46 protein-coding genes (2 of these 46 cut by a window edge) are annotated in these 57,671 nt (G+C 53.1%); 26 read left to right on the top strand and 20 right to left on the bottom strand.

Annotation, left to right across the window (positions count from 1 at the left end; genetic code table 11):
- Both ACFPMF_RS05570 and ACFPMF_RS05565 read right to left on the bottom strand, forming a co-directional pair.
- Positions 1-2,605, bottom strand: partial view of an outer membrane beta-barrel protein gene (locus ACFPMF_RS05570; protein WP_379841961.1) — the 5' portion only. Its footprint begins 266 nt before the window's first position; only the first 2,605 of its 2,871 coding nucleotides appear in the window; the start codon lies at positions 2,603-2,605; the stop codon falls past the left edge of the window.
- A 131-nt stretch (positions 2,606-2,736) separates the two neighbouring features.
- Positions 2,737-3,555, bottom strand: a complete 819-nt coding sequence (locus ACFPMF_RS05565; protein ID WP_379841959.1) for a GLPGLI family protein — start codon at positions 3,553-3,555, stop codon at positions 2,737-2,739.
- A gap of 132 nt (positions 3,556-3,687) precedes the next feature.
- Here ACFPMF_RS05565 and ACFPMF_RS05560 point away from each other — a divergent pair, with 132 nt between their 5' ends.
- Both ACFPMF_RS05560 and ACFPMF_RS05555 read left to right on the top strand, forming a co-directional pair.
- Entirely contained in the window at positions 3,688-5,166 is a 1,479-nt protein-coding gene (locus tag ACFPMF_RS05560; protein ID WP_379841956.1) for a sensor histidine kinase, read from the top strand.
- Between the two features lie 74 nt (positions 5,167-5,240).
- Positions 5,241-5,918: a response regulator transcription factor gene (locus ACFPMF_RS05555; protein ID WP_379841954.1), complete on the top strand. Its 678-nt coding sequence runs from the start codon at positions 5,241-5,243 to the stop codon at positions 5,916-5,918.
- A gap of 3 nt (positions 5,919-5,921) precedes the next feature.
- Here the strand turns inward: ACFPMF_RS05555 and ACFPMF_RS05550 are convergent, their stop codons facing one another.
- A complete protein-coding gene (locus ACFPMF_RS05550; RefSeq protein WP_379841952.1) occupies positions 5,922-6,707 on the bottom strand; it encodes a recombination directionality factor in 786 nt (261 codons plus the stop codon).
- A gap of 117 nt (positions 6,708-6,824) precedes the next feature.
- Complete coding sequence (locus tag ACFPMF_RS05545; protein ID WP_379841950.1) at positions 6,825-8,504, bottom strand: ELWxxDGT repeat protein; 1,680 nt, start codon at positions 8,502-8,504, stop codon at positions 6,825-6,827.
- Positions 8,505-8,525: 21 nt separating this feature from the next.
- On the opposite strand from ACFPMF_RS05545, the gene ACFPMF_RS05540 reads away from it, so the two are divergent.
- On the top strand, positions 8,526-9,488 hold the full coding sequence (locus ACFPMF_RS05540; protein WP_379841948.1) for an ABC transporter substrate-binding protein: 963 nt from the start codon (positions 8,526-8,528) through the stop codon (positions 9,486-9,488).
- Here the strand turns inward: ACFPMF_RS05540 and ACFPMF_RS05535 are convergent.
- Positions 9,480-10,751 carry a hypothetical protein gene (locus ACFPMF_RS05535; RefSeq protein WP_379841946.1) on the bottom strand — a complete coding sequence of 424 codons (1,272 nt, stop codon included), beginning with the start codon at positions 10,749-10,751 and terminating at the stop codon, positions 9,480-9,482. The two genes, ACFPMF_RS05540 and ACFPMF_RS05535, sit on opposite strands and share 9 nt — an antisense overlap.
- Before the next feature lie 119 nt (positions 10,752-10,870).
- Between ACFPMF_RS05535 and ACFPMF_RS05530 the strand changes: the two genes are divergently transcribed.
- From ACFPMF_RS05530 to ACFPMF_RS05520, 3 genes are all read left to right on the top strand, one after another.
- Entirely contained in the window at positions 10,871-11,386 is a 516-nt protein-coding gene (locus ACFPMF_RS05530; RefSeq protein ID WP_379841944.1) for a DUF2911 domain-containing protein, read from the top strand.
- A gap of 276 nt (positions 11,387-11,662) precedes the next feature.
- The gene (locus ACFPMF_RS05525) at positions 11,663-12,331 is read left to right on the top strand and encodes a hypothetical protein (protein ID WP_379841942.1); all 669 of its coding nucleotides are present in this window, start codon (positions 11,663-11,665) and stop codon (positions 12,329-12,331) included.
- Positions 12,332-12,357: 26 nt separating this feature from the next.
- Positions 12,358-13,380 (top strand): AraC family transcriptional regulator, encoded by a 1,023-nt coding sequence (locus ACFPMF_RS05520; protein WP_379841940.1) that lies wholly within the window; start codon positions 12,358-12,360, stop codon positions 13,378-13,380.
- Here ACFPMF_RS05520 and ACFPMF_RS05515 read toward each other — a convergent pair.
- The 7 genes from ACFPMF_RS05515 to ACFPMF_RS05485 all read right to left on the bottom strand — a co-directional run bounded on the left by ACFPMF_RS05515 (position 13,316) and on the right by ACFPMF_RS05485 (position 20,355).
- Positions 13,316-13,735 (bottom strand): DUF4260 domain-containing protein, encoded by a 420-nt coding sequence (locus tag ACFPMF_RS05515; RefSeq protein ID WP_379841938.1) that lies wholly within the window; start codon positions 13,733-13,735, stop codon positions 13,316-13,318. The two genes, ACFPMF_RS05520 and ACFPMF_RS05515, sit on opposite strands and share 65 nt — an antisense overlap.
- Positions 13,736-13,871: 136 nt before the next feature.
- Entirely contained in the window at positions 13,872-14,270 is a 399-nt protein-coding gene (locus tag ACFPMF_RS05510) for an OsmC family protein (protein WP_379841936.1), read from the bottom strand.
- Between the two features lie 18 nt (positions 14,271-14,288).
- A complete protein-coding gene (locus ACFPMF_RS05505) occupies positions 14,289-15,017 on the bottom strand; it encodes a carbon-nitrogen hydrolase family protein (RefSeq protein WP_379841934.1) in 729 nt (242 codons plus the stop codon).
- Between the two features lie 63 nt (positions 15,018-15,080).
- On the bottom strand, positions 15,081-16,658 hold the full coding sequence (locus ACFPMF_RS05500; protein ID WP_379841932.1) for an FMN-binding glutamate synthase family protein: 1,578 nt from the start codon (positions 16,656-16,658) through the stop codon (positions 15,081-15,083).
- A gap of 111 nt (positions 16,659-16,769) precedes the next feature.
- Positions 16,770-18,035 carry a 3-phosphoshikimate 1-carboxyvinyltransferase gene (locus ACFPMF_RS05495; RefSeq protein WP_379841930.1) on the bottom strand — a complete coding sequence of 422 codons (1,266 nt, stop codon included), beginning with the start codon at positions 18,033-18,035 and terminating at the stop codon, positions 16,770-16,772.
- Positions 18,036-18,176: 141 nt separating this feature from the next.
- Positions 18,177-18,770: a hypothetical protein gene (locus tag ACFPMF_RS05490; RefSeq protein ID WP_379841928.1), complete on the bottom strand. Its 594-nt coding sequence runs from the start codon at positions 18,768-18,770 to the stop codon at positions 18,177-18,179.
- Positions 18,771-18,885: 115 nt separating this feature from the next.
- On the bottom strand, positions 18,886-20,355 hold the full coding sequence (locus ACFPMF_RS05485) for a hypothetical protein (RefSeq protein ID WP_379841926.1): 1,470 nt from the start codon (positions 20,353-20,355) through the stop codon (positions 18,886-18,888).
- Positions 20,356-20,542: 187 nt separating this feature from the next.
- Between ACFPMF_RS05485 and rbsK the strand changes: the two genes are divergently transcribed.
- The 5 genes from rbsK (at position 20,543) to ACFPMF_RS05460 (ending at position 28,173) form a co-directional block, all read left to right on the top strand.
- Positions 20,543-21,493, top strand: coding sequence for a ribokinase (rbsK, locus tag ACFPMF_RS05480; RefSeq protein ID WP_379841924.1), 951 nt, complete (start codon positions 20,543-20,545; stop codon positions 21,491-21,493).
- Positions 21,494-21,530: 37 nt separating this feature from the next.
- Positions 21,531-22,523, top strand: coding sequence for a GRP family sugar transporter (locus tag ACFPMF_RS05475; RefSeq protein WP_379841922.1), 993 nt, complete (start codon positions 21,531-21,533; stop codon positions 22,521-22,523).
- A 69-nt stretch (positions 22,524-22,592) separates the two neighbouring features.
- Positions 22,593-25,577: a SusC/RagA family TonB-linked outer membrane protein gene (locus ACFPMF_RS05470; RefSeq protein WP_379841920.1), complete on the top strand. Its 2,985-nt coding sequence runs from the start codon at positions 22,593-22,595 to the stop codon at positions 25,575-25,577.
- A gap of 18 nt (positions 25,578-25,595) precedes the next feature.
- Complete coding sequence (locus ACFPMF_RS05465; RefSeq protein ID WP_379841918.1) at positions 25,596-27,125, top strand: RagB/SusD family nutrient uptake outer membrane protein; 1,530 nt, start codon at positions 25,596-25,598, stop codon at positions 27,123-27,125.
- 70 nt (positions 27,126-27,195) lie between these two features.
- Entirely contained in the window at positions 27,196-28,173 is a 978-nt protein-coding gene (locus ACFPMF_RS05460; RefSeq protein ID WP_379841916.1) for a nucleoside hydrolase, read from the top strand.
- Here ACFPMF_RS05460 and ACFPMF_RS05455 read toward each other — a convergent pair.
- Entirely contained in the window at positions 28,170-29,777 is a 1,608-nt protein-coding gene (locus tag ACFPMF_RS05455; protein WP_379841914.1) for a DUF4139 domain-containing protein, read from the bottom strand. The two genes, ACFPMF_RS05460 and ACFPMF_RS05455, sit on opposite strands and share 4 nt — an antisense overlap.
- Before the next feature lie 175 nt (positions 29,778-29,952).
- On the opposite strand from ACFPMF_RS05455, the gene ACFPMF_RS05450 reads away from it, so the two are divergent.
- The 8 genes from ACFPMF_RS05450 to ACFPMF_RS05415 all read left to right on the top strand — a co-directional run bounded on the left by ACFPMF_RS05450 (position 29,953) and on the right by ACFPMF_RS05415 (position 37,901).
- Positions 29,953-31,023: an Ldh family oxidoreductase gene (locus ACFPMF_RS05450; RefSeq protein ID WP_379841912.1), complete on the top strand. Its 1,071-nt coding sequence runs from the start codon at positions 29,953-29,955 to the stop codon at positions 31,021-31,023.
- A gap of 14 nt (positions 31,024-31,037) precedes the next feature.
- Positions 31,038-31,982 carry an EamA family transporter gene (locus tag ACFPMF_RS05445; RefSeq protein ID WP_379841910.1) on the top strand — a complete coding sequence of 315 codons (945 nt, stop codon included), beginning with the start codon at positions 31,038-31,040 and terminating at the stop codon, positions 31,980-31,982.
- Positions 31,983-32,120: 138 nt separating this feature from the next.
- The gene (mltG, locus tag ACFPMF_RS05440) at positions 32,121-33,158 is read left to right on the top strand and encodes an endolytic transglycosylase MltG (protein WP_379841908.1); all 1,038 of its coding nucleotides are present in this window, start codon (positions 32,121-32,123) and stop codon (positions 33,156-33,158) included.
- 106 nt (positions 33,159-33,264) lie between these two features.
- A complete protein-coding gene (locus ACFPMF_RS05435; RefSeq protein WP_379841906.1) occupies positions 33,265-33,684 on the top strand; it encodes an acyl-CoA thioesterase in 420 nt (139 codons plus the stop codon).
- A 26-nt stretch (positions 33,685-33,710) separates the two neighbouring features.
- Positions 33,711-34,673: a YihY/virulence factor BrkB family protein gene (locus ACFPMF_RS05430; RefSeq protein WP_379841904.1), complete on the top strand. Its 963-nt coding sequence runs from the start codon at positions 33,711-33,713 to the stop codon at positions 34,671-34,673.
- Positions 34,674-34,906: 233 nt separating this feature from the next.
- Positions 34,907-35,953 carry a glycosyltransferase gene (locus ACFPMF_RS05425; protein WP_379841902.1) on the top strand — a complete coding sequence of 349 codons (1,047 nt, stop codon included), beginning with the start codon at positions 34,907-34,909 and terminating at the stop codon, positions 35,951-35,953.
- Positions 35,954-36,050: 97 nt separating this feature from the next.
- The gene (locus tag ACFPMF_RS05420) at positions 36,051-36,674 is read left to right on the top strand and encodes an L-threonylcarbamoyladenylate synthase (protein ID WP_379841900.1); all 624 of its coding nucleotides are present in this window, start codon (positions 36,051-36,053) and stop codon (positions 36,672-36,674) included.
- Between the two features lie 189 nt (positions 36,675-36,863).
- Positions 36,864-37,901: a hypothetical protein gene (locus ACFPMF_RS05415; RefSeq protein WP_379841898.1), complete on the top strand. Its 1,038-nt coding sequence runs from the start codon at positions 36,864-36,866 to the stop codon at positions 37,899-37,901.
- Between the two features lie 94 nt (positions 37,902-37,995).
- Here ACFPMF_RS05415 and ACFPMF_RS05410 read toward each other — a convergent pair whose 3' ends face one another.
- A complete protein-coding gene (locus tag ACFPMF_RS05410; RefSeq protein WP_379841896.1) occupies positions 37,996-38,871 on the bottom strand; it encodes a lysophospholipid acyltransferase family protein in 876 nt (291 codons plus the stop codon).
- 61 nt (positions 38,872-38,932) lie between these two features.
- On the opposite strand from ACFPMF_RS05410, the gene ACFPMF_RS05405 reads away from it, so the two are divergent.
- The 4 genes from ACFPMF_RS05405 to ACFPMF_RS05390 all read left to right on the top strand — a co-directional run bounded on the left by ACFPMF_RS05405 (position 38,933) and on the right by ACFPMF_RS05390 (position 44,886).
- Entirely contained in the window at positions 38,933-39,640 is a 708-nt protein-coding gene (locus ACFPMF_RS05405; RefSeq protein WP_379841894.1) for a WbqC family protein, read from the top strand.
- Between the two features lie 61 nt (positions 39,641-39,701).
- A complete protein-coding gene (locus ACFPMF_RS05400; RefSeq protein ID WP_379841892.1) occupies positions 39,702-42,230 on the top strand; it encodes an ATP-dependent Clp protease ATP-binding subunit in 2,529 nt (842 codons plus the stop codon).
- 145 nt (positions 42,231-42,375) lie between these two features.
- Positions 42,376-43,524, top strand: a complete 1,149-nt coding sequence (locus tag ACFPMF_RS05395) for a hypothetical protein (protein WP_379841890.1) — start codon at positions 42,376-42,378, stop codon at positions 43,522-43,524.
- 234 nt (positions 43,525-43,758) lie between these two features.
- The gene (locus ACFPMF_RS05390) at positions 43,759-44,886 is read left to right on the top strand and encodes a hypothetical protein (protein ID WP_379841888.1); all 1,128 of its coding nucleotides are present in this window, start codon (positions 43,759-43,761) and stop codon (positions 44,884-44,886) included.
- A 63-nt stretch (positions 44,887-44,949) separates the two neighbouring features.
- Here ACFPMF_RS05390 and ACFPMF_RS05385 read toward each other — a convergent pair whose 3' ends face one another.
- From ACFPMF_RS05385 to ACFPMF_RS05360, 6 genes are all read right to left on the bottom strand, one after another.
- Positions 44,950-46,170, bottom strand: a complete 1,221-nt coding sequence (locus ACFPMF_RS05385; protein ID WP_379841886.1) for an enolase C-terminal domain-like protein — start codon at positions 46,168-46,170, stop codon at positions 44,950-44,952.
- Positions 46,171-46,277: 107 nt separating this feature from the next.
- Positions 46,278-48,062, bottom strand: a complete 1,785-nt coding sequence (locus ACFPMF_RS05380) for a RagB/SusD family nutrient uptake outer membrane protein (RefSeq protein WP_379841884.1) — start codon at positions 48,060-48,062, stop codon at positions 46,278-46,280.
- A 23-nt stretch (positions 48,063-48,085) separates the two neighbouring features.
- Positions 48,086-51,538, bottom strand: coding sequence for a SusC/RagA family TonB-linked outer membrane protein (locus tag ACFPMF_RS05375; RefSeq protein ID WP_379841882.1), 3,453 nt, complete (start codon positions 51,536-51,538; stop codon positions 48,086-48,088).
- Between the two features lie 40 nt (positions 51,539-51,578).
- Positions 51,579-52,586 carry a FecR family protein gene (locus ACFPMF_RS05370; RefSeq protein ID WP_379841880.1) on the bottom strand — a complete coding sequence of 336 codons (1,008 nt, stop codon included), beginning with the start codon at positions 52,584-52,586 and terminating at the stop codon, positions 51,579-51,581.
- 109 nt (positions 52,587-52,695) lie between these two features.
- Positions 52,696-53,313, bottom strand: coding sequence for an RNA polymerase sigma factor (locus tag ACFPMF_RS05365; RefSeq protein ID WP_379841878.1), 618 nt, complete (start codon positions 53,311-53,313; stop codon positions 52,696-52,698).
- Positions 53,314-53,381: 68 nt separating this feature from the next.
- Positions 53,382-54,155 carry a phosphatidylinositol-specific phospholipase C/glycerophosphodiester phosphodiesterase family protein gene (locus ACFPMF_RS05360; RefSeq protein ID WP_379841876.1) on the bottom strand — a complete coding sequence of 258 codons (774 nt, stop codon included), beginning with the start codon at positions 54,153-54,155 and terminating at the stop codon, positions 53,382-53,384.
- Between the two features lie 199 nt (positions 54,156-54,354).
- On the opposite strand from ACFPMF_RS05360, the gene fabG reads away from it, so the two are divergent.
- From fabG to ACFPMF_RS05345, 3 genes are all read left to right on the top strand, one after another.
- A complete protein-coding gene (fabG, locus tag ACFPMF_RS05355; protein ID WP_379841874.1) occupies positions 54,355-55,101 on the top strand; it encodes a 3-oxoacyl-[acyl-carrier-protein] reductase in 747 nt (248 codons plus the stop codon).
- A gap of 87 nt (positions 55,102-55,188) precedes the next feature.
- Positions 55,189-57,273 carry a vWA domain-containing protein gene (locus ACFPMF_RS05350; RefSeq protein WP_379841872.1) on the top strand — a complete coding sequence of 695 codons (2,085 nt, stop codon included), beginning with the start codon at positions 55,189-55,191 and terminating at the stop codon, positions 57,271-57,273.
- A gap of 61 nt (positions 57,274-57,334) precedes the next feature.
- On the top strand, positions 57,335-57,671 hold the beginning of the coding sequence (locus ACFPMF_RS05345; RefSeq protein ID WP_379841870.1) for a DUF2279 domain-containing protein. The gene runs 548 nt beyond the window's last position; only the first 337 of its 885 coding nucleotides appear in the window; the start codon lies at positions 57,335-57,337; its stop codon lies off the right edge, out of view.

Here is a 57,671-nt window from a genome sequence, read left to right as displayed (position 1 = left end):
GCGCCACGTTCCAGAGCGCAAAGTTCTGCACCGAACCGGCCGATTTGCCCGAGTAATTCTGGTAGGTGATATCGGTCGTAACCACCAGCCGGAATGGCAATTGATAGTACAAATCACCGCTTAGTGATTTGTTAAAATATTCGGTATTCTGCGATGTCTGCAGAGAATAGAAAGCTGTCTGATAACTTATGTTTCCACTTAGCCCAAATTCCAGTTTTTCGTCAAAATTGGAATTAATCCGTGCCCCCTGGCTGAAGGTCCAGTTCTGCGAACGGTTTGTCTGGTTATTGACCAGACTGACGCCCCGGTTGAAGTTGACGTTGCTGGTCAGGTTGACATTGGCTTTCAGCGGCTGAATCCGCCGACCCAACGCCAGAAAACCGTTCACGGTATAAAAACCGTTGGTATTCACGGGTTGGGTGGTTTGCGCTCCCTGGTTATTGAAGGTGCTGGCATTGACGATTTTATGGTTCGTCTGGGTCGCATTCAGCATGGCGAAAACCGAGCGGAAGGTGGTCTGCTGGAAGTTGTTGTAGTTCAACGAAACCGTATTGGTAAATTCCTGTTTCAGGTTCGGATTGCCCAGCCGGATGTTCAGCGGATTGGTGTTGTCGGGCACGGGCTGCAATTGCGAAACCGAAGGCGCGTTGGTCCGGCTCCGGTAATTGAAGCGTAACGTACGGTTTTTACTGAAATTGTAGGTGAACATGGCGTTCGGCAAGACGTTGGTAAAGCCTTTCCGTAATTCCGTATCCCGTGTCTGGTTATCGCTGCGCAGATTAGCCTGTTGTACATCGAATCCGAGGGCGTAGGTATATTTCAGTCGCTTGGTTTGCAGCGTAGACCCCAGCCGGTTGGTCATGTACGTATTGACGAAATTATTGCTCAGGGTCGGATTGAAAAGGCTGTAGGTGTCGGTGGCTTCATCTAAGTCGTTTACGGTTCGGTTCGAGGTGTTGCGGTTATTCGAATAATTGTAGTGGAATTCCAGCGTTTTGCTGAGCGATAGGGGTTCGGTATACGCCAGATTAATCGTATTGGTGACCGATTTACTGACCTGCTCATTACGCTGGTTGATCGTCTGATTGCCCCGCCCCCCGGTCTGTCCAAAAAACGCATTGACCGACTGGTTGATGCCGTCGGTCGTCTGGTTGTTAACGGCGATGTTCCAGTTCAGCGAAAGCGTCCGGCCTTTCCTGGCAAACTTCCGCATAAGCAGGGCGTTGTTATTGCCCGAAATCCCGCTGCCGGTGGAGGTATACCGCGTATGGCTGGTGTTGATCAGGTTGCCGGAGTCGATTTCGGCCACATTGGCAATGGCGTCATTCGTCAGGGTTTGTGACTGGTTAACACTCTGGTAGCCGGAGTTCTGGACCGTAAAACCGGGCGTTATCCGGAGCGTCGTCATGGAATCAAGCTTGATATTCAACCGCATATTGAACCGGTGGCTCGTCACCTGATTCTGCGAATGGCTGTTCTGATTGACCTGGTACGAGGTGTCGGGGAGCGCATACTGCCGGCGGCTTTGCTGATCGGTGAGGGTGTTGAGGTCGTTCAGGAAATAGCTGGCGGCAAGGTCGGCTTTCTGGCCCCATTCATCGCGGTAGTTCAGGCCGCCGGCCAGCGTCCGGGTGATGGCGTTGGAGTTGCCGCCAAAACCGCCCCCTCCACCGCGCCCCCCGCCCATGATCATGCCGCCCCCGCCGAAGTTAGCCCCCAGACCCGCTCCGCCACCGAACAGGTTCTGGCCCGTAAAGCCCTGCTGGTTGATGTTATTGGCCTGACCGACCAGCGAAATCTGCTGGACACCGTTGAAGCGGTTGAGGTTCAGCCGGGCCGCATACCGGACATCGTCGTTCGTTTCGTTCGGGCCGGCTCCAATCGACTGCTGCCCAAAATAGCCTTTTCGCTTGTCTTTTTTGGTAACGAGGTTGATGGTTTTATTGCGGTCGCCATCATCGATGCCCGAAAACTGCGACTGGTCGGACTGCTGATCGTAAAGCTGAATTTTGTCGATGATGTCGGCGGGCAGGTTACGGGTGGCCATTTTCGGATCGTCGCCGAAGAAGGGTTTGCCATCGACGAGCACTTTCTTCACTTCCTGCCCCTGCGCCTTGATGGTGCCATCGCGGTCGACTTCCACGCCCGGCAGTTTTTTCAGCATGTTTTCCACCATGGCGTTGGGCTGCGTTTTGAACGCTCCGGCGTTGAACTCCACGGTATCCTGCTTGATGGTAATGGGCGGCCCTTCCTGCTTCACAACGACTTCGTTCAGATTAACCGCCTGTGCGACCAGTTCCAGCGTTCCGGCCTCGGTAACCGGTTTGTCGGGAGCGATGGTAACGCGTTTGGATTTATTCCGGTAGCCCACGTAGGTGATCAGGAGCCGGTAGGTTCCCGCCGGCACCTTGCTGAATGAAAAAATGCCTTCTCCGTTGGTAATCATGAAGTTAACGACGGACGAGTCCCGGATGGCCAGCAGCGAAACCGTGGCTTCCATGAGCGGTTTCCGGGTGGTGGAATCAACCACGCTGCCCCAGAGCGATTGGCCCACCGAACTCGTCCAGGTGATCAACAACAGGAAAATCGAGAGAAGTATGCGCATACGGATTGGCAATTTCTAAGTGTTCAGGGTACGGTTTTCGGTTTTCAGTATGAGACTTGGCGTTCAGTGTGATTACTTCCTTGCAATGCGTGTGCGGTAGCCACTGTAAACCGTATACTGAAAACAGGCATTCAGCGTGGTTGAAAATTATTCATCAGTTGCTGGCGCATATCGGCCATGGCTTTCTGGCGAATCGTGTTCAATTCTTCGGGTGTCACGACCTGGGCATTTTTCGGCGGCATGACCTCGCTTTCAGGGACGTTTTGTTCGGCTACTTTCGTGGCTTTGAAGGCTTCGTTGTCGCTTTCGATCTGGAGCACAACGCCTTTTTCGGGCGTCAAACCGGGAATCGGCGAATAGGTGAACGGCAATTCCGTGGTGTACCATACCGTATAGGTCAGGTTTCGGAACGGAACGGTTGCTTTTTTACAGACAAAACCGGCAATCTTTTTCGTTTTGTCGGTTTCCTGCCAACCGGTGACCCGTTTCGGCGGCAGTTCCGTTTGGTACACCTTCGTCACCGAGTCTTTTTTGACCGTCACCACTTCCACGGTTTTCTGATGGGCCAGGTCGAAATACACACTGCGTTCGAACGGCCGGCCGGTGAAATTCCGGTTTCCGCGCCCTTCGGGTCCGGCGGGGCCGGGTCCACCGTCTATCATCACTTGCCGGATCATCATGCCGCCCGTCGTGCGGTCCTGTTCCTCTTTTCCGTATACGCCGGAGAACACAAAGTGTTGCACAAACGACCGCGTTTCGGGCATATCCGGGGGGGCGTCGGGGCTGCCGGGCCGGACTTCCTGCCCATTGATCACGATTTTCATTTGGGAGAGATCGATTTTTTGCATGACCTCGTAGGAAATCTTCCCGGACTTGGGCTGGGCATGGGCCGCCGAAGCAACGGCATTGAGCCACACCAGGGCTAAAATGGACATTCGAAAACGTTGCATACTCGGTTGGGATAACGGTTAAAAAAAGGACGGGACAAAGATGCGGAGGTTGCCTGTAAAGTACTGTTATATAGTGTTAAACAGTGTTAACGGCTTTTGCCGGGGGTAAAAAGGCTGGTACATTTGTAGGGTATGAAACAGCGCATCCGGTCGATTTTTATTCTGATGACGGTTTGTATCCTGGGCGTAATTGCCTTTCAGGGCTACTGGCTGTATACCAGTTACCAGTTGCACGAACAGCAGTTCCGGCGGACGGTGCGGGGGGCGTTTATTTCGGCGGTGGAGAAACAGCAGATGCACGAAGCCCGGCGGCTGTTTCGGGGAGAAGGCCCGGGTTTTCGGGAACCCGCCCGTTTTCAGTTTCGGGACCCGGAACTGGATGATAAGCCAATGGAACGGATTGTGGTTAATAGATTAAAAGACAGTGTTTTTGTGCGCATCAATAGGGCGGATTCCAGTGGGCCGGGCCGAATGGACATGCGGGTCATCCGAAGAGCTCGGCTTTCGAACGACAGTATTTTTATCGATACCATCGCCCGAAAAATTTCCAATATGCTGATCGTGGATTGGGCCGGAAACCACCGGTTCAATCTGAAAACGTTTGATTCGACCTACCGGGCGGAGCTGCGTTTGCGGGAAATCGATGCGACCTACCGACTGGATACGATTCAGTTAAAGCCGGAGCGGTTCGTCAACCAGATGGAAGTTCTGGCTATTGGAGGAACCCCCATCAAAACCCCGCCGATGCCGATCAACCCGGTCAAAAACCAGTTTCTGCAGGCGTCCTTCGACAGCCCCACCGGTTATATTCTGCGAAAGATGAGCTGGCCGCTGGTGGGTTCGGCGCTGTTGCTGGCGCTGACCACCTGGTGTTTTGTATCCATGTTATCGACCATTTTGAAGCAGAAGAAACTGTCGGAAATCAAAAACGACTTTATCAACAACATGACCCACGAGCTGAAAACGCCCCTTGCGACGGTTTCGGCGGCTGTAGAAGCCTTGCAGCATTTCGGGGCCCTGGATGATCCGCAGAAAACCCAGGCGTATCTCGGTATTTCCAAAAATGAACTCCAGCGGTTGTCTGATCTGGTCGAGAAGGTGCTGAACATGGCGGTGGATGAAACCAAAGAACTGGAACTCAACCGCGAATGGCTCCGGCCATCCGACCTGATTGGCGAAGTGGTGGAGAATCACCAGCTAAAGGCTGGGGCCGGCGATTCGACAAAACCGGTGGCGTTTGAGGTGGAAACCGGCTCGGAAAATGCTCCGGTGCAGGCGGATCGCCTGCACCTGGGTAACGCCATTAACAACCTGATCGACAACGCTATCAAGTATTCCCGGGATTCGGTGCGGATTCGGATCAGCAGCCGAACCGACGCGCGGGGCTGGCAACTGTGCGTGCAGGACAACGGCAACGGTATTCCGAAAATGTACCACGAAGCCATCTTCGACCGGTTTTTTCGCGTTCCGACGGGGAATCTGCACCCGGTGAAAGGCTTTGGGCTGGGCTTGTCCTATGTCCGGCAAGTCGTCGAGAAGCACGGCGGCCGGATCGAAGTGTCGAGTGAACCGGGGCAGGGGAGTGAGTTTACAATCTGGATACCGAATTAGTGATTTTAATGTTGTTTCGCGGAGTAAAGCAGAGAATACTCTGATTTACTCCGCGAAATAGTTTTCCGAAACGAATGGCAACCGTCCTGTTAATCGAAGATGAACTCGCGTTGGGCCTGATTGTCCGCGATAGCCTGGAAGTCCGGGGATTTACGGTTTTATATGCCGCCGACGGGGAAGAAGGGTATGCGTTGTTTCAGAAGCACAAACCGGAGGTGGTGGTGGCCGATGTGATGATGCCCAAGCTGGACGGTTTTTCGCTGGCCGACCGCATCCGGCAGACCGACCAGGAGGTACCGATTATCTTTCTGACGGCCCGCTCGCAGACGGCCGATGTGGTGCGCGGTTTTGAGTTGGGCGGCAATGATTACCTGAAAAAACCGTTCAGCATCGATGAACTGATTGTCCGTATTAAAGCCCTTCTCAACCGGGGCCGAACGCTTCGTCCGCCCACGCCCGACCGTCTGCCGATTGGGCGCTACGCCTTCGATTACCCGAAGCAGAAGTTGGCGTTGAACGGAAAAGAAGTAGGTATGTCGCACCGCGAAGCCGAATTGTTGAAACGGCTGTATGAACAGCGCAATCAGGTGCTGGAGCGCTCGGCGGTCTTGCTGGAACTGTGGGGCGATGACAGTTTTTTCAACGGCCGGAGTCTGGATGTGTTCATCACCCGCCTGCGCCGGTACCTGAAAGACGATCCGCAGGTTCAGATTGTGAATGTTCGGGGCGTAGGGTACAAGTTGATTGTATAGAAGCTATTCACCCGGCGACAATTGCTCCGGTTTTTCCCCCTGTTCACGCAACCAGCGGCCAGCGTCGGCGTTCGGATTTTCGCGAAGGTAGCGGGCCAGCCGGTGGGCGGTTTCGAACGAAAACTGCGGGACCAGATCGACAATCGGATACTGGTAAATCATACCCGGTTTGTTGGTTTTTACTTTCTTCACCTTTAACAAAAAGGGGAGATACTGGACGCTGCCAAACAGTTTCTTGTACTCATCAAATTTGTTGCGCAGGTTCGGAATCGTCGTCTGAACGGCCCGGGTGCTGAACTGCCAGTAACCCAGCAGCGGAATGTCACGAATCACAAACCGGAGCGTTAACACCGGTAACCATTTAATGAGTTTGGCTTTGGCAGGGGGCAGGTTTTTCTGCAGAAACGCCACGGTTTCATCCCGGATCTGGGGGCGTCGGTCGGTGGTGGTTACGGCGTATTTCTTCAGTTCATCGTTCCAGATGTGGAAGGTGTGGTTGTCGCCGTACCCGAATAGTTTACCGTCGATGGTGCGGATTTCGAGCCGTTCATTGCAGACCATTTCTTCCTGATCGGAGTAGAACAGAATGGGGAGTTCGGTGATGGTTTCGCCGTAGACTTTATGGACGGTTTCGGCATAATCTCCGCGAATCCGAAAACTGTCGATGCTGCTCGGGACCACCTGCCCCGACCGCTCCACTTTTTCCCCCACGGCAATTCGTCCCAATTCCGTCAGGGCCGACGCGGGTGAAGCCGGTTGCCCGGTTCCTTTCTCCGATTGAATACGCATTTTGTTGTTTACATCGATTCCACAACAAATATAGGCAATCGGAAGCAAGGAACAGAACCGAGAAACGAAAGGCGTTTTGATGCCCCGATCTGCCCGGTAAGGCGGTTTTTGGTTGTCTCAATCCGTTTTCAGTACCTTCACGGTTTGTTCCTGGTCGCCCGCCCTGACGTGCAGCACCATAACCCCGGCTGGTTGGCCGCTGACATCGAAGGTCTGCTGCTCGACGGCTTTCGGGTGGACAACCTGCCGGTTTTCGATCGTTTTGCCGTGCAGACTGGTGAGGTGAAGCTGCAACGCGTGGTCTGTTCCGTTGGTGATGTCCACCGTTATCGTGTGCCGGACCGGATTGGGCCGTAGGCTGAGTTGAAGGGTTGCCGTCACCGGCGGTTCTTCGGCTGCCAACCGACCCATCGGGCAGATGTAACAGGACGCATATTTGTATAACTCCATGCCGGTGCTGCCGTCGGTGGCCCAGAAGAAAACCGTGCTACCCAGGGCCGTAAAACCGGTAGCGGCAGAATTCCCGGTGGGGTTGATGTTGTCGAGCATGGCGGTGCTGGCGGCTGTTCCCGACGATTTCCAGGGTTCGTTGAACTGGAAGAAAAGCCGGTTATTGACGGCCGTGAGGTTGGTCAGGCTGGAGGAACCGCTGCCGGGTGTCAGATCTTCGACCATGACTGTCCCGCCCCCGGTTCCGTCCGACTTCCAGAGTTCGGTGCCGTGGGTGCCGTCGTTCGCCGAAAAGTACAGGGTACCATTGACGTTCGTCAGGTACGAAGGGAAGGAACTGCCGCTCGCGCTGATGTTTTTGGCCAAAACCGTTCCACCCGCCGTGCCGTCGGACTTATACAGTTCGGTATCGCCCCCCACGGTGGCCCGGAAAAAAAGCGTACTGCCAACTGCTTCCAGGTCCTGGGGTTGTGAACTGCCACTGCCCGCCACCAGGTTTTTGACCAGAACGGTCCCCGCTTCGGTGCCGTCCGATTTCCAGAGTTCGGTGCCGTTGGTGCCGTCGTTGGCGGTCATGTACAGCAGGTTGTTCATCACCACCATCTCAAAGAGGTTGCTGGAACTTGTGGGGTGAATATTTTTGACCAGGACCGTGCCGGCTTCGGTGCCGTCGGTTTTCCACAACTCCTCGCCATTGACGCCGTCGTCGGCTACCAGAAAGGCATTCCCGCCGAGCACGGCCATTTTGCGCATATAATTGGGGACGGAGCCGCCCGCACCGGGTTTAATGTCTTTTACCAGCACGGTTCCGGCGGCCGTTCCGTCCGATTTCCAGAGTTCTTCCCCGCTGGTGCCGTTGTTGGCAACGAAAAAGAGCATGCCGTTGACGGCGGTCAGGCCCCAAGGGTTTGCGTCTCCGCCCACCCGAATATCCTTGACCAATACCGTCCCATCCACCGTTCCGTCCGATTTGTAGAGTTCGCGGCCGCTGGGCCCGGTGGCCACGAAAAAAAGCGTGCCGTTCACACGGGTCAGCCAGTCGGGGTTCGAAGCGCCGGAGCCATTGATGTTTTTGACCAGTGCAGTGCTCGCGGCTGTCCCCGAGGTTTTCCAGAGCTCGGCCCCGTTGGCCCCATTGTCGGCGGCAAAGTAGAGACTGCCGTTCAGCTCGACCAACCGGGCACCATCGCCCATAACGGAAGCGTTGCCGGCACCGGGGTTGATGTTTTTCACTTGAGCCACATAGTAGGACAGCGGAATCGTCATGATCTGGCTCAAACCGGGGAGGGTGGCTCCGAAGAAGCAGACCGCCAGGGTCGGGCGGAGGAGTGAGGAACGGATTTTCATGCGGATAGGTGTTTATTTGCCGTGAATAAAACTCGTGATTTTCAGGTGCTTTCAAAAGAAGTATTGAGCCTGTGGCAGGGCATGAGCTTCGATCGAAAGAACACCGAATGGAATTTCCAGTCCTATCGCCTTATTTTGTTCTTCTGGACAAGACCGTCCGACAAAAGCGAAAAGATGGATTCGTTACGCCCTTCCATGCCAGCTACACCACCGCAACGCATCGTTTCCGTTGTTCCGTCCCAGACGGAATTGCTCTTTGATCTGGGGCTCGATCGGGAGATTGCAGGGGTTACAAAATTCTGTATTCATCCGGCTGAAAAGGTGAAACAAAAACCGAAAGTGGGCGGAACGAAAACGCTGGATCTGCACCGGATTCATGCGTTGAAACCGGATCTGATTCTGGCAAACAGGGAAGAAAATACACGGGAACAGATTGAAGTATTGCAACGATCTTATCCGGTTTTGGTAACGGATGTCACCACCATCGCCGATGCGCTGGCCATGATTCAGGTGGTGGGCACGGCGGTCGGATGCGGGCCGGAAGCCGGGCAAGTCGTGCAACGGATTACGGCCGCCTTTCAGCAGGGCGGTTTTGAAATTTGCAACCGCGTGGCTTCCGATGTACAGGTCGAAGCCGGAAATTCAGTGGCATACCTGATCTGGCGAAAACCGTATATGATCGCGGCCCGGCAGACGTTCATTCATTCCGTGCTGGAAACCGGCGGTTTCCGGAATGCCTTCGCCGACCAGACGCGGTATCCTGTGATTTCGGAAAACGAGTTGAAAGCCGCCCGACCTGATTATCTTTTTTTATCTTCAGAACCGTATCCATTTTCGGAGAAACACCGGGCGGAGTTGCAGGCGGTTTGTCCCGATGCCCGCGTGGTTTTGGTGGATGGTGAACTATTTAGCTGGTACGGGAGCCGGATGCTGCACCTGCCGGCCTATATCCAGGCCTTGAGAAGGACCATCGGTTTAGCGTAAAACCGTCTCGTTTTTTCCATCCGAAAACCGCGCCGATTTTACCGAACCGGTTCCGTGGAAGAAATACCGTAGTCCGACAATTTTACCGGGATCTTCCTGGAAATCGCCGGTGTAGGCCAGATTCCCGTTGACGAAAATGCGGGCCTTTTTCTGGTTTACCTCGCAACGGACCTTCACCCAATCCGAAAAATCAACCCCAAAACCGGATAGATCGGTCGTCTTTCCCGATACCGATTGGTCTGCGAGCGACAGATAAAGCTGGCCGACACATCCTTTTACCGATAGCGGAATCGAGTGCATCCCGTTGGAACAGAGGAGCATAATCCGGGCGTGCTGGCAAACCGCGTTGGAGCGGTTGAACGTGCTTTGGAGCTCCGTTTCAAACACAAAATGGCTGGCCGAAAGCTCGCCGAGCGGCTGCACATACTGCAAACTGACCTCCGGAATTGTCTTCTGAAAATCGACTCCCTGAGCGATCAGGTCGGTTTCGGTCAGGGCGATCTGGTCTTTCTTCCGAATTTGTCGGTCCGGAAAATACGTTGGAATGGAGTCGTCGTTGATGGTGCCGAGCCAGCCATCGGTCGTAATGTAGACATCGTGTTCCTTCACGATGGAATCGTTCAGCACGAGCTTGGCGCGGAAATAACCGGGGTAATAATACGTACTGGTGTACTGATGACCGTCTTTCGCCACCCGATACCGTCGTCGTGGATCCCAGCTTTGCTGGATGAATACGCTATCGGCATTGGAGTCGGTGGCGTCGTAGTCAAACAAAACCGTATTGGGCAGGCCCCTGGCTACTGGTCGGCTGGTGAACGCCAGTTCGCCATACTGCAACGGCTCGACCCGGTTCTGGAAAGCCCAGATTCCGACTAACCCAGCCAGCAGCAACAGGGCAATCGCCCACGGCCAGTACTTGGACGCGGGGCTGATGGCGGGTGTCGGACCGGGTTGTTCGGGAGACAGAACCGGAGCCGGTTCGGTTGGCTCCCCGGTCGTCTGGTTTTGAAACACCCGCCAGTTTTCATAGCCGATAAACCGGGCCAGCGTGTTGAGGGTTGTGACCGTCGGCTCGCTCTGGTAGCGAACTTTGCCCCAGATCCGTTTCAGCGTACTGACACTGAGCGAAACACCGGTTTCGGCCAAAATGCGTTCACTCAGGGTTTCAAAATCCTGATTCTGCCACTGGCTGCTGTCTCCCCAGTTGACTTTTGCTTCGATCAGCGTCCGGCAACGCTGTAACTTGTCGTCTACGGTTTGCATTGACAATCAGTGTGATGCAACTTGAACAGTCTTGGACAAGGGTTTATTGATCAACTTTCCGTAACTTTCTCCACCTTTGTTTCGTCAATAATCCTTCAACCAAATTTACGCAATCCATCATGAAAAAATTGCTCTTTCTTACCACCTTGCTGTTGATCGGCCAGCTGACCCTGGCCCAGGACGACAAGTCGAAACGCCCCAGCCCCCCCGCCCAGGCGAAACAAACCGTCGGTGGCAAAACCATTACGATTGATTACAGCCAACCGTCGGTGAAAGGCCGCAGCGTCTGGGACCCGGCGGGCAAAGTAGCGCCCATGGGGCAGGTCTGGCGAACCGGGGCGAATGAAACCACCTCCATCGAAGTATCCGATGACGTGAAAGTGGAAGGAAAACCGTTGCCCAAAGGCAAGTACGCCCTGTTTACCATTCCGGGTGAAAAAGACTGGACGATTATCGTGAACAAAACCATCAAGTGGGGAGCGTTCAGCTACAAACAGGATGAGGACGTACTGCGGGTGACGGTTCCGGCCAAAAAAGCCCCCGGTTTTCAGGAAAAATTCAACATTGCGATCAGTCCGCAAGGCGTCGTTTCACTGGTCTGGGCCGACACCAAGGTTGATTTTACCGTAAAATAATTCCCGTCACCGAAGCCGCGTCCTGAGCGGGACTTTCCGCCGTTGAGACCCCGGTTTCGGTCGATTCTCCCGCAAAAATCACTCCATCGAGCGCATCGGGTCCGGTTCTGTCCCGGGTCCGGACCCGATGCGCCGGGGGCTGTTTCAGAACGGCCTCTGACCAGCGAGGTCATTCATTCGGTTCGTCTCCTTTACTAAATTGATCAATGAGAGTCGGATCGCGGCTAAAACCGCGAACAGGAACGCTATTGCCCCTTATAGCCAAACCATAAAAAGATGAACGTGCTTAAAAAAAGGACGGTCCTCGTCATGACCGTTTTGAGTCTTTTGACGATTCACGTTGCCAGTGCGCAGAAAACCCGGACGTTTAATCTGGCCCGGCTGGCGCAACAGAACGGGTTGCGGCTGGAAAACCGGAAGCTACAGACGCTGATTGACGGAGGGGTTCGCCTGACGGACGCCGGGAAGTCGGGGGCAGGGGTGGCCTGGGTCGAAAACCTGACATTCAGCGAGGGAGCGATTGAGGTCGATATTCGCGGCAAAGATGCCTTCCAGCAGAGCTTTGTTGGGGTAGCGTTTTATGGCTCCGGCGGGCAGACGTACGACGCGATTTACTTCCGGCCGTTCAACTTCCGGGCCGAAGAACCGGTACGGCGTCGGCACGCAGTTCAGTACATTTCGATGCCGGATTACGACTGGCCCCGGCTGCGCAAGGACTTCCCTGATCAGTACGAAAACGCGATCAACCCGCAGTTGGACCCAACGGGCTGGTTTCACGTCCGGATTGTCGTTGACAAGGAACTGATCCAGGTGTTTGTAGATCACAATCTCAGTCCCAGTCTGCGCGTGAAAAAGCTAACGGGGAGGCAAACCGGTCAGGTTGGTTTATGGGTGGGAACCGGTTCGGATGGGGATTTTGCGAACCTGAAAATCACGACCCGGTAACGATTTTGGTTGTATATTCGTTGCCAATGACTACGAAAAACACCCTCTCCGTCGGTTCGTTTAACCTGATTCTGTTTGCGGCCCAGCAGAAAGGCGCGGATTTGGCCGCCTTATGCCGGGCCGTTGGCATTGATCCGGCCCAGTTGCAGCACCCGGACGAGCGCATTCCGATCCGGGCGGTGCAGGCCCTCTGGCGGGAAGTCATCCGGGCAACCGGCGATCCGAACCTTCCGCTCCGGATTGGCGAAATGATCAATCCGTCCGCGGTCGGGGTCCTGGTTTATGTGATGATGCACTGCCCGACGCTCGGGAAGGCGCTGGAAAAGCTCTATCAGTATCAGGATATCGTTTGTGACGCGGCTCAAACGAAGGGGCGTCGGGAAGGAAACCGGTATCTACTGACGCTCCATCTGACGAGCGAGGACATTATCTACCCCGAATACGTCCTGAATTCCGAACTGGTCATGTATCTCTCGACGATGCGGGCGCTGACCGGGCAGCAGATTACGCCCGAAGCGGTTTATTTAGCCTATCCGCGTCCCCTGGACAGTTCGGAACACGAGCGGGTGTTTGCCCCGGTGCGACCGGTTTTTGACGCGAATGAAACCGTGATGGTGCTGGATGCCGCCTGGCTGGAAGCGCCGATTCTGAATGCCAATCCGGCCTTGTTTCCGCTCTTTGAACAACACGCGGCTGAATTGCTGCGGAAACTCCACGAACAGGCCCTGGTGGGTCGGGTAAAAAAGGAAATTATCAGGCTGCTGAAAGGGGAGGAGCCAACGCTGGCGACTGTGGCCGACCGGCTGGCCATGGGGGTTCGAACGCTGCAACTGCACCTGAAAGATGAAGGCGTGACGTATCAGCAACTGCTCGATGAAGTCCGGCAGGAACTGGCGATCCGCCACCTGCGCGAACCGTATTTCAGCACGACCGACATTGCCTACCTGCTCGGTTTTTCGGAGCCCAGTGTGTTTTACCGCACCTTTAAAAAATGGACGGGCTCGACTCCGGGTGCGTACCGGACCGAACGGCTTCGTTCGTCGGCCTAGGTTGTTGCTTTCCGATGCGACCTAAGTGCGTATCCTGAAAACCGGTGGTAAACTTCAGGCCATAGCCCAGCATACGGTCGAGGGCGGAATGGGCAAACAGCATCACGCCCATCAGCAGCAAAACCGGGTTGCCCAGCAGAAAGCCGGTTGCTCCCGCCAGAATGGCTACGGCTTTGTGGTGAAAAAAGTTGTAGGCATAGGCTCCGATCTTCGAATTGATCAGGTAGCCCAGCATACTGACATCTGGTACCAGAAGCAGCGCGGGGAACCACCACCAGGCAAACGGGAGCTGATTGAACAGGACCAGGGCCAGCAGGAATTGAGCGATTTCTTCGAGTTTCAAGAGGGTCTTCATGGCGATTTTGTTCGATTTGTGTACGACAAAGGTCCGTCGAAATCGGCCATGGCGGGGTGACCAAATATGAAAATCGGAGTGACGAAAAACGAACTTTGTATCCGGTTCTCGGGCTGTAATGAACAGGAGGAATTGCTTAACGAGTCAGGGTGATCGTTACACCTTTCCGCAGCGTATTCTGAATTTCGGCCACCTGGTCGGTATAGCGGATCAGTTCCTCGATGTCGGCCGCCGGGGCGTCGGAGGTGACCTGAGCTTTGTACTGAAAGTTAAAACCGGGTTCGCCTTCGGCCCCGAATTCGCCGGTCACTTCCACCTCAACCCCCGAAACCGGCAGGTTGCGCTTGCCGGCTTCGCGGTAGATATCATTACAGAAACAGGTTGCCAGGGCCAGCAACAGCAGTTCGCCCCCGTTGACGGACGCGCCAAAACCGGTGGGTTTGGGCGCAATCGAGACGGTTTTGGCTGCGTCGTTCGTTTGAACGACACTATCGTGCTGGTTGAACGCACTGGTGACGCGGGCCGACATTTTCATGGCTGGAAACAGTTTAGATTATAGCGTTTTTGCAAGAACGTCCTGGGTATCGGTATTGAGTACCAAAATGCCTTCATCGGTATCGTTGAGGTGGGCCAGCAACCGGCCCGCCGGATTCCAGATGGCGGTTTTACCGCCCGACACAAAATCATCGCTCGGCCCGACACTGTTGGCCATCAACACCGTCATGGCGTACGTTCCGGCGATGTCCACCAAGCGTTGAAAGGCCTTTTCGACGCCCTGAGCGGTTTTGGCGACGCTGGCGATATAGATTTCAGCGCCCTGTTCCGCGGCTCTTTGGGCGTGTTCCGCAATGGATAACTCGTAGCAGATTGCCAGCGCGATCGTCGGTTGATTCCGAACCAGCAGGGTCGCATTCCGACCGCTGACAAAGAACGGTTCTTCGTCGGCGTGTAAATACTGTTTGGAATACGTCTGCCAGGGCTGGTTGGGATGAAAAAGTGCCATCGTGATGCAGACGCCCGCTTCGGTCGGCGTAGGGAGACCCACGCCGATGATGATGGCGTGGGCATCGCTGAGGGTCTGAAAATCGGCAAACCGCCTATCATCCGGGGTGGTGGCCAGTTCGTGGGCCAGCGCTGGTTCGTACCCCGTGATGGAAAGTTCGGGAAAAATAATCAGGTCGGCGCCCTGTGAAACCGCCAGTTCGATGCATTGCGTATGCTTTGCCCTATTCCGGGCCATATCCCCTTTGATCGGGCGGGTCTGGGCGACGCAGAGTTTCATGTTCGGTTGATGACTGACGGTTTAAAAAAGCAACGGCTCGATTGATTCATCCATGGCCTTAATTCAATTCTCCTTGGTTCGAACCGCTTCGTTCAGCGGTTCAATATAGGGACTTTTGAGCAGGTCACGGATCGAGGAGAAGGCCACCGGGTCTTTGGTATACCCGTAGGCTTCGGCCATCGACTGCAACCGGTTGTTGTCGCCCATGGCGAGCACCACATCCTCCATCGTAAACTGGCAGGGGTGCTCGTACCCGGCCGCGTGCGAAATTTCCAGAATTTCTTTCGTCAGGGTTTTGACGTAATGATAAAACCGCTCGCTTTTCAGCGCCGGATCGATACCGGACTGGAGCCATTTGCTCTGGGTGGCCACGCCTGACGGGCAGCGGTTGGTGTGGCAGATCTGGGCCTGAATGCAGCCAATGGACAGCATGGCTTCCCGGCCCACATTGATGAGGTCGGCCCCCATCGCAAAGGCCATCACCGCCGATTCGGGCAGGCCCAGTTTTCCGGAAGCAATGAACGTAATCCGGCTGGTCAGGCCCCGTTGCTGAAAAATCTGGTAGACTTTGGAAAAACCGTAGACGAACGGCAGGGACACGTGGTCGGCAAAGGACGGTGGAGCCGCTCCGGTGCCGCCCTCCCCGCCGTCGATCGTGATGAAATCCGGCCCCTGGTTGGTGGCCAGCATATAATCGGCGAGTTCTTCCCACAACTCCAGCTTTCCTACCGCCGATTTGATGCCCACGGGCAGGCCGGTTTTTTCGGCCATGGCTTCGATGAACGCGACCATGCCCGGAATGTCCGAAAAGGCACTGTGGGCGGCTGGTGAAATGACATCCTTTCCGATCGGTACATGCCGGATTTCGGAAATTTCGGCGGTGATCTTGGCGGCTGGCAACACCCCGCCCTTGCCCGGTTTGGCACCCTGCGAAAGTTTCAGTTCCAGCATGCGCAGAAACGGGTTGGCTTCGGCCAGTTTGACCAGTTTTTCCATGACGAAATTGCCATTGTCGTCCCGAATGCCGAAGTAGGACGTACCAATGTTGAACACCACATCCGCCCCAAATTTATGGTAATTCGACAAACCGCCTTCTCCGGTATTGTGGTAGCAACCGAATTTTTTAGCGCCTTTGTTCAGCGATTCGATGGCTGTGGCCGATAAGGAGCCGAAACTCATCCCGCTGATGTTGACGATGGAACGCGGGTGGTACGGTCGCCGGCGCTGATGGTACAACCCGATGACTTTGGCCGAAGGGGCGTAGTAGGGCGTGTGGCAGTTGGGGTCTTCGGATGGAAGCTGGAACGGCAACAGCGCCGGTTTGATGAAAATATAACCCGGGCTGGCAATGTCCTGATCGGTTCCGAATCCCTGAAAATTATTCTCCCGTTTCGATGACGCGTAAATCCAGGCGCGTTGCTGGCGGTTGAAGGGCAGTTCTTCGCGGTTGTTGGCGACGATGTATTGCCGCAATTCCGGTCCGAAACTTTCAAGCAGGTAGCGCAGATTCCCGACAACCGGGAAATTATGACGGATGGTATGGTTTTTTTGCAGAATATCGCGGAGGGCGAGGAGGATAATCAAGGTCAAAAGCCAGCCCCACCAGGGAATGCTGCTGATAAAAGCAAGAATCGTATCCAAGAGTAAAACAGGTTCAGTGAGTCTCGTAAATGTAGGGAATGATACAAAAAAAACCTGCAAAATCGCTTGGATCTGGCAGGTTCTTCGAAAATCTAATGGAATTCTAATCGTTTATTCGACCGGTTTTACCGTGGTCACGCGGGCCATGTCCTCCCAGAATGACGGATATGATTTGGCGACGACTCCCGGTTCGTTGACCACGATTTCCTGACGCATGGCCACCGGCGCGAAAGCCATTGCCATGCGGTGGTCGTCGTACGTATCGAAATGGGGGAGCGACCCCGGTGCGTCGGCCAGCCGACGAACGCAATAAGACCGGCTATTGTCGCCGGCATCCCGGGCACCGGGCGTTATTTCGACCAGTTCCGCCCCCACTTTTTTGAGTTCCGTCTGCAGGGCGAAAACCCGGTCGGTTTCTTTAATTTTTAGGCTTTCGATCCCGGTCAGGGTAAGCGGAATATTTTTTATGGCGCAACAGACGGCTACGGTTTGGGCCAGATCCGGACAGTCGGTAAAGTCCCAGGCGAGCGACGGTTGTGACGGCGTTTTGGTCAGGACCACGCCCTTTGGGGTAAACGTACTTTCGACTCCGAGCGGTCGCATGATGTCGACAATGGCGCTGTCGCCCTGCAACGAATTTTCTTTCAGTCCCAACAGCTCGATTTCCGAGGTTTCGTCTTCGGCCAGCGCGAGCATACTGAACCAGTAGCTGGCTCCCGACCAGTCGGATTCAACCGCGTAATCGGTTGGCGAATACGGTTTGGAGGGAACCGTGATGGTTTTAGTCTCCCAATTGGCGATGGCCTGAACGCCAAAGTGTTCCATTTGCCGCAAGGTCATCCCGATATACGGTTTTGAACCCACCTCGCCGGTAAGTTCCAGCGTCAGACCGTCGGGCAGGGTGGGGGCGATCATCAGCAGGGCCGAGATGTACTGACTGCTCACATCCCCGCGGATGGCCAGCCGGTTGGTGCCATTCCCGGAAAAGCCTTTGGTAACCAGGGGCGGAAATCCGTCCTTGTTCAGGTACTCGATTTCGGCGCCTAACGTGCGTAGCGCATCGACCAGGAGGCCGATGGGCCGTTCGCACATGCGTGGGGTGCCGGTCAGGGTTTTGTGCTGACCCGTGACCGCAAAATACGCCGTGAGAAACCGCATCGTGGTGCCGGCATCCAGCACGTCGGCCACCGAATCCTCCGATTGCAACAACCGGATCATCGTTTGGGAGTCGCGCGCGGCCGAAACATTGTGCAACGTCCCGCGAAAACCGCTCAGGGCGTTGATGATCAGGGCGCGATTGCTCTCACTTTTGGAAGAAGCTAACGGAATGGTGGCCCGAATGGGGCCGGCAGGAGGGGTCAGACGTACAGCGTTCAAAGCAGAAACCAATTGGTGAAATTTTCCGCAAAACTAATCAAATGAATGATGAATGGTGGAGAATGAAGAATGGATTATGAACGAAGACTAAGCAGGGCTCCATTCGTTATTCATCCTTCATTCTTCGTAATTGGTTGACAGCTAATAGGTTTCCAAGACTTTCAGGCGGTTGTTTTTATTGATTTTGTAAAGTGGGAAGCTCAGTTTATAGCAGATGGCACCCAGGGCCATCATCACCGCCGGAGCTTTCAGGGCGCGGGCATCGGCGGTCAACCGCTTTTCGGCGCGGGACAGGTTGACAACATCGGCCACAAAAAATAATGTACCCGCGATGGGGAAAAGATACGTGCCCTGCGTGATGAACGGAATCTGCCGGTTGACGTAGATTTTTTCGATCTTGCTGAGCGGAAAATGAACGGCTTCGTCCAGAAACGTATTTGGGTCTTCCAGAATCAGGATCAGCGTGGAATCCGTTACGGCATAGAGTGTTTCCCGGTATTTGCGGCCTTTATAGCGGAATTTAATTTCTTCGTTCGGAAAAAACCGGTGCCGCTGAAAACCGCCCAGTCGCCCGGTTACGTCCAGCGTGAGGTATTTCTGCCCCGGTTTGAGCAGGGCGACGTACGGTGATTTCTGTTTGATCATCAGCGAGTCAATGGAAAGGGTGTCGGTTTGCGCGTGAACAAACGGGGCCGTCAGGAGCAATAAAACCGATATATGAAGGGCATGAATCATAAGTCTGTAAACAAGAATTAACGGAAAAAGTGGGTAACGAAGTCGCTTATGGCGCGGTTTAATTAGCAAAATAATAACGGTTTTGCCGCTAGAAATCGTCAAAAACCGGCAACGATTACTGTGGTTTTGGCGCATGGCCCATCCTCCTGACCCAGTCTTTCAAGCCAAGATCCAGAATGAGCTGTTGTTCAAACGGGTCATCAGCCAGCAAAGCCAGTTGGTCGCTAAACTCGTTTAACGGTTTATTCTTAAGCCATTGTTTCAACAAGTTTAACACCAGCCGCTCGGCGCGAAACCCGTATGGCTCGCTTTTTAACTTGCGCTCGATCGATCGAATTTCGTAATCCAGGTAATCCTGGTTGTCGAGGGCTGTGTGAATGAGTAGGTTCATCAGGCGGCAACTAACGTATAAAAGCCGGTTGAGCGAATCCACGGGCTGATTCAGAATCCGGTTAATCCAGTGCAAGGCGGTGGAATAGGCCTGCAACCCAAACCACACCCGACTCACCATAAGGCCGAGCTGGGCCTGAATGGCAAACGGGAGCTGCCCCAGTTCACGCTCCAGCAAGGCATGTTGCCGGATGAGTTGCAGGGCTTCCGGATACTGATGCTGATCGACGGCCCGCTGGAGTTCATGTTCCAGGATGAGGTACTTCACCTGGAGAGCTAAACTACCCGACGTAACCGGCAACGCTTGTAAATGATGCAGGAAGAACGTCATTTCTTCGTACCTGCCCAGTCGGCGCAGGGTGTGCAAAATGCCGGTTAACAACTGAATGTAGTAAAGCGGTGTACCCGACCAGAGGTGACGGTTTTTCTGAAAAAGGGCATCCAACTCGTAGAAAATACTGAGGCTTCCCGGCGAGTTTCCCGTCATCAGGAAGTAGATCGATTGGAAGTGCAGGTGTAGTTGCTGGGAATCAAACGTTTGCAGTTGGTGGCTGTTCAGAATGTGGTGTTCTTCGAGGAGCAGGTCGTTCAGGCGGGTGATTTCCTGCTGACTCCGAACCACACCCTTTTTCCAGTACCGCAGCAACAGGACTTCATACAAAGAGGATTGCTGCTGAAGCGTTGTTTCATGGGCGAGTAACTCCCGAATCTTTTCCTGCTTTTCGATCAGGCTAAACTCGTCTACTCCGGCAAACTGGAGACGAATCAGAAACTGAAGTTCCTGACGCCCGGCCAGAATGAAAAACTGAAACTTCTGGTGTTGTAGCGCCAGCCGCTTGGCTTTTTCCAACTGTTCAAAACCGGCATCGATCAACCCTTTGTTGAACAGGATGGCGCTATCCTGTAGTAAATTCATCAATTGGGTTTCTACCTGCGAATCGGCTTCAAACTGGCGTAAGCTTTTCATAATTACCCGGTATAGATATTTCCGGGCCGGTTCGATGGTAAGACCGGGAAATAAAGCCGTCAGCTTTTCTTTTAAGACCGCATCGAAAAATGGCGACCGCTCCAGGCAATCGAAGAGCCGCAAGTAATCTTTATCCCCATTCTGCGCAGAAGCCACAAGCCGGAAATAGCGCTTTTCGGATTTGGTCAGCGAATGAACCAGGGAAAATAAGGTGACCAGGGAATGCATAGGAGTAACCAGTCGGGACTGCCTTGACAAGGTGATTTTGGCCTTTTTATACTGTTATTTTGGCAAATAAGGCCGTTAGGCCGATACAGTCTGGCGGATTAGCTTTAGCTAAATGATAAAAAAATGGTTCGCTAATTATGACGAATGGTGGATAGATTTGGATAAAATTCTTATTGTCTTGCGTAAAATGGCCCAGCAAAATGCAATCCTTGTTATCGGTAGTTCCAATACCGATATGGTGGTGAAATCCCAGAAGTTACCGGCACCCGGTGAAACCGTTATTGGCGGGAAGTTCCTGATGAATCCGGGTGGTAAAGGGGCCAACCAGGCGGTGACCGCAGCGCGATTAGGGGGCGCGGTAACTTTTGTGGCGAAGGTGGGAAATGACGTTTTTGGAAAACAGGCCGTCCAGCAATTTCAGCGCGAAAAAATCAATGTTCGGTATGTCGTTACGGATGGAGAATATGCGTCAGGAGTAGCGTTGATCAATGTCGATGCGCAGGGTGAAAACTGCATTTCGGTGGCGCCCGGCTCCAACAGCCGGTTAAAGCCCTCGGATGTCGAACCCGCCCTGGATTCGATCGGTGATTCGGCCTTCGTGCTGCTCCAACTGGAAATTCCGCTGGAAACCGTGGCGTATGCCATCCGGCGCTGTTCCGAAAAAGGATTGCGGGTGCTGCTGAATCCGGCTCCGGCGCAGGCTCTGCCCACGGATTTGTTAGCCAGTTTGTATTTAATTACCCCCAACGAAACCGAAGCCGAACGGCTGACCGGTATCCGGGTTACAACGTTGGCAACGGCGGAACAGGCTGCCCAAAAACTGCGGGAAATGGGGGTTGCCAACGCCATCATCACCCTGGGAGCAAAGGGAGCCTACTTGTGTACAGAGTCCGTATCGAAGCTCATTCCGGCTCCGCCCGTAACCGCCACGGACACCACGGCCGCCGGGGATTGTTTCAACGGATCGCTGGCGGTTGCCTTAGCCGAGAATCAGCCGCTCGAACAGGCTGTTGCCTTTGCCTGCAAAGCGGCTTCGATTTCCGTCACCCGTATGGGTGCTCAATCGTCCATACCGTACCGGCGGGAAGTGGATGGGCTTCCGTTAACGACGCCCGATGGCCATTCCCACGCTTTCTGATAATGCCCTAATCCTGTATTCCTAAACCCAATTTGATATGTTTATTATTCCTTCCTATACCCTGGCGGTCTTGTTCTGCGTGGTCACCATGCTTTGCTGGGGCTCCTGGGGCAATACCCAGAAGCTGGCGGCTTCCAACTGGCGATTTGAGCTATTTTACTGGGACTACGTGATCGGAGTTTTACTTTTATCCCTGTTACTGGCTTTCACCTTAGGCAGTATGGGCGAAGGCGGACGGTCGTTTCTGCCGGATCTGCAACAAGTGGATCGGAGCAATCTGTATTCCGCCTTACTCGGTGGGGTTATCTTCAACCTTTCCAATATTCTGCTCAGTGCCGCCATTTCCATCGCGGGAATGTCGGTTGCTTTCCCGGTCGGCGTCGGGCTGGCCCTCGCGATCGGTGTCGTCGTGAATTACCTGGACCTGCCAGTCGGCAATCCGGTCCTGATTTTCGGGGGTGTCGCTTTGATTGTACTGGCGATTGCCCTGAATGCTCAGGCGTATCGGAAACTGGCGCAAACCCTGAATGTATCGGTGAAAGGATTGATCCTGGCGGTTGTGAGCGGCTGCCTGATGGGCTACTTTTACAAATACGTGGCGGCCTCGATGTTTACGGATTTTTCGGTTCCGGAACCGGGTAAACTGAGTCCCTATACCGCCGTAGTGGTCTTCTCGGTCGGGATTTTTCTCAGCAATTTTGTTTTCAATACCTTCCTGATGTTTCGGCCCTTCGTGGGCTGCCCGGTTACCTACCGCGACTATTTTCAGGGCAGCCTGCGGAGCCATCTCATGGGAATACTTGGCGGAGCCATCTGGTGTCTGGGGATGTCGTTCAGTATTATTGCGTCCGATAAAGCCGGAACGGCCATTTCGTACGGGCTGGGGCAGGGCGCCACGGTGGTAGCGGCTCTTTGGGGGATCTATGTCTGGCGTGAGTTCAGGAATGCTCCCAAAGGCACCTACACCCTGCTCAATCTCATGCTCTTTTTCTATGTGTTGGGCTTATCGCTATTGATCGGGGCCCGTTAGTCAACTATTCCATCTAAATCCATTTTTATGTACAAGCCTATTCGATCCTTTGAAAAAAGGGTTGGCGGAATGCTATTGTTGTTATTTTGTCCGCTAATCCCGCACGCCCAGACCCTACTGGCTGCTAACCAAACAAGTAGAGAAATATCCGGCTCGTATTCCGTTCGGAAAGAGCTGGTATCCGGACGCATTACGGATGAAAAAGGCGTTGGCATTCCCGGCGTAAATGTTGTTGAAAAAGGAACCACCAACGGCACCATCACCGATTCGGAGGGGAGCTATAAACTGACCGTCGCCGGTCCGGGTAGCGTGATCGTGGTCAGCTTTTTGGGATACGTTTCTCAGGAGCGGCAGGTTGGATCCAACGCGGTACTGGACATCCAGTTAGCAACCGATAATAAAGTCCTGTCCGAAGTCATTGTGGTGGGGTATGGTACCCAGAAAAAGAGCGACGTCACGGGGGCGATCTCCCAGATTTCGGCCGAAAAGGTGAAAGCCGTACCGGTGGTGTCGGCCGAGCAGGTATTGCAGGGGCAGGCGGCAGGTGTCGATGTGGTGGCCGCCGGGAATGCGCCCGGCTCCGGCATGACCGTTCGGGTGCGGGGTCAGCGTTCCATTCAGGCCGGTAACGATCCGCTGTACGTGGTGGATGGCATTCCGTTCGATGGCGGTTTAAACCAGATCAGCCCCAACGACATCCAGTCGGTGGAGGTCTTGAAAGATGCCTCTGCTGCAGCCATCTACGGCTCCAGGGCGGCCAATGGGGTCGTGCTGATCACCACCAAGCGCGGCAGTTCGGGCAAAACCCAGGTGAGTGTCGATTCGTACTACGGGGTACAGAATATTCAGAACCAGGTGAAGGTATTGGGGGCCGAGGACTTTCTGTCTTTCCGGAAAATTGCCCGCAAAACCGATAACCTGAATGTGCTGCTGGCACCGGAAGAACTGGCCAACTACCGGGCCGGAAAATCGGTGAACTGGCAGGATTTGCTGTTGACCCAGAATGCTCCGCAGCAAAACCACCAGATTGGCGTGTCGGGCGGAAACGAAAAGACCAAGTTTCTGGTCTCGCTGAACTACCTCAAACAAAACGGGATCATCAAGCCTTCCGACTTTGAGCGGGGCTCGTTGCGGATCAACCTGGACCATCAGATTAATAAAACCATCAAATTCGGAGTGTCCTCCCTGTTTACCCGCAGTCTGACGAATACCGTTGACGTAGGAAATGCCCTGGTGGCGGCTTCCCAGATTAGTCCGCTTGGCGATGTGCGCGACGCCGACGGCAAGCTGCTGCTGTACCCGACCCAGAGTGAACAACTGGTGGCGAACCCGATGACCGATATTGCCAATAACATCAACAAGACGTGGGGAAACCGGGTTTTTCTCAGCTTGTATGGCGAACTGGCGTTGCACAAAAACCTAACCTACCGCTTGAACTTTGGCCCTGATTTGTCCTTTACGAAAAATGGACGGTACATCGGGTCGGAAACCAACGCCAAAAAAGGGGGACTGGATGAGGGACAAAGCAATCGTTCGGACAGCTATTCCTACACGCTGGAAAATGTGCTGCGCTACAGCAAGATTTTTGAAGAAAAGCACAACCTGAATGTCACATTTGTCCACAGTATCCAGAACCGGAAGTATGATTATACGAACGTGAGCGCTCAGGGCTTCCCGACGAATCTGGTCGAGTGGCAGAAACTGTCGAGTGGGGCCATTAAAGGATTTGATACCGGTTTTGAAGACTGGAAACTGCTGTCGTATATGGCCCGGGTCAACTATGGCTTCAATGAAAAATACCTGGTTACGCTGGCGGCCCGGATGGACGGTTCGTCCCGCTTTGGCGACCGCAATAAATTCGGATTCTTCCCATCGGCCTCGCTGGCCTGGCGCGTCATTGAAGAAGATTGGGTACAGGGCGCAACAACCTGGTTAAGCGATTTGAAGCTGCGGGCGAGTTACGGTCTGGTGGGTAATACGGCCATTGCTCCGTATCAGACCCTGGGTGGCCTCAGCCGGTCGGCCTACCTGTTTGGCTCCAATCCCGCACTGGGTTTTGGTCCGAGTTCACTGCCCAGCCCGGATCTGAAATGGGAAACCTCGCGTCAGTTCAACATCGGTCTGGATTTTGGCATACTGAAAAACCGGGTGACGGGTTCGGCCGAATACTACATGACGAATACCGATGATCTGCTGCTGAGTCAGGCACTCCCGCCCACCACCGGCTATGCCAACATCATGACCAACATCGGCGCCACCCGCAACCAGGGATTTGAGCTGAGTCTGCAATCAACCAATATCAATTCGTCCTCGGGTTTTAAATGGACCACGGATCTGAATCTGGCGACCAACCGGAATAAAATCCGCAAGCTGTTGACCAATAACACAAATGACGTTGGAAATGCCTGGTTTATCGGGCAACCCATTCAGGTGTATTATGATCACCGGTATCAGGGAATCTGGCAGGCATCGGAGGCTGAGGAGGCTAAAAAATACGAACGTCAGGTGGGCCAGATCAAGGTGGAGGACGTCAATGCCGACGGAAAAATCAATGCCGACGACCGGGTGATTCTGGGTTCGCCTTTCCCCAAATGGACGGGCGGTTTAACCAACACCTTCGGGTACAAAGGATGGTCGCTTTCCGTTTTTGTATACGCTCGCCAGAACTTTCAGATCAAGAGTGATTTGTATTCATCAAACCTCGATAACCTGAATTCCCGTTTCAATATTCCTGTTTTTGTGGATTACTGGACCCCGGAGAACCCCAATACGCGTTACCCGCGTACGGAGGCCATCGGAACAGCTAGTCCCAATATAAGTTCGCTGGGTTATGTGGATGGATCCTACGTACGGGTCAGAACCATCACGCTGTCGCATACGTTCGCCAGCAGCCTGATCCAGAAAGCGAAAATCCAGTCACTACGGGTGTATGGTAGCCTGAACAATCCGTTCAACTTTACCAATTTCAAAGGCTGGGATACGGAAGCTGGATCGGCCTATGGCTCGTATCCTTCTACCAAACTATTCCTGTTGGGAGTAAACCTAACCCTTTAACCGACCGCCATTACGATCATGAATACCTACTTTAAACGAACCCTGCTGCTGCTTACGCTCGGCCTCGGTTCATGCTCCTGTACGGAGGAGTTTCTGGAAGAAAATCCCGTTTCGGTTCTGAATCCGAAAAGCTTTTATACCACCGAAACCGGCCTACGCCAGGGCGTCCATGCCGCCTACGCAAGTCTGCGGCCCATTTATGGCGAAGATGCCCAGCCCTTATATTTTTCATTGTTCGGAACGGATCAGTTCTTTAGCGGGAAAGCCGCCGTGGGAGCCTACCTGATTCAATACGATGCAAACCTCACCTCCGCACTGAGCGAGGTCAATTATGTCTGGACCAATTTTTACAAAACCATTAATCTGGCGAACACCATTCTGGCCAATGAGAATAATGTGACCATGAACCAGGAGGCTAAAAACCAGTTGATGGCCGAAGCGCGGTTCATTCGGGCGCATAGCTATTTTTACCTGACTCAGTTGTTCGGTGATGTGAGTCTGCTGACCGAACCCACCGTGGGATTACAAACCGACTTCAAGCGCAATCCGACATCGGAAATATACGACCTGATCGTTAAGGATTTGCTGTATGCGGAGGCCAATTTGCCCGCCAAGAGCCCGCAGTTGGGGCGCTTATCCAAGGCGGCTGCTCAGCACCAGTTGGCGCAGGTCTACCTGGTGCTCAAAAACTGGAAAGCCGCGTCGGAAAACGCCCTGAAGGTGATCAACAGTGGTAATCACCGGCTGGAAGCGGATTACGTTAAAATCTTCGATCCGTCCAACCAGACGAATTCCGAAATCATCTGGTCAATCCAGTATGAAAACGATCCAATCAATTCGGGCTCGGCGGGGAATACGGCCCATATGTGGTTCACCAACTCCTACAGCGATATTCCGGGCATGCAGCGGACATTGGAATGGGGGCGGCCCTGGACCCGGTTTGCGCCGACCGATTACCTGATGAGTATGTACGATGAGAAAAAGGACCAGCGGTGGAATGTCTGGCGTCGGTTTGATGACTATTCCTACAACAACCCGGCCTCCCTGCCCGCCGGGAAGAAGTTTGGGGACCCCATCGACGAAAGCTGGCGCGGTACCATCGAGTTTCACTGGGCCCTGAAAAAATACCAGGACCCTACCCGTCCGTCGTTTAATGAAACCCGGGGTAATAAGGACTTTATCGTCTTCCGACTGGGCGAAACCTACCTGTTGGCGGCTGAAGCGTTGATGATGGAAGGCAAGCTGACCGAAGCGACTAAATACTTCAATGAAGTGAGAAAACGGGCGGCTCGACCCGGGGTCGATTTTAGTATCAAAGAAAGCGAGCTAAACATCGATCTCATCCTGGATGAGCGCTCCCGCGAACTGGCGGGAGAAGCCAACCGGCGGTTTGATTTGCTGCGTACCGGAAAACTGGTGGAACGGGTGAAGAAATATGGCCACCCGGTGGGAGCAGCCAATATCAAAGAAATGCATTTGCTGATGCCGATTCCGCAACGGCAGATTGATTTGTCCACCTCGAATTACCCGCAAAATCCCGGTTATTGATTTGTAGTTAAGTTTCTTAGCGTACCTCCGGCGGTCCGGTCGGGGGTGCGCTATATTTACGATTTGAACGATGAAAAAGCTATTGTTGGGATTGTCCGTAGGATTGCTGAGCCTGGGTTGTTCGCCCAAGACCTCGACTACCGCTTCGAAGAGTCAGCCGTTGTCGGTTATTTTGGATACGGATATGGATTCGGATGTGGATGATGTGGGAGCGCTGGCGATGTTGCATGCCTACGAAAAAACCGGGAAGGCGCGGATTCTGGGCGTTATTGTGACGAGTGATGACAAGTACAGCGCGGCCTGTACGGACGCGATCAACACCTATTTTGGCCGGCCGGATATTCCGATTGGCGTGAGTCAGACGGATTCGCTGAAGGAGTTTTCAAGATACACCCGGAAGATTGCCGAGGAATTTCCCCACAAAATTAAATCCAACGAAACCGCCGAGACCAGCACCTCGGTCTACCGGCGCTTGCTGGCCGGGCAACCTGACGGCAGTGTGGTCATCATCACCATCGGCCACCTGACCAGTTTAAGCCGGCTCATCGATTCGGCCCCCGACCACATCAGCCCGCTTTCGGGCCAGGAATTGATTAGCCGGAAGGTGAAGTCCTGGTCGTGCATGGGTGGGCAATTCCCGTCGGGCAAGGAAGCCAATTTTTACCGGCCCGACCCGGCCTCGACCGTCAATTGCCTGGCCAAGTGGAAATTGCCGGTAATCTTTGCCGGTTGGGAGGTTGGGAACCAGGTCGTGACCGGAGGGGCAGATTTTAAAAGCCGGAGTAAGCATGATAGCCCGATTTACAAAGGCTATCTCCACTACAACGACTTCAAGGGCCGGGCGAGTTGGGATCAGATCTCGGTCCTGGAAGCCGTTGAAGGCGCAGATCAATATTTTACCGTGGTCCGGGATGGGCACTGCGCGGTGGCCGCCGACGGCAGCAATGTCTGGCAGGCACCCGTTCAGGCCAACCAGGCTTATTTGAAATTAAAGGTGGAGCCAGCGGTGGTCCGGCAGCGCATTGACGCCCTGATGCTGGGTGATTAGTTGGCATTGACCAACTGCTTGCCTTTCGGGTATTTGATGGTATACCGAAAAACCAGCTCCCGGCTTTCATTGGGTTTGAGCGACAGGTTCCAGGTTAGCCGACCGGTTTCCGGATTCCGTTCGGCGCCGGAGCTTTCGTCGAGTTCCACTTCAATCCGGCTGTCGGTCGAAACCGGAAGCTGGTCGAAAACCGTCAGGTTGACCGGCTCGGCTTTGGTATTCCGAACGGTAATTTTGTAGCTGTAGGTGTCGCGCACGGACGAACTCAGGCCCTTTCGGCTGCTGAAATCCTGGGTTTTTTCCCGTTTGACAATGATCTTTTTGTCGCGGCCCAGGCCGAGGGTCAGCGTATCGCCCGCTTGCTGCAGATTGACCTGCGATTCGCCCACGTACGTTCCTTCAAAATAGGTGCGGGCCGTTCCGTTGAGCAGGTTCAGCTTTTCCCAGCCCGAAAGCGTGGCCACCAGAAACGCATCCGTATCCATTTTGGGCGTGGCCGTATACCGGTAGGTCGCCGGAAGTTCGCCGGTCTGAATGTCGACCACCTGCGGGCGGTTATTGGCCAAAATGGTGTACGGAATGGAAATCTCAAAGTTAACACTCGTGGGCTGTTCGCTAACCTGCGTAAAATCGGCGGTGCTGGCCAGTTCGGCTGCGGGGGCTGTGGCTGCATCGTTGGCGGTTTCGGCTTGTCGGGTTAGCATTTTCGGGCGGGGGAGCGCGCTCACCGGCACCGGCCGGGGTTCGTAAAACGTCACGTACTGAGTTTCCAACTGAGGTTGGTTGCCGGGCAGCGCCGGGTTCGACGTGGAGAGGGTTAGCCGGACGTTTTGCCAGTCAAAACCGGTATTCTGGTACACCTGGGCCTTGTAGGCCAGCGTCGCCGGACTTTTGGTATCGCGCACCCGGATATCGTAGAAAGGTACCCACCCGGCGTTGTTGACTACATAGCTCAGCTCCAGGTCGATGGCGGTGCGGTTTTTGGCCGTCAGGGTCACTTCTATTTCGCCCACGGGCCGCTCACGTCGGGCATTCTGCTCTCTCACCTGGCCCTCCAGATGATCTACCTTTTCTTTCTGTATTTTCAGATGTTTGTCCAGCGCCAGCAATTTCTTGCCCACGTCCGTCAGGCGGGTACGGAAAAAATCGGCCATATCTTCGACTTCTTCCACCACGGTTCCTTTCTCGGTGCCCACTTTCTGGTTGGCCAGCACCATTTTCTTTTCATTGTCCAGAACTTCTTTCTGGAGATTCAGGCCGTCGAACACATCCCGGGCCAGTCGTAAGGAGTCTTCCAGTCGTTGCAGCGAAACCGGTTTAGTCACTTTGGTTAGAAAGTTGGTCCGGAACTGAACGCCCTGCATGACGGCATCGCCCTTACCACTGACCTGAATGCTTTGTGGGTCGGTCTGGGCCGAGGCATTCTCAATAATCAGCCGGGTCGTGCCCGGTTGGAGGGTGGTGCGGGCCTGGGCGGTCAGCTGGGCGCGGTTCAGAAAAACCGTAACGTGCTGAACTGTTGAGGAAATACGCTGTTCGTCGTCCTGAGCCTGCGCGATGGAAAACCCGGTAAAGCCCAGCAGTAATAAGGTAAGTTTCTTCATGTGTCGGAATGATGGGAATCAATCAAGTAAGAATTAGATACCATTAGAAGCGGATTCGTTTAATCTGTCCTCTATTTTTGTGACAAAACAAAACCGTCTACCGGTTTCGCTTTCGTAAACCTTCATCAAAACCGGGAAGCCGAATGCCTTTATTCGGCTTCGTAGCCATACGTACATGATTTCCGTTTCGCAACTCAAAACATTTACTAAACAGATTTTTCGTCAGATTGGCTTTTCGGATGCCGACGCCGAGTTAGCGACTACGGTACTGGTTCAGGCCGACCTGCGGGGCGTTGACTCCCACGGGGTGGCCCGGCTGGCGGGGTATGTCCGGCTGTATGATCACGGGCGTCTGAATCCAGCGCCCAACATTCAGATCGTGCACGAAACCCCCTCGACGGCGGTGGTCGATGGCGACCGGGGTGTTGGGCTGGTGGTGGGGCCGAAAGCCATGCAGATTGCCATCGAAAAAGCCCGCGTGGCCGGAACCGGCTGGGTCGCCGTGCGGAACTCCAACCACTTTGGTATTGCCGGTTATCACGCCATGCTGGCCCTCGAACACGATATGATCGGGATGACGATGACCAATGCGGCCCCGCTGGTTGCTCCCACATTTTCGCTTGATAAGTTGCTGGGAACTAACCCCATTGCGGTGGCTGTCCCCGCGCTGACGCAGCCTCCGTTTGTGGCCGACTTTGCATCGACGGCGGTGGCCTACGGCAAGATGGAAATTCTGCAACGGAAAGGGCAGGAGGCTCCGCTTGGTTGGGCGCAGGATGCCCAGGGTCAGCCCTCGACGGATTCGAACCCGATCCGGAACGGCGGGGCGTTGTTGCCACTGGGTTCCGACCGCGAGCACGGAAGTCACAAAGGCTACGGGTTGGGGGCGATTGTCGATATTTTCTCCGGTGTTTTGTCGGGGGCCAATTACGGTCCGTGGGTGCCCCCCTTCGCAACGGCCGGTTTTATGGCTGCGCAGGAAGGTGTTGGTGCCGGAACCGGGCATTTCTTTGGCGCCATGCGCGTGGATGCTTTCCGACCGGCGGAGGAGTTCAAGCAGCACATGGACAACTGGATCGGGGCATTCCGGAAGGCGCGCGCGGTGGAAGGGAAGCAGGTGCTGATTCCCGGCGACCCGGAGCGGGAAATGGAGGCCGAGCGCGAGGAGCACGGTTTGCCATTGATCGAACCTGTGGTTCAGAGTCTGCGGGAGCTGGCAGAGCGATTTGGAGTGAAGTGGGAATAGGAACACGAGCCAAAATGGATTCATCACAACCCAAACCGTTGCAGGTCGTCCTGGCTTTCGCGGCCATTTACATTATTTGGGGATCAACTTTTCTGGCGGCTTTGATCGGGCTGGAGAGTATTCCGCCGTTTCTGATGGCCTCGCTTCGTTTTAGCATCGCGGGCGTTCTGCTGTTCGGCTGGTGCTGGCTGAACGGGCAGGTGGAACTGACGAAACAAACCGTAGGCCGGAACGCGTTGAGCGGGATTCTGATGCTGTTTGGCGGAACGGTTTCGGTGATCTGGGCCGAGCAGTTTATTCCGTCCGGTCTGGCCGCTATTCTGGTGACGACCCTGCCGTTCTGGTTTGTCCTTCTGGACCGTCGGCAGTGGGCCACTTATTTTGCCAGCTGGTTGATTCCAGGCGGTCTGGTGATCGGTTTTTTGGGCGTGGGGTGGCTGTTGATGCAGCCGGGACAAACCGCTCAACTGCTGCAATCGGCCGGAACGTACTGGGTGAGCATCGGCGTTTTGATGACAGGCGGAATTTTCTGGACGGTAGGTTCCCTTTACGCTAAATACCACCCGTCGCCTTCTTCAACGCAGTTGAACGGGAGTATTCAACTGATGGCGGCCGGGTTGTTCAGCGGCCTGGTGAGCCTGCTTTTCGGCGAATTGGGCGGTTTTCACTTTTCGCAGGTAACCGTTCGATCCTGGCTGGCATTGGCCTACATGGTACTGATGGGGTCCGTCATTACCTACCTGGCCTATCTCTGGTTGCTAAAAATCCGTCCACCGGCGGTGGTCAGTACGTATGCCTACGTCAATCCGGTGGTTGCGGTTTTGCTGGGCGGCCTGTTTGCCAACGAGTCCTTTTCACTCCGGCAATTGCTGGCGTTGCTGGTTATCCTGGTAGGGGTTTTGCTGGTCAATCTTCCGAATTACCGGCGGATGCAAAAACCGCCCACCGCAAACCGATGAATTGTTATCAGGTAATCACCATCCTTGCTACCTTTGCAATCACAACTAGTTTATCGTTTCGGGTTTATCGTTTGCCCAAAGTGTACCCGGGTAATTAACCAGCCATAAACCAGAAACCAGAAACGAATCTCCATTTTTATGTCCCGTACCTTTGTCGCTGCCGTTCTGATTATTGCCTCTGTGCTGCTGGCTACGCTGTCGTTTTATGCGTGGCAGATTTTTAAAACGCCCAACCTCCAGGTGGGTGAAAATGACAAGGATTTTGAATTGTTTATTCCCCGGGGAGCCACGTTCGAAACCGTCATGGACTCGCTCGAAGCCCACCAGGTGGTCAATGATAAAATGTCATTCCGGTTTCTGGCCCGGTTTATGAAGTACACCGATCACGTCCGGTATGGCCGCTATGTCATTCAGAAAGAGATGAGTAATCAGGATGCGATCCGCAAGCTCCGTTCGGGCGATCAGGATCCGATGAAGCTGACCTTCAACAACATCCGGCTCAAAGATGAATTGATTACCAAGTTGGGGAATCGATTTGAATTTGGCCCGAAGAAGCTGGATTCCCTGCTGAAAGACCCGGCGGTTTGTGCGCATTACGGTTTCGATACGACCACCATCATGTGCATGTTTCTGCCAAACACCTACGAATTTTTCTGGACGACCAGCGCCGACAATTTTCTGGATCGCATGGGCAAGGAGTACAAGAAATTCTGGACGCCCGAACGGCAGCAAAAAGCGAAGGATATGGGCCTGAGCCAGACGCAGGTACAAACGCTGGCTTCCATTGTCGAGTCGGAAAGTAAAAAGAACGACGAAAAACCACGGGTTGCCGGGGTGTACCTCAACCGGTTGAAAAAAGGAATGCTGCTGGAAGCTGATCCGACGCTTGTGTTTGCCCACCGCGATTTCACGATTCGCCGGGTGCTCAACGTTCATAAACAGATCGACTCCCCCTACAATACGTACCGGTTTAAAGGCTTGCCGCCGGGGCCGATCAACCTACCGACGCTGAGCTCGATCGATGCCGTACTGAACGCCGAAACCCACGAATATCTGTATTTTGTGGCCCGGGCGGATTTTTCCGGTTATCATACGTTTGCGAAAACGTACGAAGAGCACATGAACAACGCCCGGATCTACCACGCTGAACTGAACAAGCGGGGCATTATGAAATAAGCTGAAAGAGATGAGACAAGAGAGGTGAGACAAAAGAATAAAGAAAAACGCTACAGGTGAAAAGTCTTTGTTCTCTTGTCTGGCGTCCCTGGTCTCCCGGAAAAATATGTTCACCTACGAAGTTCCCCCCATTCGGGTTCGTTACGCCGACACCGATCAGATGGGTTATGTCTATTACGGAAATTACGCCCGTTATTACGAAATCGGTCGGGTAGAAGCGCTGCGGAGCCTGGGGTTTCATTACAAGGAAATGGAAGCATCGGGCGTGATGATGCCGGTTTACGAAAACCGTTCGCGGTATTTGCGCCCGGCGCGTTACGACGATCTGCTGACCATCCGGGTGACGATCCGGGAGTTGCCCAGCGTTCGGATTGTGTTTCATTACGACATTTACAACCAGGAGGGAAAGCACCTGAATACGGGTGAAACCACCCTGGTTTTTATGCTGGCCAGCAACGGCCGACTGACCAAGTCGCCGGCTGAACTGACCGAAAAACTCAAACCTTTTTTTGAGCCAGCGGTTTAATTTCTGTTTTGTAACTGATCTGCCGTATGTTGGAAAAATTGATGGAGTATAATAGCGTGCAGCGTGTTATACTCTTTTTACAAAAGCACCAGGCCTTTGATTCCAACCAGAACTGGTTTGATTTTTTGAGATTGTATATTCCCCGCGTAACTGATAACGATACGAGTGAGCGCGCGGCCTCGGCGGCTTACAGTTTGATTCTGGCGGTTTTTCCGGCCGTCATTTTTCTGTTCACGCTGATTCCAATGATTCCGATTCCTGACCTGGAAGATCAGGTCATGGATTTTTTCTCCCAGGTGCTGCCTGCATCCACGTACGATACGGTCAAAACGACCATCTACGACATCATCAGCCGCCCGCGGGGGAATGTCTTGTCGTTTGGTTTTATCCTGGCTTTGTATGCGGCCACCAACGGTATTCTGTCGTTAATGATGGCCTTCAACTCGTCGCACACGACCGGTCGGCGCGGTTTTTTCAAAACCCGGCTGATTGCCCTCGGCCTCACTTTAATGCTGGCGTTTGCCCTGTTTCTGGCCATTGCGGTCCTGGTTATTGGGGGTGTAATTACCGATTATCTCCAGCATATCCAGATTCTGGACAATATCGTGGTGACGACGCTGTTGAACGTAGCACGGTACCTGGTGGTTTTTGCGGTTTTTGTTGCGGCTATTTCGGTCATCTACAAGTTTGGGCCCGACATTGACAAGCATTGGAAATTTGTGAATCCGGGCGGGGTCATTGCGTCGGTGCTGGTGGTATTGACGACCTACGGTTTTTCCTACTACGTCTCCAATTTTGGCTCCTACAATAAGCTATACGGATCCATCGGTACGCTGATTGTCCTCATGATCTGGATTAATCTGGTCTGTTTATTACTGATCATCGGTTTCGATATGAACGTGGTGCTATACCGAAAAGGAAATAAACCGTCGAAGCCCGGAGACAAAACAATAAATGCCCCCCAAACCGCCAGAGAGCATTTACAATAACCCTAACCCAAAAAATCACAAGCCCGCCTTTCGGCACAGCTCTGACTGTTTCTTATAGTGATACCAGTATTAAAAACCGTGCCAGAGTCGGAGATAGTTAGTAGGCGGCCAACGCATTCCCGAGCCTGGCCGTTTGCTAAATTATATACTATTTCCTCCAGGAATAATCCCTACTATTGCCGGAGTAAAGCTCGGTAGTTTCTTTGTCCGACAACTGTCCTATCTTCATCATCATGGCTGGAATCCTGGAAGGCGCATCGCCCGGCTTACTGGCCGAATACCTGGCGTCGAGAAGGCCTTTGGTCTCGGTAATCTGCACCAGTTATAACCACGAACGATTTATTTCCGCATCCCTGCAATCGGTCCTGAACCAAACCTATCCCGCCATTGAATTAATTGTCATTGATAACAACAGTACGGATCAGTCGGTCGCCCGGGTAGAGGAGTTTAGGCAAAAACAGCCCGAAATTCAACTGATTCGGAATACCGAAAATGTGGGAATCTGTCGGGCGTTTAATCAGGGACTGAAACGGGCGAAAGGGCGGTATGTGATTGATTTATCAGCCGACGACCTGCTGCATCCCGAACGAATTGCCCGGCAGGTGGCCGGTTTTGAACGCCTGCCGGGCGATTATGCGGTGATCTTCGGCAATGCGGCCTTTATTGACGAAAAAGGGCGGTTGACCGGCTACCATTACCCGATCAGTCCTGCCGGACAGGCCACCGTCAACGTTCCATCCGGCTGGGTTTTTAAGGAGATTCTGGCGTCGTATTTTGTGGCCACCCCAACGATGATGATGCGAAAAGATGTGCTGGAAAGTCTGGGCGGTTATGATGAATCGCTGAGTTATGAAGATTTTGATTTCTGGGTTCGAACGGCGCGTCATTACCGGTATTACTATCAGGATGAAGTGCTGACCAGCAAGCGAATCGTTCGGCAATCGCTTTCCTCCCAATTCGATACGGCCAACAACCCCCTGCTGGAATCCACACTGAAAGTCTGCTACAAAGCATTCGATCAGTGCCAGACCGCCGACGAATACGCTGCGCTGGCCAACCGGATTCGGTGGTTCATCCGGGAATGTTTTTATACCGAGCAGTTTAAACTGGCGTTTTGTTTCCGGGAACTACTCGAATATATGGAAAAACCGGATTTTCGTACGGCCCTGATTCTCCGGTTGTGCCAGTGGCATATACCGGTCAACTCCCTGTATCGGAATTACGTGACCTGGAAGAAAAACCGGGTGTTTCGCCGGGGGGCTTTAAACGCGGGAATATAGGCTGGCCGGAAAAAACCGGTTTTTGAAAGCGTACAGATTTCGGTTATTTGCAACCAAATTCCCGCAGGGTTGTTAACCAGAAAAGCATTAAAATACCATGCCAGCCGAATTTTTGCGGATTCACCCCGACTCCCCCGAAGAACGAAAAATCCGTCATGTCGTTGATATCCTGCGGGATGGCGGAGTGATCATTTACCCAACCGATACCATCTACGGGCTCGGTTGCGATATCCACAACATCCGCGCGATCGAGCGCATTGCCCGCATCAAAGGGATTAAACCGCAGAAAAACGATTTCTCGTTCATTTGCTACGACCTGAGTCACATTGCCGATTACGCCCGCGTGGGCAATCAGGCTTTCAAGTTAATGAAACGGATTCTGCCGGGGCCGTACACCTTCATTCTGGATGTGAGCCACCGGGTACCGAAAATTCTGCACACCAGCAAACGGACCGTGGGCATCCGGATTCCTGATCATAACATTCCCCGTCAAATTGTGAAGGAGTTGGGCAACCCCATTATTACGACGACCATCAAAGATATCGAGGACGATATCGTGCCCTATATCACCGACCCGGAAATCATCTTTGAGCGGTTTCAGCATCAGGTTGATCTGGTTATCGATGGCGGGATCGGCGGGAATGTCCCGTCCACGATTATTAATGCAACAACCGATGACTTTGAGGTTGTGCGTCAGGGACTTGGGGTGCTGGAGGAATAACCACTTAAAAGGAATTTTGCCCGGCTCCGACTTTATTTCCCGATTCCTATTTCAATTTATAACAGAGTTTCTATTTTTGGGAAACATACCCCGGCCGGCCGGGGTCCCTGGCGCGTACATTCTATTCACATTCATACTCAAAACACAGTGGTAAACGGAGGAGGTAAGCTGTGCCGGACGGCATGGAAAATGATTGCAGTTGCTTCAGTTCTCATTCAATTCAACGCGTTAACCAGTTGTTCGTCCACCAATGGAAACGGCGACGAAACAACCCAAACCGACAGCTCGGCCGTCAACACGCCGACGCCAGCGAAGGATTCCGTTTCCGCTACGACAAGCCCGACAACCGCATCGGTCGATACAACGACCAACACCGATCCGCTGAAAGCCGATACGCTGCAATTTGCGGGTACGCTGCCGGACACCCTCTTGCCCAACCACCGGATTCTGGCTTATTACGGGAACCCGCATTCGACCCGAATGGGCGCTTTGGGCGAATATCCGCGCAAAGAAATGCTGCGCCGACTCGATCAGGAAGCCGAACGCTGGCAGAAAGCCGATCCGTCAAAACCCATCCAGAAAGCCCTGCACCTGGTCGCCATCTCGGCCCAGGGCACTCCGCAGAAAGACGGAAAATACCGCCTGCGGATGAGCGACAAGACGATCCGCAAGGTCATGAGTTGGGGAGCCCAGCATGGCGCCATTGTCTTTCTGGATATTCAGGTGGGGTTGGCCGATCTGAAAGGGGAAATGGCGTTTCTGGAAAAATACCTAAAACTGCCGTATGTTCACCTGGGGATTGACCCCGAATTTTCGATGAAAACCGGTGCTCGTCCGGGTACAAGAATTGGCACATATGATGCTTCGGATGTTAACGATGCGATCCAATTCCTGAGCCGGATTGTCAAGGAAAATAACCTGCCGCCGAAAGTGCTGGTGGTGCACCGGTTTACCCAGCGCATGGTGACGAATTACCAGAATATCAAGCTGGACCCCCGCGTGGCGGTGGTGATGGACATGGACGGCTGGGGACCGCCCTCGCTCAAAATCGATTCGTACCGGGATTATATCGTCAAAGAACCGGTGCAATACACCGGTTTCAAGCTATTCTACAAAAACGATCTGAAGAAAGTCGATTACCGGTCGAAGCATAAAGTTCCGCACCTGATGGAACCCGAAGAAGTCCTGGCGCTGGACCCCAAACCGCTTTATATCCAGTACCAGTAGGAGTGATGAATTAAGTGTTAAGAGTGATGAGTTGGCTGACGCGGGTTAAAATAGTGCGTCAGCCAACTCATCACTCTTAACTCTTAATTCATCACTAAAATTTTACCTGCGTCTTCGCGTATTTGTCCCGTTTGTGTTTCCAGCGTTTGTGGGACCAGAGCCAGTCCGCCGGGTGTTGACGGATGGTTTTTTCCAGGACATCCCGGTAGCGGTTCAGGAGTTCGCCTTCCGGCAGGTCCGCATAGGGCGGTTCGGCGAGGGGGAGGAAGGTCATGCTGTAATAGCCGCGTCGGACCCGTACCATCTCGATGTAAAAAACCGGGAGCCTGAAGCTGCGGGCAATTCGTTCGGGGCCGGGATAAAAGGGGGTTTCCTGATGCAGGAAGGTCGTCCAGTAGCCGTATTCGGGCTGATCGGGAATCTGGTCCGCGACGAGGGCAATCAGCCGGGCTTCGTGCCGCCGGGTTGCCATTTCGCGCAGCAGCGATTTCATCGGGACCGGTTTGGCCCCGAACTGGGCGCGGATAAACCGCACCAGTTGCTCCGAGGTGGGGTTGGTCAATTTCTTGTAAATGGCATCGGCCGGCATGCCGTTCACGACCGAGGCCGAGGGGGCCCATTCCCAGTTGCACTGGTGCGACGCCATGATTAAAACCGCCTGTCCGCTCGCCAGATGCCCTTGAACCCGCTCCGGGTTGGTAAAAATAACGCGTTGTTTTAATTCATCCGGTGACATTCCGGGTAACTTAAACGTCTCAACCAGGACATCGGCCAGATTGCGGTAAAATTTTTTTGCAAGCTGCCGGATTTCAACATCCGGTTTTTCGGGAAATGAACGTTTTAAATTGGTCTCGATTACTTTTTTGCGGTACCGGATTACATAGGCTAACAGGTAGTACAAAACGTTGGCAATACCGTATAAAACGGAAATCGGAAGGCGGGAAAAAAAACGAAAAAAAAAGAGTATCATTGAGAAATGGGTAATCCGATCAGCAAATCGATACCGTCAAATTAAAAATTTGGGAAACCGTTTGCTTGTTCAAAGCGAAATTCATTTATTTGGTACTATTAATGCGTCGAGTATATTGGAAAAGTACCATGTTAGTCATTTAGGTCAGGGCGTTCGGATTGAATTACACTATCTGCCCAGCCTGACTTATTTCACTGCACTCTTCCCCTTCGAGACCGTTTGGCTGGAAGCAGCCGAACATTATGGAAAGCAAAGTTACAGAAATCGGTGTTATGTCCTGACGGCAAATGGCATTGACCGGCTGACGGTACCGGTATTGAACGGTACGCATAAGCAATTGATCCGGGACGTCCGGATCGATGATCGGCAGGCCTGGCCCGAACGGCATTGGCGGTGTTTGGTAACGGCTTACAGCAAGGCTCCTTTTTTTGAGTATTATGCGGATGAATTGCAAGCCGTATTCCGCCGAAAATGGAGTTACTTATTTGATCTGAACCTTGAACTGCTGACATTATGTCTGAAATGGCTCGGTTGGCAAAAAAAACTGCTTCTGACCGAACACTTTGAAAGACAGTGGGCTGCGGATATTCTGGATGCACATGCGCTGATCGATGCCCGGGGAAATGTACAAAATGGCAGGTTTTATCGCCCGGTTTCATATCCGCAGAACTTTGGCAACGTATTTGTACCTGACTTGAGTATTCTGGATCTTATTTTCTGTCAGGGAACCGGTGCAACCGACATTTTAAGGCAGTCATTGATCCAGTGAACAATACCGAAAAAAATTTCGTTAGTACGGAAAGACGCCATTACAATACAACCCTAAGCGAATGGAAGCTAAATTTTCGAACCGAGTTAAAGAAGTTATCTCGCTCAGCAGAGAGGAAGCCCTGCGTCTGGGTCATGATTACATAGGTACAGAGCATCTGCTGCTGGGTATGATTCGGGAAGGCGAAGGGGTAGCCGTTGGGTTATTGAAAAAATTGGGCATTTCGTTGGATGAACTGCGGATGACGATCGAGCAGGCGACCAAGGGAACCGCAACCAACAATGTCAAAAATCTGGCCAATATTCCACTCACCCGCCAGTCTGAGAAAGTACTCAAAATTACCTATCTGGAAGCCAAAATTTTCAAAAGCCCGCTGATTGGAACGGAACACCTGCTTCTTTCCATTCTGCGCGATGAGGACAACGTGGCGACCCAGATCCTGAACAAATTCAATGTCAACTACGAGGTGATAAAGGAAATGCTGGAATATCAATCTTCCGGTACACGTCCGCATATGGGCCCCGAAACGGACGACGACGACAATGACCGTGGCATGTTCGGTAGCAGCAGCTCCGGCTCGGGCAAAGATCCGAAAGGATCCGAGAAGTCGCGGACGCCGGTTTTGGACAACTTCGGACGTGACCTGACCAAACTGGCCGAATTAGGCAAACTCGACCCGATTGTCGGTCGTGAGAAAGAAATCGAACGCGTGGCCCAGATTCTGAGCCGCCGGAAAAAGAACAACCCGATCCTGATTGGGGAGCCGGGCGTTGGGAAAACCGCCATTGCGGAAGGACTGGCGCTGCGGATCGTTCAGAAAAAAGTATCGCGGGTGCTGTTTGGGAAACGCGTGGTGACGCTGGATCTGGCTTCGTTAGTGGCCGGTACCAAATACCGCGGTCAGTTTGAAGAACGCATGAAGGCGGTCATGAACGAACTGGAGAAATCCCCGGAAGTGATTCTGTTCATCGATGAGTTGCACACCATCGTGGGAGCCGGGGGCGCTTCGGGGTCGCTCGATGCCTCCAACATGTTCAAACCGGCACTGGCGCGGGGTGACATCCAATGTATTGGTGCCACGACGCTGGACGAATACCGGCAGTACATCGAAAAAGACGGTGCCCTGGCCCGTCGGTTCCAGGTCGTCATGGTGGATGCTACCTCGGTAGAAGAAACCATCGAGATTCTGAACAACATCAAGGATAAGTACGAAGATCACCACCACGTTAACTACACCCAGGAAGCGGTGGAAGCGGCCGTGAAACTGTCGGAGCGGTACATCTCTGACCGGTTCCTGCCCGATAAAGCCATCGACGTTCTGGACGAAGTGGGGGCTCGCGTACACATCTCCAACATCTCCGTTCCCGAAGACATCCTCCGGCTGGAAGAAAGCATCGAGAACATCAAAAAGGAGAAAAACCAGGTTGTAAAAAGCCAGAAATACGAAGAAGCGGCCCAGCTCCGCGATAAGGAAAAACGCCTGATCGATCAGCTGGACCGTGCGAAACAAGCATGGGAAGAAGAAACCAAGAAGAAACGCTATACGGTGACGGAAGAAAACGTGGCCGAAGTCGTAGCGATGATGACGGGTATTCCGACCAACCGGGTTGCGACCAACGAAGGCGCTAAACTGCTGAACATGTCGGAGCAATTGACCGGTCGCGTGATTGGTCAGGACAAGGCGGTTCAGAAACTGGTGAAAGCCATTCAGCGGACCCGCGTCGGCTTGAAAGATCCGAAAAAACCAATCGGTTCGTTCATCTTCCTCGGCCCGACCGGGGTTGGTAAAACCGAGCTGGCGAAGGTGCTGGCTTCGTACCTCTTCGACAAGGAAGATGCCCTGGTGCGGATCGACATGTCGGAATACATGGAGAAATTCAGCGTAAGCCGTCTGGTCGGCGCTCCTCCGGGGTATGTCGGTTACGAAGAAGGCGGCCAGTTGACCGAAAAAATTCGCCGGAAACCGTACTCGGTCGTTCTGCTGGATGAAATCGAGAAAGCGCACCCGGATGTGTTCAACATTCTGTTGCAAGTGCTCGACGACGGTATCCTGACCGACGGTTTGGGTCGCCGGGTTGACTTCCGGAACACCATCATCATCATGACTTCCAACATCGGGGTGCGTGACCTCAAGGATTTTGGGTCCGGTATCGGTTTTGCCACCCGTGGTAAGTCCGAGAATCAGGACGAGATCATGAAGAGCACGATTCAGAATGCCCTGCGGAAAGCGTTTTCGCCGGAGTTCCTGAACCGTCTGGACGATGTGATCGTGTTCAACTCGCTGCAACGGGAGGATATTCACAAGATCATCGACCTGATGCTGGGCAAATTGCTCGGTCGGGTGACGAGCCTGGGGTACAAAGTCGAACTGACCGAGAAAGCGAAAGATTTCCTGTCGGACAAAGGCTATGATCCGCAATATGGTGCTCGTCCGCTGAGTCGGGCCATTCAGAAATACCTCGAAGATCCCGTGGCGGAAGAAATTCTGAAAGGCGATCTGAAAGATGGGGACGTAATTATGGCCGATTACGATGACAATGGGGAGAACCTGATTATCACCGTGAAAAAACAGGAACCGGTTACGGAATAAAGAGTACGTTTCTGAAAGGAACGATACAATAGGCTGAACGTTCGTTCAGCCTATTTTTTTATACCCCGACGAATTCAAAATGGATGGGTTCGGCAGGCCGAAGCGGTATTATTATTGCTATAGATCGTCCGTAACTCAACCTATTATGAAAACCGCTACCCTCTTTCTTCTCGTTTTCCTGCTTGCCCACCTGACCAGAGCCCAAACCGAACCGGGCCGTGCTTTCTGGAGTGGTAATCTGCAACTGAATACGACCCAACTGGCTGGCGATTATCCGAATGGCTATACCCGACGGAGCCCGCAACTCGGTCTAGCGATCAATCACGGCGCTTTTTTACAGAACAACTGGATGCTGGGACTGTCGGTAAGCGGATCGTACTACAAACAGATCAATGCGAATCCGCTGCCGCTCGACCAGCGCTACCAGCGGGGCGGTTTGTCGGTTTTTGTCCGAAAATACTGGGGTAACAATCACTGGCGGATTTATGCGGGCGGGGGCATTGGCGGTAGCCTTGATCAGTTTCGGCAAGAGGTGTCTGACCCGACGACCAGCCTTCTGACGGAAAATGAAACCAATACGTACCAGATCGCGCCCTTTACCCAGATCGGGGGTGTGTACTTTTTGAATAGCCGGTGGGGGCTGGAACTGACTACCACCAGTACGGTTTTTCCGTTTACATTCAGCGGGCTAACGGCGGGCCTGGTCTACATGACCGGTGCAACGGAGTCGGAGCGCAGGATTCTCGATGCCACTCCGCCGACGGTCGGCTCGCAGGCCCGGGCGGGGCGGTTTACCGTCGGCGCCAGTGTGATCATCTCCGGACGCACCGAATCACTCAACAACCGCGATTACAGTGCTCAGAACCTCATGGCCGCGCCGGCCGTCGGTTTTTTTGTAGCGAATAATTTCCTGGTCGGTATTTCCGTGCCCATTACCTGGAGCAAAAATGACGGGCCGGATAAAACCGCCGAAACCACGCTGGGCTTTGCCCCTTACGTCCGGACGTATTTATCGAACACCCGGTTGCGGCCCTTCGTAGGCGCCACGTTTACGTATTCGGCCTACCGGTTTCAGCAAAACGATTTTCCCAGCGAGGAGGTCAATCATACCGCCGGGGGCATGCTGAACGGTGGACTGGCCTACCTGCTGGGAAAAAATTTCATTGCCGAAGCCAATGTCCTCAACCTCAGTTTCAGTAAACAGACCCAAAATAACGACCTGAAAAACGGGTTGTGGCTTCAGGGCGTTCAGTTTACCACATCCCCCGCAATTTCGGTGCAGTATGTTTTTTAGGTGAAATACGATTCGTCAATCCCTCCCTTCGAATCGTTTTTTCCGGATTGTACGCCGTAAGCACCAGGCAATAGGACGAATAGTTTGGCTGGTGGAGAAAGTAGTGAGAAGGGGTAAAAGCCGCCTTATGGCTACCGGATTTCTGATTTCGAGGGCTTAACATTTTTTAATAAGCATTTTTATACATATGTCGGCAACTTAGTCTATCTTTTTGCGTACGATATTCCCGGCATCATGAAAAAGCTTCTACGAATCGCCATACTGGGTGCATTGCCCTTCACCACCTTTGCGCAAACCGAAAAAGGCCAGGGAATCTGGACGGGACGGGTTGCGGTCGCTCACACTTCCTTTAAGCAGGAAGTTACGCCCTATCGGCTTTTTAATCGCTCAACGGAAAGTTCGCTTTCACTGGATCGGGGTATTTTTTTCAAAGACAACTGGTTAACCGGAATGGGGGTGAACGTTGGCTGGAATACCGCCCGGCAAGGTTACGATGCCAGACAACTTGACCCCACCGAAAGCGATGTTTTGGGCATTGGTGCAACAGGGTTTATCCGGCGGTATTGGGGCAAGGAAAAGTGGCGGGTTTTTCTCGGTGGCGGACTTTCATTCGGGTATTCAATCAGTAAATACGTCAGTCCGACGACGGTCGGGGGCAACACCTTTACGATGAATCCAATATCGCAGGTTGGCGCCAATTATTTTGTAACCGACCGCATCGGTTTAGAAGCCTCCACTATGTCTACATCCTTTCCGTTTCAATTCAGTGGATTGAACATCGGCCTTGTCGTTCTGACGGGTGGCAACAAGGATAATCCGGTGGAAACGTACGAAGCCCCCCAAACCGCGAAGGGGCGCTGGCTGTTAGGAGGAGGTTTTGGGTTTACGACCTCAAAACCGGCCGCCAACCAAACCAATGTGGACGATGAGCGAGTCAGTTCGTTTACGATTTCTCCCTCCGTTGGTTGGTTTGTCAAAAAGAATCTGGTGATGGGCCTGGCCATTCCTGTTGAAAGCCGATGGGCTACCAATGGAACCTATACCTTATTAGGCTTTTCACCGTATCTAAAGAAGTATTTTTCGGACAACCGGCTGCGGCCTTTTGTGGGCGGGGGACTATCTTATTTGCTGGTTCGGAACCAACCGAAAGGAGCTGATTCATATACTTCTTCCAGCATGGTCGTTTCGGGGTATGCTGGTTTGGCGTACTTGCTCGGTAATCGTTTTATTGTCGATGCATCGCTGGCTGCGGCCACGTTGGTCCGGAATTACTACCCGGAAAGGCTGGGCATACGGAGCTCCACCATCAATGTTTCCGCCAGCCTGCAACCCAACTTTACAATCACTTACGTTTTCAGGTAGCCAAAGAAGGGCAACCATTGGCAGAACTTCCGTCGGATTCCCCAATCCGACGGAACTACCATTTCAGATGGTTTTCAACAATTTCATCCCAAAACCGGGAGCCGATGACGGAATGAACTTGCCGTTTTCAATTTTATAAGCACCAAAATCAACGTCTTCGCTGGTGGCGGGCACTCCCTCGATGGTAACGGTGTTGCCCAAGGCCCCGGTCAGGTGGGCGCAATAGTAGGATTTCAGCAATTCACCAAAGGCGTGCGGAGACGACTGGATGCCCAGCTTTTTGAGTTCCGGCATGAGTTTCCGCCAGGGCGTAAAACCGTATCCGATGATGTCGGTCAGGTGTACATCGATTAGTTTCTGCTCTTCCAGTTCGCGCAGGAGTTGCTGATTCGGGTTGGCTTCTCCATCAGCCAGCAACGTTTTGACGTTATTCGCTTTAATCCATTCCCGGAATTTCCGGTAATCGGCCACGGTTTCTGCAAAGGGTTCTTCAACCCAGAACAGCGGAATGTCGCCGATGCCTTTTATGTAGTCGCAAATCCCATCGACGGTAAAACCGTCATTTCCATCCACCAGGATTTCCACATCCGGGAAGGTTTTGGCAACCAGCTTCGTTACTTCAATATCCCGTTTTAGCCCTTCCTCCCGCGACATCCATATGTTGCCGCGGCCAATTTTGAGCTTGAATTGCCGGTATCCCATTTTGTAATCCTGCGTGCAGGCTTCCACGATTTTATCCATCCCGTTGGCTACGGTTTTCACCGGTCCTTCTTTGGGCTCCAGCTCTTCGAAATAGATCATGCCGCTGTAACACTTGGTCGTAATCGGTTTTTTCCGGCCCATCAGTTCGTAGACCGGTTTATTCAGAATGACACCTGCCAGATCGTGCAGCGGCACATCGAATGGCAGTGCTTTCGGATCGGTGACGCCTTCGGACGGCAGAAAGACCTCCGACACGCGCTTGCCCTTCAGATAAGCGATGGATTCGCTTTGTTTCCGGCCGTGTATTCCCCAGCCTTTGGCACCCTGGTCGGTGGTCAGCACGCAGACACTGACGTTCGGGCCATAACCGTGAATATCCCGGCGCGCATTTTTTCCCACAAAACGTGGCCATTTAAGTTGAACCTGCGTATACGAAATGTCGGCAATTTTATGATTCGCCAGTTCGTTGGCGGCTGATGAATGCAACAGCCAGTCGGTGGCTTGTGAGGTCAGTGGAGTACTTAATAAGGCAGCCGATGCGGCACCTCCGGATAATCGGCGAATGAAGTTTCTTCTTTCCATAAATTCAATAGTTAGTAAGGTTTTTGGGTTTACAGTTTACAAATTTCAGTTTATGAGACGGTCTCCTGAATACGGCGAATACCGTAAACTGACAATCGTAAACCAAGTTAATAATAGCCTTCATTTTGTTCCTCATTCAGCGGACCTTTCGGGCTCAAGCGATCGATGTGATTTTGTGGGATGGGACGTAGTTTATGGTATTTCTGGATATTGGTTGCCTCGGGATTGTATTTCTTGACCCGATCGTAAAGGCGTTCGGCCCGCACCAGATCCCACCAGCGGACACATTCGCCGTGCAACTCCCGGCCCCGTTCATCGAGCATGAAATCGACGAAGGTTTTTCCGTTGAGGTTGGTCGTCAGGTCAGCCACGGTCAGGAGCATACTGGGTTCCGTACTTTTCAGTCGGTCAGCGTAGTTGCCGCCGTCGATTTGCCAGTATTCGCGGGGTTTAAGCTCGTCCTGTTTATAGGCCGCCCGTTTTCTGACCACGTTCAGGCGCTCCACGGCTTTATCAAATTGTCCTTTTCGTCCGTAGGCTTCGGCGGCAATCAAATAGGTTTCGGCAAGCCGGAAGGTGTACCAGTCGCGGGTGCCGTTTTCTTCGCTGGCGGCCGGACGCTTGTTGTCGTAAAACTTGTAATTCTGCGGAAATTCGGCGTTGGTCTGGCGGTCGCGCGGAATGTAATAATAGGGCTTTGAAGCATACAGGGAGTCTTTATTGATGCAGGCTGGCAGTCGCTCCATCGTCACCCAAATAGCCGTATCGCCCACGTTGAATTTCGGTTTCCCCAGTAATTCCGGTTTCGGAACAAATCCGTCTTTGGCTTCCCATTTCGGAATGTTGGCAGCATTGTTACAGAGCCAGGCGGTTTTGAAGGTCTTGTAAAACCGGGCGTCGTTTTTGCGGTCATACAGTTCATACAGTGTAAAATCCGTCGGACGGACCCGGCGCCAGGGCCGACCATTCTCCACATCGCGCAGCATGCCGGGTTTGTTGTCGTACACCATCGTATAGTACAGGTGAATCTTGTTGCCGACATTGTTATTGTACAGGCGGGTTTCGGAGAATTGCACGGCGAAAATGATCTCGCTGTTTTTCTGGTTGTTGATATTCCACAGCTGTTTGAAATCGGGCACGAGTTGGTAGACATTGCTGTTGATGACGGCGTCGGCAAAGAAAGCGGCACTGTCCATATCGGTTGCCTGCTGACCGCGTTGTTCGGTTACTGCACTGCCGCGTGTCAGGTAGGCTAAGGCCAGGGCGTGTTGGGCAGCCCCTTTGGTAGCTCGTCCATAATCCGCCTGGTTGGTCGGCAGGTTTTGCTGGGCAAAGCGGAGATCAGAAATGATAAATTTATACACTTCGGCTACCGGAGCGCGTTTGTAGTCGGTTTTTACATCGAAATCCAGCGACGTTACCAGCGGGATGTTACCAAATGTCTGAACCAGGTAGAAATAGTATAAACCCCGCAAAAACCGCATTTCGGCCAGCCGGATGGTTTTGGTGGTTTCCGGCATACCCTCCTTGAGGTTGGTAATCGAACTGATTACAATATTGGCGCGGCTGATTCCGGTATAGTAATTCGACCAGAAATCGTAGAGCGTCCCAAACTGCGAATTCAGACTCGACTCGTAGCGGTTCAGCTGCGGTTTTAACGCCCCATCCTGACCTTCCTGATACGTGTCGGTTCCCAGTTCCTGCAAGGGATGCAGATTTTCGCCGGTATAGGCCCAGCGCAGGGTAGTGTAGGTGGCGGCAACACCGGCTTCAATGCCGGCTGCGGTATTGTAATAACCGTATGAAATACCGGAGACAATGGTTTCATCGAGATAATTCTTACAGGAAAATGATGAAACAGTGAGGATGAATGCAAGTATGATCTTTTTCATTGGCTTACTGGTTTGGGTAGTATTTACAAGCCGATACTGAGGCCGCCCATGAATGTTTTGGGACTCGGAGCGGCAAATCCTTGGGCACCTTCGGGGTCTAAACCGTCGAACTTCGTATACAGGTAAGGATTCTGAGCGGAGAAATAAACCCGGACTTTGTTCAATTTTAACCGATTGACCAGCTCTTTGGGCAGGTTATACCCGATGGTTAAAAACTTCAGCCGAAGAAAAGAACCATCCTGATAATAGAGGGTTCCGACGTCGGGGGGCGTCTCCCAGTTGGTGCTTGATTTAGGATACTCGTTACTGCCGTTAGTGGGTGTCCAGTAATTCACATTCACGGTATTCCAACGGCCCTCGAGCCGAAGTGCTTTGTCGAAAAAGGCCATAGCACCCCAACTGGCATACCACTGAAAGGCTAGATCAAAGTTCTTGTACGACAGGTTGTTGCTCAAACTTCCCGTCCATTTAGGGCGGTTGTTGCCCAGAATGATCCGATCTTCCGCGTTGATTTTGTAATCACCGTTCTGGTCTTTCAGGCGAATCAAACCGGGGGTATAGTTGTGTCCGTTGGCGTTAAACTTGGCCATTTCGGCTTTGTCCGAATCCGAATTTTGCCAGATGCCTTCGAACTGGTGGTCATAATAAACACTGATTGGTTGTCCGATAAACCAGGTGTTGCCGATATCACTTTGGGCTCCGCCATACAACTGTACAATCTCCTCCCGGTTGCGGGAGAAAACCACGTCGGTACTCCAGGTAAAGCCCCGTTTATTATCAAGATTGATACTGGAAACACCAATTTCAAGTCCTTTATTGCGGGTTTGGCCAATATTTTCCAGAATGTTACCAAAACCCGAAACAATGGGAAGCTGGCGGTCCATCAATAAATCTTTCGTGTCTTGGCGGTACATATCGATGGACCCGCTGACGCGTCCTTTAAACAGACTGAAATCCAGTCCTAAATTGATCTGGCCGGTGGTTTCCCACGAAAGCCGGGAATTGGGAATGCCGCTCGGCACGTACCCCAGGGCTACTTTTTCGTCCCAGGCATACCGCAAAAGGGTCAGGGAACCCTGGGTCTGGTAGGGTGAAATCGATGAATTACCGGTTCTGCCATAACCAATTCGCAGTTTCAGATCATCCACGTACGAAACCGTTTTCATGAAGGGTTCGTCCGAAATCCGCCAGGCAAAAGCTGCCGACGGAAAGAAGGCATACTTGCGACCCGCAGCCAGTACCGACGAGCCATCGCTTCGGCCGGAAACCGTCAGCAGGTATTTTCCGGCAAAACTGTAGTTAAGGCGGCCCATCCACGATAGCATTTTCCATTCGGTCAGGTTACTCCGAACGCCCAGGCCGGTGGTGGCCGAACCGATGTTGTAGAATTTCTGATAATCATACGGCAACCCTTCTACCGTAGCCAGATTTTCCTCAAACCGGTCGGTCTGAATACTTTGCAGGGCCGTAACGCTCACTTTATGCTTGTCGCCAAAGGAACGGTCGTAAAACAGCAGGTTTTCCAGGGTAAATCCCTTGGCGTTGTTGCCCCCGTATTCGGCCCACGACGAGCTGCCGTTGCGGGGCGACGAACGGACGTTCTGATACCGGCCATCGCGGGCGGTGCGGTAATCGTAGCCGAAATTGGCCCGGTAGCGGAGTCCATCTACGATTTTTGCTTCCAGAAATAAACTGGTGATGACCCGGTTGCGCCGGTGTTCGTTGATGATGCCTTCAATGTCGAGGAGCGGATTGACGGCCAGGTTATCGTTGCCCGGATTCAGCAACAAACTACCATCGCTGGCGTAAGGTGTTGCCAGCGGGTTTTGCTGGCGAGCGGTTCCATACAGGTTGGAACCGGCGTTTTCCAGAACGGAGGACACAACCGATGACGCCCCGATTTTGACGTTCTGGCTCAGGGAGTGATCGAGGTTGAGCCGGATGCTGTAGCGGTTATAGTCCTGATTCTTAAGCAGTCCTTTGTTGCCAAAATACGAACCCGAAAAGAGGGCTTTCGTCTTTTCCGTGCCACCACTGACCGATAGCTGGTGGTTTTGAATCGATCCCTGGCGCATGACGGCATCCACCCAGTTAAAACTGCGGACGTTGTTGGGGTTGTAGTTGCCCTGATCGTCGTAGCCCATCATCACCGATTCCAGAACATACGGATCCTGCGTGAAAATAACGAGCTTTTTGTCTTCGGCCTGGGTAGGCGTTGGCGAAGCATACGGGGCCGCTGTCCGGTTTCGGTAGGCTTCCCGCACGAACTCCGCGTATTGCCCCCCGTTCATAATATCCAGCTGGCGTAATGGTTGCTGAATCCCCGCGTACCCGTCGTAATTGACGGATGTTTTGCCGGATTTGCCGCGTTTGGTGGTGATTAGAATAACGCCGTTGGCCCCCCGTGACCCGTAGATGGCGGTTGCGGAAGCATCCTTTAAAACTTCCATCGACTCGATATCGGACGGGTTGATTTCATTGAGGCCCCGGGCAATCGGAATACCGTCGATCACATACAACGGATCGTTGGAAGCCCGGAATGAGCGGGTTCCGCGCACCCGGACCGTAGCCTCGGCCCCCGGGTTCCAGTTGTTCTGGCTGATGGTAACGCCCGGCACCCGGCCCTGAATAGCCTGCACGGCATTGGTAGCCACCACCTCCTGAATCTGTTTGGAATTTACCGATGCAATGGCTCCGGTCAGGTCTTTTTTCTGCTGGGTCCCATAGCCTACCACCACAATTTCATTCAAAAGTTTGACATCCGGGACTAGATTAATGTCGATGGTTGCGCGGTTATTGACCGGGACTTCTTTGGGAGTGTAGCCAATGGAAGAAACCACCAGGATGCCCATTCCGTCGGGCAGTGTCAGCACAAATCGACCATCGGCGTTGGTGGCCGTACCCACGTTGGTGCTTCCCTTGAGTAAAACCGTAGCACCGGGCAGTACATTCCCGGCTTCATCGTTTACCCGTCCCGAAACCGTAAAGGCAATTGAAACCGGGGGACTTTCGGGGGAGTTGGCCGGTTCCGTCAAGAAAGATGACGGATTTTCTACCGGTTTTCGGACCGGAACGGTTTCTTCCACCGGTTTATCCAATGGAGCCGGTTTAATCTTGTTGACAAAAATGACGTACGAGCGATCGCCAATTTTACTGAATTTCAGGCCCAGGGGGGCCAGCAGGCGTTGCAGGGTACCTTCCAGCTTGTATTTGTAGAGCGACGTTTCGACTCCCACCACTTTACCGGTTGTCAAACCGCTGCTGTGGACAAACGCAACCTGGTAATGATCTTCCAGTTCCTTCAAAACCTCGCTAAGTTGCCGGTATTTGGGCTGTTTGTCCGGTTCCTGACGCACAACTGTTTTCGAATTTCGGGCAAAGGAAATAGTCTGTCCCGGAGAAAGTAGCGGAAAGAGGCAAAACGGTAGCAGAATAATACCATTTTTGATGGGATGTAGAAATTGGAGTGTACGCATACGAGTACGGGTTTAGAGCATGTATGGCAGAAAATGTGAATTATCGTTGACGGATTTCTACAACATCTCCGTCCTTCGAGTAGTGCAGATCAAATGGTTGGGTCATTGCTTCCAGGGCAGTGTCGACGCTTTTGACATACAGTTTCCCCTTCAACCGAAGCTGGGCCAGTTCGGGATCGGCGAATTTGATCTGTACACCGTACGTTTCCTGTAGCATCTCGGAAATCTCAAGCAGAGAAAGATCGTCAAAGACCAGTTTTCGCTCTTTCCAGGCCGTATAGCTTTCGGGCATGGGGGGGCGGCTCAGCAAAACGGCGGTATTCGATTGGATGGATGCCACATCCCCCGGTTTCATCGTAATAGCGGGCTGATTCTGTTGTTCGTTAGGGTTCAGCTGAACTTTTCCTTCTTCGAGCATCACCTCAATGCGACCCCGGCGGTTTTTTACGTTGAACTTGGTGCCTAAAACCGCAATGCTGGCATTTCCGGCGTGCGCAATGAACCGGGAGTAAGCGCCCTGTCGCGGTTTTTTTCGAATCTCAAAATACGCTTCACCTTCCAGCCAGACTTCCCGCGATTTCTCGTTGTCCCAGAAACGATTGTACCGGAGTCGTGAATTGCCGTTCAGCGTTATTAGTGATCCATCGGGTAATTCGACCGTGCGAAATTCACCGGAGCGGGTTGCGACCTCTTTCGGTTGGGAGAGCCAGTAACCGGTTCCGGCGGCTACCAGCAGTAAAAATGCCACGGAAGCGGCCACCTGCCAGCGTTGCACGGAAACGAAAATCCGGCGGAATGGCGAAACCCGTTGCCGACGAACCGCGATGTGTTCCCACATATCGGCCAACAATTCCGTCGAGGGTAGATCAACTTTAAACCGCATCGTAAGCACCAACGTCCGGGCTTCGTCCAGAGTTTGCTTTTTTTCGGGATGTTGAGTCAGCCAGCTCTGCCAGAAAGCGGTGCTTTCCGGACTGGGTTCCAGTACCCAGTGGATGAATGTTTCGTCAGCCGCAAAATCTTCAGCCTGGTAAAAAGAATAGTCCATCGGGTCGGGAAGTCTTGGTTAGCACCGTGCTTACAAGGGTAAGAGGAACTCCCACCCGGTTTTCCACCTTCCGGGATTAATTTTTTTTGAACTCCACAAAAAAACGGAATTAAATGGAACCGTCCGGACTGCTGGGGGAGCTTTCGGCGGTCAGGAGAAGGAGAAAGTGAAGGGTCAGCAGGTATTTTTTCAAAACCGACAGTGCCCGGTAGACAAAGTTGTAGGCAACCCCCGGCGTGATAGCCATCATGTCGGCAATTTCAGCGTAGGAGAGATTTTCGTAGTATTTCAGGTAGAGGGCTTCTTTCTGGCGGGTGGGTAATTGCTGGAGGGCGCGATTTAACCGCGATAGCTGTTCCTGGGCGATTTCATCCTGAATCTGCATCGTTTCAAAATCCAGGGAAACGTCAAAATCATACGTTATGGCTGCGTCGAGCGAAGTGGTTTTGTTTCGCTGGAGTTTGCGAATCAGATCGCGCCGGAGCGAACTGCTGAGGTAAAATTTGATGGCCTGAACCTGCCCCAGGGTTCGGCGGTTGTTCCAGAGATGAATAAACAAATCCTGAATGCAGTCTTTGACCAGTGCTTCGTCCCGCGCAATTTTCATCCCATAACTATACAAAGCCGGCGCATATTGTTCGTAGAGTTGGGCATACGCAGCTTCTTCGCCCTGGCGAAAGGCTTCCCAAAGTTTTCGATCGTCCGTATACTTCCAGGGCTTATTCAACGGGTTACAGTACAAAGAGATGGAATAAAGTAGTAGCCGCCGGGGAGATTATTTTACTGGCTAACGGTTTATTTCAACATCTTCGCGCATTCTTCCACTTGGTCAGTATTGATGAAGTCAACGCCGATTTTACCAAGCTGTTTCCAGGCATTCGGGTTGTCGGGAGCACCCCAGAACCGGATGGGCTTATTGTCGTGATGCGCCCGTTTGATAAACCGCTTGAGCGTTTCCCGGTCACGCTCGGGGAGTTCCCCTTCACCATTCCAGCGCGAATAGTTCTGAAACGAATCGCTGATCAGGGCCACGTGCTTGATCGTTTCATCGTCGTACAATTCACTCGGCCGGCCGTCGAACAGGAGATAGGCCGGGTAATCTACCCAGTTCGGAATGGGCGGGCGGTTGCCACTGATTACCAGTTGAATGGCCATCGGATTCATCGTCCGGTCGAAGCAGGTGCGGTACGGAGCCACGGCTTTTTCCAGTTCCCGGATGGCTTCGACACCGTTATCTTTCATATCGATCAGCAACTGAAAGGTGTATTTCCGTTCGTTCGTGACGGATCCGCCGGCCGAATACCGGCTTTTGTTCTGGGCAAACAAGGTGGCGATCGGCTTTAAATACAGCGAATCCAGCGTACGGCCGGGCTTTATTTGGGATTTTTCATGTGCAACCATTAACTTACCGTCAACCAGGTAAACGTCGGCTTCAATAGACCCGGCGCGGTTACGGATGGCGGCTGTCAGCGGTTCCGGTTTTTCGTAGTCGTTATGGGAGTGAATTTGCTGGGCGATACTCTGCAGGCTGAAACAGATGGTCAGACAGATCAATGCAAAACGTATCATGCGCTTATGGTAGAAATTACGGTGAAGAAATCAAGGGTTCGAGTTGCTCCGGAAAGGGTCTTCCGTTTCCGCCCGGGTGAAACGAAGGAAATGTCGTTCAGGACTTTGCAACGTTTCGAGCAAAAGTAGTCGGATGATCGAATATATACTACTATTTTTGCGGCCAATCTTTTTAACCCTCGTTACTCACTTTTACTTCATGAGTTTACTTCAAGGAAAAGTTGCGTTGATCACCGGAGCTTCCCGGGGCATCGGTCGGGCCATCGCCATCCGTTTTGCCCAGGAGGGCGCCCATATCGCTTTTACGTATTTATCCAGTGTTGAAAAAGGTCAGGCGCTGGAAGCCGAACTGTCGGCTTATGGCATCAAGGCAAAAGGGTACCGTTCGGATGCCTCCGATTACAAAGCCGCCGAAGAACTCGCCAGCCAGATTGTCGCCGATTTTGGTACGATCGATGCCGTGGTGAACAATGCCGGCATTACGCGTGACGGGTTGTTAATGCGGATGAGCGAAGAACAATGGGATGCCGTTATCAACGTTAATCTAAAGTCGGTCTTTAACCTGACCAAAGCCGTGATCAAACCGATGATGAAAGCCAAAAAGGGCTCCATCATCAACCTGACGTCGGTTGTCGGGATTCGTGGCAATGCCGGACAGGCGAACTATGCGGCCTCCAAAGCCGGGATCATCGGTTTTACAAAATCGGTGGCGCTGGAACTGGGATCGCGCAATATTCGCTCGAATGCCATCGCACCCGGTTTTATTGAAACCGAAATGACCGGCGAAATCAACGAAAAAGCCATGGAAGAATGGAAGCAGTCCATCCCGCTCAAACGCGGTGGCCAACCGGAAGAAGTGGCCGATTGTGCCCTGTTCCTGGCTTCCGACCTGTCGCGCTATATCACCGGCCAGGTGCTGCAGGTCGACGGGGGAATGCTAACCTAGATTGAGTTAAGAGTTACGAGTTAAGAGTTCGCTGGTGCGCTCTTTATTAACTCTTAACTCATAATTCTTAATTCTTAACTCAAAAAAATGCGCTCCGAACTTTATTTTCAATCGTCACCCTGGTGGTTACTGCTCTGTCTGGCGGTCGGGGCCGTTTATGCCTTTGCCTTGTATCAGCGGGATGTAGGATGGACCCAACGAATGCGGCTCGCTCTGGCAGGCTTCCGGTTTCTGGTGGTCAGCGTCGTCTGCTTTCTGTTGCTCAACCCACTCATTCGGAGCGTTCAGACCATTACGGAAAAACCGAAAGTGGTGCTGGCCGTGGATAATTCGGAGTCGATGACGGTGGGAGGCCGGGCGCAGCTCGACCGGGCGCTCGAAGCGGCTAACGAACTGCGCGAGCGGTTGACGAGCGAAGATATCGAGGTGGCGGTTCAAACCCTGAACGATAGCCTGGCGACGGGCGATCTGAAAACGATTCCGTTTACCCAGCGGACTACCAACCTGTCGAACATGCTCGGCGGGATTCGGAATGCCTACGAGGGCCGGAATCTGACCGACGTGGTGCTGATTTCGGACGGGATCGCCAATCAGGGGCTTTCCCCGACGTTCGGGCGGTACAACTTTGCCCTGCATACCGTGGGGGTGGGGGATACGATTCCGAAACGGGATGTGCAGTTGAAAGATGCCATTGCCAATAAAATTGCCTACCTCGGCAACCAGTTTCCGATTCAGGCGGAAGTGACCAGCTACGGGTTTCAGGGAAAAACCGGCACCGTCGTCCTGCGCCAGAATGGGCGCGAACTGGGGCGGCAAACCGTCAGTTTCGACCGCCCGGAAACATTTCAGCAACTGACCTTTCAGACGTCGTCCAGCCAGAAAGGCATGCAGCACTACGTCGTTGAAGTGTTGCCGCAGAGTGGCGAATTTACCCCCCGCAACAACCGCCGGGATGTGTATATCGACATCATCGACGGCAAGGAGAAAATTCTGTTACTGGCGCTGAGTCCGCACCCGGACGTTAAAGCCTTGCGGAGTATTATCGAGAAAAACCAGAATTACGAACTGGATATCCGGATTGTCAACGGCGGAACGGCCGACATTCCGGACAAAACCTACGACCTGGTGATTTTACACCAGTTGCCTGACAACCAGAATGCGGGCGCTGCGGCCGTTCAGCGGGCGTTACAAAAGAACACCCCGGTTCTTTTCATTGTCGGGACGCAATCCGGTTTGTCGGCGTTCAATACCCAGAATCCGGTTATGCAGATTGTGGCCGGTGGGGGGCAAACCGATAAGGTAACCGGACGGTTTAACGCGGATTTCCGGCAGTTGAACCTGGATGCTCAGAAACTCTCCCTGCTGGATCGCCTGCCGCCGGTGCTGGTTCCGTTTGGCGATTACAAGCTGTCGCCGGGCAGCGAAGTGGTGTTATGGCAACAGGTCGGCAGCGTCCGGACCAGCAAACCGTTGCTGGCAATCAATAGCTCCGCTCAACGCAAAGCGGCCGTCCTGGCGGGCGAAGGGCTGTGGGAATGGCGACTCGAAGAATTCGCGCTGACGGATAATCAGGCGGTGGTCGATGAGTTGTTTCAGAAAGTCATGCAGTTGGTTTCGATCAAGGAAGACCGTCGGAAACTGCGGGTGTACCCGGTTCGGAACGAGTTTCTGTTCGGGGAGAAAGTGGTTTTTGAAACGGAAATGTACAATGACATTTACGAGAAACTGTTTGATCGGCCGGTGAGTCTGGAAATCACCAACGAACGGGCGGTTCCCCGGAGTTTCAACTATACCCCGACGGCCAGCAACACGCGGTTCGAAGTGAGCAATTTGCCCGAAGGCGTTTACCGGTTCCGGGCCACGGCTTCGCTGAATGGCCGGGCCGAAACCGCAACCGGTGAATTTATCGTGCGGGAACAGCAGTTTGAAGCCATTAACACGACGGCCGATCACCTGATGCTGCGGCAACTGGCCCAACAAACCGGCGGGCGGTTTTACAATGCGGCATCCCTGGCATCCCTGGCCGACGACCTGGTCAAGCGCAAGCCGCCGGGACGATTGAGCAGTAACGAAGAACTAAACGAATTGATTAATCTGCGCTGGCTTTTCTTCCTGATTGTGCTGCTCATCAGCGCCGAATGGGGTTTGCGAAAATATCATGGTGCGTATTAATTGCGGAGTAGAAAAGGGAGAGACGCTGAAGAGAAACGGTATCGGAAGGATATCCCTCCTGGTGCTCATCCTTTCGTTTTGTCCGCTTTTCCTGCCGGTATCTACTGCTCAGGACTCGACGAAGCGGGATGCCCAACCCTGTTATCATTGCCGTCTGCGCGGTTTAATAATCGGAGAAGCGGTGGTGTACAGTACCACCCTTTACGGGCTGAGCAAGGCCTGGTACAACAATCCACTCCGGAATTTTCATTTCTTCAACGATAACCATGAATGGTTGCAGATTGATAAGGTGGGCCACATGGTCACCGCCTACCAGATTGCCCGCGTGTCGGCACAGGCCTACCGGTGGGCGGGCCTGACCGATCGCAAAGCCGCCCTGTATGCGGGTTTGACCGGTT

Origin of the sequence: Larkinella bovis (assembly GCF_042655385.1) — a bacterium.
GTDB lineage: Bacteria > Bacteroidota > Bacteroidia > Cytophagales > Spirosomataceae > Larkinella > Larkinella bovis.
The sequence above is the reverse complement of the archived record's forward strand: the minus strand, read 5'-3'. Positions and strand labels throughout refer to the sequence as shown.

Bases quoted from the DNA above. Each gene is read 5' to 3' on its own strand.
- ACFPMF_RS05565 (WP_379841959.1), bottom strand. From the start codon at position 3,555: ATGCAACGTTTTCGAATGTCCATTTTAGCCCTGGTGTGGCTCAATGCC.
- ACFPMF_RS05560 (WP_379841956.1), top strand. From the start codon at position 3,688: ATGAAACAGCGCATCCGGTCGATTTTTATTCTGATGACGGTTTGTATC.
- ACFPMF_RS05555 (WP_379841954.1), top strand. From the start codon at position 5,241: ATGGCAACCGTCCTGTTAATCGAAGATGAACTCGCGTTGGGCCTGATT.
- ACFPMF_RS05550 (WP_379841952.1), bottom strand. From the start codon at position 6,707: ATGCGTATTCAATCGGAGAAAGGAACCGGGCAACCGGCTTCACCCGCG.
- ACFPMF_RS05545 (WP_379841950.1), bottom strand. From the start codon at position 8,504: ATGAAAATCCGTTCCTCACTCCTCCGCCCGACCCTGGCGGTCTGCTTC.
- ACFPMF_RS05535 (WP_379841946.1), bottom strand. From the start codon at position 10,751: ATGCAAACCGTAGACGACAAGTTACAGCGTTGCCGGACGCTGATCGAA.
- ACFPMF_RS05530 (WP_379841944.1), top strand. From the start codon at position 10,871: ATGAAAAAATTGCTCTTTCTTACCACCTTGCTGTTGATCGGCCAGCTG.
- ACFPMF_RS05525 (WP_379841942.1), top strand. From the start codon at position 11,663: ATGAACGTGCTTAAAAAAAGGACGGTCCTCGTCATGACCGTTTTGAGT.
- ACFPMF_RS05520 (WP_379841940.1), top strand. From the start codon at position 12,358: ATGACTACGAAAAACACCCTCTCCGTCGGTTCGTTTAACCTGATTCTG.
- ACFPMF_RS05515 (WP_379841938.1), bottom strand. From the start codon at position 13,735: ATGAAGACCCTCTTGAAACTCGAAGAAATCGCTCAATTCCTGCTGGCC.
- ACFPMF_RS05510 (WP_379841936.1), bottom strand. From the start codon at position 14,270: ATGAAAATGTCGGCCCGCGTCACCAGTGCGTTCAACCAGCACGATAGT.
- ACFPMF_RS05505 (WP_379841934.1), bottom strand. From the start codon at position 15,017: ATGAAACTCTGCGTCGCCCAGACCCGCCCGATCAAAGGGGATATGGCC.
- ACFPMF_RS05490 (WP_379841928.1), bottom strand. From the start codon at position 18,770: ATGATTCATGCCCTTCATATATCGGTTTTATTGCTCCTGACGGCCCCG.
- ACFPMF_RS05485 (WP_379841926.1), bottom strand. From the start codon at position 20,355: ATGCATTCCCTGGTCACCTTATTTTCCCTGGTTCATTCGCTGACCAAA.
- rbsK (WP_379841924.1), top strand. From the start codon at position 20,543: ATGGCCCAGCAAAATGCAATCCTTGTTATCGGTAGTTCCAATACCGAT.
- ACFPMF_RS05475 (WP_379841922.1), top strand. From the start codon at position 21,531: ATGTTTATTATTCCTTCCTATACCCTGGCGGTCTTGTTCTGCGTGGTC.
- ACFPMF_RS05470 (WP_379841920.1), top strand. From the start codon at position 22,593: ATGCTATTGTTGTTATTTTGTCCGCTAATCCCGCACGCCCAGACCCTA.
- ACFPMF_RS05465 (WP_379841918.1), top strand. From the start codon at position 25,596: ATGAATACCTACTTTAAACGAACCCTGCTGCTGCTTACGCTCGGCCTC.
- ACFPMF_RS05460 (WP_379841916.1), top strand. From the start codon at position 27,196: ATGAAAAAGCTATTGTTGGGATTGTCCGTAGGATTGCTGAGCCTGGGT.
- ACFPMF_RS05455 (WP_379841914.1), bottom strand. From the start codon at position 29,777: ATGAAGAAACTTACCTTATTACTGCTGGGCTTTACCGGGTTTTCCATC.
- ACFPMF_RS05450 (WP_379841912.1), top strand. From the start codon at position 29,953: ATGATTTCCGTTTCGCAACTCAAAACATTTACTAAACAGATTTTTCGT.
- ACFPMF_RS05445 (WP_379841910.1), top strand. From the start codon at position 31,038: ATGGATTCATCACAACCCAAACCGTTGCAGGTCGTCCTGGCTTTCGCG.
- mltG (WP_379841908.1), top strand. From the start codon at position 32,121: ATGTCCCGTACCTTTGTCGCTGCCGTTCTGATTATTGCCTCTGTGCTG.
- ACFPMF_RS05435 (WP_379841906.1), top strand. From the start codon at position 33,265: ATGTTCACCTACGAAGTTCCCCCCATTCGGGTTCGTTACGCCGACACC.
- ACFPMF_RS05430 (WP_379841904.1), top strand. From the start codon at position 33,711: ATGTTGGAAAAATTGATGGAGTATAATAGCGTGCAGCGTGTTATACTC.
- ACFPMF_RS05425 (WP_379841902.1), top strand. From the start codon at position 34,907: ATGGCTGGAATCCTGGAAGGCGCATCGCCCGGCTTACTGGCCGAATAC.
- ACFPMF_RS05420 (WP_379841900.1), top strand. From the start codon at position 36,051: ATGCCAGCCGAATTTTTGCGGATTCACCCCGACTCCCCCGAAGAACGA.
- ACFPMF_RS05415 (WP_379841898.1), top strand. From the start codon at position 36,864: ATGATTGCAGTTGCTTCAGTTCTCATTCAATTCAACGCGTTAACCAGT.
- ACFPMF_RS05410 (WP_379841896.1), bottom strand. From the start codon at position 38,871: ATGATACTCTTTTTTTTTCGTTTTTTTTCCCGCCTTCCGATTTCCGTT.
- ACFPMF_RS05400 (WP_379841892.1), top strand. From the start codon at position 39,702: ATGGAAGCTAAATTTTCGAACCGAGTTAAAGAAGTTATCTCGCTCAGC.
- ACFPMF_RS05395 (WP_379841890.1), top strand. From the start codon at position 42,376: ATGAAAACCGCTACCCTCTTTCTTCTCGTTTTCCTGCTTGCCCACCTG.
- ACFPMF_RS05390 (WP_379841888.1), top strand. From the start codon at position 43,759: ATGAAAAAGCTTCTACGAATCGCCATACTGGGTGCATTGCCCTTCACC.
- ACFPMF_RS05385 (WP_379841886.1), bottom strand. From the start codon at position 46,170: ATGGAAAGAAGAAACTTCATTCGCCGATTATCCGGAGGTGCCGCATCG.
- ACFPMF_RS05380 (WP_379841884.1), bottom strand. From the start codon at position 48,062: ATGAAAAAGATCATACTTGCATTCATCCTCACTGTTTCATCATTTTCC.
- ACFPMF_RS05375 (WP_379841882.1), bottom strand. From the start codon at position 51,538: ATGCGTACACTCCAATTTCTACATCCCATCAAAAATGGTATTATTCTG.
- ACFPMF_RS05370 (WP_379841880.1), bottom strand. From the start codon at position 52,586: ATGGACTATTCTTTTTACCAGGCTGAAGATTTTGCGGCTGACGAAACA.
- ACFPMF_RS05360 (WP_379841876.1), bottom strand. From the start codon at position 54,155: ATGATACGTTTTGCATTGATCTGTCTGACCATCTGTTTCAGCCTGCAG.
- fabG (WP_379841874.1), top strand. From the start codon at position 54,355: ATGAGTTTACTTCAAGGAAAAGTTGCGTTGATCACCGGAGCTTCCCGG.
- ACFPMF_RS05350 (WP_379841872.1), top strand. From the start codon at position 55,189: ATGCGCTCCGAACTTTATTTTCAATCGTCACCCTGGTGGTTACTGCTC.